Source organism: Schaalia odontolytica, assembly GCF_002847525.1.
GTDB lineage: Bacteria > Actinomycetota > Actinomycetes > Actinomycetales > Actinomycetaceae > Pauljensenia > Pauljensenia odontolytica_B.
Genome location: NZ_PKKM01000005.1, coordinates 61166 through 118836 on the forward strand (window position 1 = coordinate 61166; position 57671 = coordinate 118836).

46 protein-coding genes (2 of these 46 running past the window's edge) are annotated in these 57671 nt (G+C 66.5%); 20 read left to right on the plus strand and 26 right to left on the minus strand.

Annotation, left to right across the window (positions count from 1 at the left end; translation table 11 throughout):
- Positions 1-278: the final stretch of a polyprenyl synthetase family protein gene (locus tag CYJ22_RS04370; RefSeq protein WP_007588726.1), read on the plus strand. Its footprint begins 826 nt before the window's first position; only the last 278 of its 1104 coding nucleotides appear in the window; its start codon lies beyond the left edge, outside the window; it ends in the stop codon at positions 276-278.
- A 25-nt stretch (positions 279-303) separates the two neighbouring features.
- Here CYJ22_RS04370 and CYJ22_RS04375 read toward each other — a convergent pair whose 3' ends face one another.
- Complete coding sequence (locus CYJ22_RS04375) at positions 304-657, minus strand: Rv2175c family DNA-binding protein (protein WP_007588769.1); 354 nt, start codon at positions 655-657, stop codon at positions 304-306.
- An 83-nt stretch (positions 658-740) separates the two neighbouring features.
- Between CYJ22_RS04375 and pknB the strand changes: the two genes are divergently transcribed.
- A complete protein-coding gene (gene pknB / locus CYJ22_RS04380; RefSeq protein WP_007588719.1) occupies positions 741-2684 on the plus strand; it encodes a Stk1 family PASTA domain-containing Ser/Thr kinase in 1944 nt (647 codons plus the stop codon).
- 80 nt (positions 2685-2764) lie between these two features.
- Here pknB and CYJ22_RS04385 read toward each other — a convergent pair whose 3' ends face one another.
- The 3 genes from CYJ22_RS04385 to CYJ22_RS04395 form a co-directional block, all read right to left on the minus strand.
- Positions 2765-4207: a class II 3-deoxy-7-phosphoheptulonate synthase gene (locus CYJ22_RS04385; protein WP_101601555.1), complete on the minus strand. Its 1443-nt coding sequence runs from the start codon at positions 4205-4207 to the stop codon at positions 2765-2767.
- Between the two features lie 10 nt (positions 4208-4217).
- A complete protein-coding gene (locus CYJ22_RS04390) occupies positions 4218-5435 on the minus strand; it encodes a pyrophosphate--fructose-6-phosphate 1-phosphotransferase (protein WP_007588760.1) in 1218 nt (405 codons plus the stop codon).
- A gap of 152 nt (positions 5436-5587) precedes the next feature.
- Positions 5588-6400 (minus strand): lysophospholipid acyltransferase family protein, encoded by an 813-nt coding sequence (locus tag CYJ22_RS04395; protein WP_007588781.1) that lies wholly within the window; start codon positions 6398-6400, stop codon positions 5588-5590.
- 58 nt (positions 6401-6458) lie between these two features.
- On the opposite strand from CYJ22_RS04395, the gene CYJ22_RS04400 reads away from it, so the two are divergent.
- The gene (locus CYJ22_RS04400; protein WP_243390452.1) at positions 6459-8192 is read left to right on the plus strand and encodes an exonuclease domain-containing protein; all 1734 of its coding nucleotides are present in this window, start codon (positions 6459-6461) and stop codon (positions 8190-8192) included.
- 12 nt (positions 8193-8204) lie between these two features.
- On the opposite strand, the gene trpD is transcribed toward CYJ22_RS04400, so the two are convergent.
- From trpD to CYJ22_RS04430, 6 genes are all read right to left on the minus strand, one after another.
- On the minus strand, positions 8205-9260 hold the full coding sequence (gene trpD / locus CYJ22_RS04405) for an anthranilate phosphoribosyltransferase (protein ID WP_007588782.1): 1056 nt from the start codon (positions 9258-9260) through the stop codon (positions 8205-8207).
- Positions 9260-9652 carry a response regulator transcription factor gene (locus CYJ22_RS04410; protein ID WP_007588709.1) on the minus strand — a complete coding sequence of 131 codons (393 nt, stop codon included), beginning with the start codon at positions 9650-9652 and terminating at the stop codon, positions 9260-9262. Before CYJ22_RS04410 ends, trpD begins: the two co-directional genes overlap by 1 nt.
- A gap of 115 nt (positions 9653-9767) precedes the next feature.
- A complete protein-coding gene (locus tag CYJ22_RS04415) occupies positions 9768-10766 on the minus strand; it encodes an FKBP-type peptidyl-prolyl cis-trans isomerase (RefSeq protein WP_101601399.1) in 999 nt (332 codons plus the stop codon).
- A 19-nt stretch (positions 10767-10785) separates the two neighbouring features.
- On the minus strand, positions 10786-11139 hold the full coding sequence (gene erpA, locus CYJ22_RS04420; protein WP_003795276.1) for an iron-sulfur cluster insertion protein ErpA: 354 nt from the start codon (positions 11137-11139) through the stop codon (positions 10786-10788).
- 85 nt (positions 11140-11224) lie between these two features.
- Positions 11225-12193, minus strand: a complete 969-nt coding sequence (locus tag CYJ22_RS04425; protein ID WP_101601401.1) for a glycerate kinase — start codon at positions 12191-12193, stop codon at positions 11225-11227.
- The gene (locus CYJ22_RS04430) at positions 12190-13563 is read right to left on the minus strand and encodes a M20/M25/M40 family metallo-hydrolase (protein ID WP_007589187.1); all 1374 of its coding nucleotides are present in this window, start codon (positions 13561-13563) and stop codon (positions 12190-12192) included. The genes CYJ22_RS04425 and CYJ22_RS04430 overlap by 4 nt, the downstream gene beginning before the upstream one ends.
- Before the next feature lie 97 nt (positions 13564-13660).
- On the opposite strand from CYJ22_RS04430, the gene CYJ22_RS04435 reads away from it, so the two are divergent.
- The 4 genes from CYJ22_RS04435 to CYJ22_RS04450 all read left to right on the plus strand — a co-directional run bounded on the left by CYJ22_RS04435 (position 13661) and on the right by CYJ22_RS04450 (position 16948).
- Positions 13661-14242 carry a DUF3043 domain-containing protein gene (locus tag CYJ22_RS04435; RefSeq protein WP_101601557.1) on the plus strand — a complete coding sequence of 194 codons (582 nt, stop codon included), beginning with the start codon at positions 13661-13663 and terminating at the stop codon, positions 14240-14242.
- A gap of 186 nt (positions 14243-14428) precedes the next feature.
- Positions 14429-14983 carry a hypothetical protein gene (locus CYJ22_RS04440; RefSeq protein ID WP_101601403.1) on the plus strand — a complete coding sequence of 185 codons (555 nt, stop codon included), beginning with the start codon at positions 14429-14431 and terminating at the stop codon, positions 14981-14983.
- An 18-nt stretch (positions 14984-15001) separates the two neighbouring features.
- Positions 15002-16066, plus strand: a complete 1065-nt coding sequence (locus CYJ22_RS04445; protein ID WP_101601406.1) for a quinone-dependent dihydroorotate dehydrogenase — start codon at positions 15002-15004, stop codon at positions 16064-16066.
- A 9-nt stretch (positions 16067-16075) separates the two neighbouring features.
- On the plus strand, positions 16076-16948 hold the full coding sequence (locus CYJ22_RS04450) for a TrmH family RNA methyltransferase (RefSeq protein ID WP_101601408.1): 873 nt from the start codon (positions 16076-16078) through the stop codon (positions 16946-16948).
- Between the two features lie 113 nt (positions 16949-17061).
- Here CYJ22_RS04450 and CYJ22_RS04455 read toward each other — a convergent pair whose 3' ends face one another.
- The 5 genes from CYJ22_RS04455 to glf all read right to left on the minus strand — a co-directional run bounded on the left by CYJ22_RS04455 (position 17062) and on the right by glf (position 21844).
- Entirely contained in the window at positions 17062-17808 is a 747-nt protein-coding gene (locus tag CYJ22_RS04455; protein ID WP_101601410.1) for an HAD-IIB family hydrolase, read from the minus strand.
- A gap of 9 nt (positions 17809-17817) precedes the next feature.
- Positions 17818-17979 carry a methionine/alanine import family NSS transporter small subunit gene (locus CYJ22_RS04460; protein WP_007589176.1) on the minus strand — a complete coding sequence of 54 codons (162 nt, stop codon included), beginning with the start codon at positions 17977-17979 and terminating at the stop codon, positions 17818-17820.
- Positions 17976-19562, minus strand: a complete 1587-nt coding sequence (locus tag CYJ22_RS04465) for a sodium-dependent transporter (RefSeq protein WP_101601413.1) — start codon at positions 19560-19562, stop codon at positions 17976-17978. Before CYJ22_RS04465 ends, CYJ22_RS04460 begins: the two co-directional genes overlap by 4 nt.
- Before the next feature lie 184 nt (positions 19563-19746).
- Positions 19747-20685 (minus strand): AEC family transporter, encoded by a 939-nt coding sequence (locus tag CYJ22_RS04470; RefSeq protein WP_101601415.1) that lies wholly within the window; start codon positions 20683-20685, stop codon positions 19747-19749.
- 16 nt (positions 20686-20701) lie between these two features.
- A complete protein-coding gene (gene glf, locus CYJ22_RS04475) occupies positions 20702-21844 on the minus strand; it encodes a UDP-galactopyranose mutase (protein WP_101601418.1) in 1143 nt (380 codons plus the stop codon).
- A 161-nt stretch (positions 21845-22005) separates the two neighbouring features.
- On the opposite strand from glf, the gene CYJ22_RS04480 reads away from it, so the two are divergent.
- The 3 genes from CYJ22_RS04480 to CYJ22_RS04490 are packed head-to-tail and all read left to right on the plus strand — an operon-like array spanning position 22006 to position 24594.
- Positions 22006-22716, plus strand: coding sequence for a LytR/AlgR family response regulator transcription factor (locus CYJ22_RS04480; protein ID WP_101601421.1), 711 nt, complete (start codon positions 22006-22008; stop codon positions 22714-22716).
- A 1-nt stretch (position 22717) separates the two neighbouring features.
- Positions 22718-24076 (plus strand): sensor histidine kinase, encoded by a 1359-nt coding sequence (locus tag CYJ22_RS04485; protein WP_101601423.1) that lies wholly within the window; start codon positions 22718-22720, stop codon positions 24074-24076.
- Complete coding sequence (locus CYJ22_RS04490) at positions 24073-24594, plus strand: GNAT family N-acetyltransferase (RefSeq protein ID WP_101601426.1); 522 nt, start codon at positions 24073-24075, stop codon at positions 24592-24594. Before CYJ22_RS04485 ends, CYJ22_RS04490 begins: the two co-directional genes overlap by 4 nt.
- Before the next feature lie 9 nt (positions 24595-24603).
- Here the strand turns inward: CYJ22_RS04490 and CYJ22_RS04495 are convergent, their stop codons facing one another.
- From CYJ22_RS04495 to CYJ22_RS04505, 3 genes are read right to left on the minus strand one after another with little or no spacing between them, the layout of a single operon-like run.
- A complete protein-coding gene (locus CYJ22_RS04495; protein ID WP_101601428.1) occupies positions 24604-25614 on the minus strand; it encodes a glycosyltransferase family 2 protein in 1011 nt (336 codons plus the stop codon).
- 31 nt (positions 25615-25645) lie between these two features.
- Positions 25646-26257, minus strand: a complete 612-nt coding sequence (locus CYJ22_RS04500) for a hypothetical protein (protein WP_101601431.1) — start codon at positions 26255-26257, stop codon at positions 25646-25648.
- Between the two features lie 44 nt (positions 26258-26301).
- The gene (locus CYJ22_RS04505) at positions 26302-28761 is read right to left on the minus strand and encodes a glycoside hydrolase family 3 protein (protein ID WP_101601434.1); all 2460 of its coding nucleotides are present in this window, start codon (positions 28759-28761) and stop codon (positions 26302-26304) included.
- A gap of 131 nt (positions 28762-28892) precedes the next feature.
- On the opposite strand from CYJ22_RS04505, the gene CYJ22_RS04510 reads away from it, so the two are divergent.
- The 4 genes from CYJ22_RS04510 to CYJ22_RS04525 all read left to right on the plus strand — a co-directional run bounded on the left by CYJ22_RS04510 (position 28893) and on the right by CYJ22_RS04525 (position 31861).
- Entirely contained in the window at positions 28893-29792 is a 900-nt protein-coding gene (locus CYJ22_RS04510) for an HAD hydrolase family protein (RefSeq protein ID WP_101601437.1), read from the plus strand.
- Positions 29789-31054: an MFS transporter gene (locus CYJ22_RS04515; RefSeq protein ID WP_243390453.1), complete on the plus strand. Its 1266-nt coding sequence runs from the start codon at positions 29789-29791 to the stop codon at positions 31052-31054. Before CYJ22_RS04510 ends, CYJ22_RS04515 begins: the two co-directional genes overlap by 4 nt.
- A gap of 106 nt (positions 31055-31160) precedes the next feature.
- Positions 31161-31391 (plus strand): PTS transporter subunit EIIB, encoded by a 231-nt coding sequence (locus tag CYJ22_RS04520; protein ID WP_070834388.1) that lies wholly within the window; start codon positions 31161-31163, stop codon positions 31389-31391.
- The gene (locus tag CYJ22_RS04525; protein ID WP_070834387.1) at positions 31388-31861 is read left to right on the plus strand and encodes a PTS sugar transporter subunit IIA; all 474 of its coding nucleotides are present in this window, start codon (positions 31388-31390) and stop codon (positions 31859-31861) included. The genes CYJ22_RS04520 and CYJ22_RS04525 overlap by 4 nt, the downstream gene beginning before the upstream one ends.
- Positions 31862-31934: 73 nt before the next feature.
- Here the strand turns inward: CYJ22_RS04525 and malQ are convergent, their stop codons facing one another.
- From malQ to ettA, 3 genes are all read right to left on the minus strand, one after another.
- A complete protein-coding gene (malQ, locus tag CYJ22_RS04530; protein ID WP_101601439.1) occupies positions 31935-34085 on the minus strand; it encodes a 4-alpha-glucanotransferase in 2151 nt (716 codons plus the stop codon).
- 41 nt (positions 34086-34126) lie between these two features.
- Positions 34127-34411: a PTS transporter subunit EIIB gene (locus CYJ22_RS04535; RefSeq protein WP_070834385.1), complete on the minus strand. Its 285-nt coding sequence runs from the start codon at positions 34409-34411 to the stop codon at positions 34127-34129.
- A gap of 271 nt (positions 34412-34682) precedes the next feature.
- Positions 34683-36365: an energy-dependent translational throttle protein EttA gene (ettA, locus tag CYJ22_RS04540; RefSeq protein WP_070834384.1), complete on the minus strand. Its 1683-nt coding sequence runs from the start codon at positions 36363-36365 to the stop codon at positions 34683-34685.
- Between the two features lie 318 nt (positions 36366-36683).
- Between ettA and CYJ22_RS04545 the strand changes: the two genes are divergently transcribed.
- From CYJ22_RS04545 to CYJ22_RS04565, 5 genes are read left to right on the plus strand one after another with little or no spacing between them, the layout of a single operon-like run.
- A complete protein-coding gene (locus CYJ22_RS04545; RefSeq protein WP_101601441.1) occupies positions 36684-37568 on the plus strand; it encodes a biotin--[acetyl-CoA-carboxylase] ligase in 885 nt (294 codons plus the stop codon).
- Positions 37555-39348, plus strand: a complete 1794-nt coding sequence (locus CYJ22_RS04550; RefSeq protein WP_101601444.1) for an acetyl/propionyl/methylcrotonyl-CoA carboxylase subunit alpha — start codon at positions 37555-37557, stop codon at positions 39346-39348. The genes CYJ22_RS04545 and CYJ22_RS04550 overlap by 14 nt, the downstream gene beginning before the upstream one ends.
- Positions 39345-40901 carry an acyl-CoA carboxylase subunit beta gene (locus CYJ22_RS04555; protein WP_007589151.1) on the plus strand — a complete coding sequence of 519 codons (1557 nt, stop codon included), beginning with the start codon at positions 39345-39347 and terminating at the stop codon, positions 40899-40901. The genes CYJ22_RS04550 and CYJ22_RS04555 overlap by 4 nt, the downstream gene beginning before the upstream one ends.
- A 44-nt stretch (positions 40902-40945) precedes the next feature.
- Complete coding sequence (locus tag CYJ22_RS04560; RefSeq protein ID WP_101601445.1) at positions 40946-50173, plus strand: type I polyketide synthase; 9228 nt, start codon at positions 40946-40948, stop codon at positions 50171-50173.
- Between the two features lie 3 nt (positions 50174-50176).
- Entirely contained in the window at positions 50177-50641 is a 465-nt protein-coding gene (locus CYJ22_RS04565; RefSeq protein WP_101601448.1) for a holo-ACP synthase, read from the plus strand.
- Here CYJ22_RS04565 and CYJ22_RS04570 read toward each other — a convergent pair.
- Both CYJ22_RS04570 and orn read right to left on the minus strand, forming a co-directional pair.
- Positions 50638-51426, minus strand: a complete 789-nt coding sequence (locus CYJ22_RS04570) for a single-stranded DNA-binding protein (RefSeq protein ID WP_101601450.1) — start codon at positions 51424-51426, stop codon at positions 50638-50640. The genes CYJ22_RS04565 and CYJ22_RS04570 overlap by 4 nt on opposite strands.
- A 249-nt stretch (positions 51427-51675) precedes the next feature.
- Positions 51676-52323, minus strand: coding sequence for an oligoribonuclease (gene orn / locus CYJ22_RS04575; RefSeq protein WP_101601452.1), 648 nt, complete (start codon positions 52321-52323; stop codon positions 51676-51678).
- Between the two features lie 85 nt (positions 52324-52408).
- Between orn and ilvA the strand changes: the two genes are divergently transcribed.
- On the plus strand, positions 52409-53695 hold the full coding sequence (gene ilvA, locus CYJ22_RS04580; RefSeq protein WP_007587424.1) for a threonine ammonia-lyase IlvA: 1287 nt from the start codon (positions 52409-52411) through the stop codon (positions 53693-53695).
- A 175-nt stretch (positions 53696-53870) separates the two neighbouring features.
- Here ilvA and CYJ22_RS04585 read toward each other — a convergent pair whose 3' ends face one another.
- The 3 genes from CYJ22_RS04585 to CYJ22_RS04600 form a co-directional block, all read right to left on the minus strand.
- Positions 53871-54302, minus strand: coding sequence for a winged helix-turn-helix domain-containing protein (locus CYJ22_RS04585; RefSeq protein ID WP_003792882.1), 432 nt, complete (start codon positions 54300-54302; stop codon positions 53871-53873).
- 350 nt (positions 54303-54652) lie between these two features.
- Positions 54653-56974: a 5-methyltetrahydropteroyltriglutamate--homocysteine S-methyltransferase gene (gene metE / locus CYJ22_RS04595; protein ID WP_101601455.1), complete on the minus strand. Its 2322-nt coding sequence runs from the start codon at positions 56972-56974 to the stop codon at positions 54653-54655.
- A 79-nt stretch (positions 56975-57053) separates the two neighbouring features.
- Positions 57054-57671, minus strand: the 3' portion of a protein-coding gene (locus CYJ22_RS04600; RefSeq protein WP_101601458.1) for a methylenetetrahydrofolate reductase. Its footprint extends 366 nt past the window's final position; the window shows 618 of its 984 coding nt (coding positions 367-984); its start codon lies beyond the right edge, outside the window; it ends in the stop codon at positions 57054-57056.

Genomic DNA, 57671 nt, shown 5'->3' on the forward strand with positions numbered 1-57671 from the left:
AAGGAAAGCGCACCGCCCTACTCGCACTCACCTGGGAGGCGTCCTCCCCCGCCGAGCGCCGCGCGCTGACGGACGTTCTTGGGGTCACCGAGGCCTCGGCGGAGCAGATCGCAACCGCTACCGAGATCGTCGAGCGCAACGGGCGCGCCGCGCACGAAGCGGAGATTGCCCGCCTCGTGGCCGACGGTCATGCCGCGCTCGACGCCTCCAGCTTCACTGACGACGCTCGCGCCATGCTGCGCGAACTGTGCTCCATCCTCACCGCCCGACGCGCCTGACGCTGGCCCATGCGGCGGTCGGCACTCAGAAGGCAAGCGTCGAGGCGATGCGGTTCACGCGATGGTGGCGGCCCGACGTGAGCGCGTCGATGGGGCGCTCACCCAGTTCATCCTGTTCGGCATACAGCCACGCAAGCGACTCTTCTGCGGTGAAGCCATCATCGGCCAGAAGCGTCAGCGTGCCCTGCAGGAACGGAAGCGGTTCCCAGCCGTTCGCACCCTTGACGAGGACTTCCTGAGGAACACCGCGCACACCGTCGTCTCCGCGTGCCTCGATCAGGACGCGGTCACGGATCAACTGCTTGAGGCGACGCTCCTCGATGCCGAGGAGACGGCACACCTCGTCGGTGGGCAACACGGTGATATCAGCACTGGTCATGAGCGCAAGATTACCCCATTCATGCGCCGCACCGACACTCACGCTTCCCGTATTTTCGCGAAAACTCTCATAGAATCAACCAAGTGAACGACGAACAGACATTCGACCAGACCGACCCGTTGATCGGGCTCCTGGTCGACGAACGATACCGAGTCACGCGCCGACTAGCCCGCGGCGGCATGGCAACCGTGTACATCGCACAAGACGAGCGCTTAGAGCGCCCCGTCGCCCTGAAAGTCATGCACCCGCACCTGGCGGACTCCCAGGATTTCGTCGCACGATTCCGTCGTGAGGCCCGATCGGCAGCCCGCATCGTTCACCCGGGTGTCGTGTCAGTCTTCGATCAGGGCGTGATCACCGGACAGGGCTTCCTCGTGATGGAGCTCATCGACGGAACTAATCTGCGCCAGCTCCTGCGAGCGCAGGGTGCCTTCACGATCCCGCAGGCGCTGCGCTACACGACCGACATTCTCGAGGCACTGCGCGCCGCTCACCGCGTCGGCGTTATTCACCGTGACATCAAGCCTGAGAATATTCTCGTTCCCACCGAAGGCCCCGCCAAGGTCACCGACTTTGGGTTGGCGCGCGCAGCCTCCGAGGTCTCGATGTCGTCAACGGGCAACATGCTCGGAACCGTCGCGTACATTGCGCCAGAGATCGCCACGACAGCCGAGGCCGACGCACGTTCAGACATCTACTCCGTAGGCATCATGCTCTACGAGATGCTCACGGGCTCCGTTCCGTGGGCGGGCGAGTCACCGCTGCAGATCGCAACCCACCACGTCTCCGACGATGTTCCCAGCCCGTCCGAGGCCCATCCGTGGATCCCCCGAGAGATCGACGACCTCGTCGCCGCCCTCACCGCCCGTGACCCCGCCTCTCGCCCCGCCGACGCATCGGATGCGATCGACCTAGTCGCGCGTGCGGCTGCAACGATCCCTTCAGAACTCGCTAGCCGACGTGCCGAGATCGCACCCTCCGACCGCGCTGACTCTTCGCAAATCAGCGCACTCAACACGGAGGTCATCTCCGCCCAGTTCACGCGTCCGCTGCCGCTCCCCGCACCGTCAACGCTCGCGACGGTCCACACCTCGTCCCCACTGCCTGAGGCTTCAGAGAACACGTCGACCAATACCTATAAGCGCGCGGCCCTGTGGGTGAGCCTCGTCGTCCTCCTGCTCGCGGCGGCAGGTATTGGCGGCAGCTGGTGGTGGACCGAGTATGGCCCGGGCTCCTACCTGACCATGCCCGCTACCGACGGTCGTCCTCTGGCAGAGGTGCAGGCTGAGCTGAACGCAATGGGCCTGGCATCCACCGTCGAGGAGGAGTTTTCGGACGACGTCGCGTCCGGATCGATCACCCGTTCCGATCCGGAGGGTGGCGAACCCGTCCATAAGCGGGCTGAGGTCCAGCTCTACGTGTCCAAGGGAGTGGACATGAAAAACGTGCCCGACGTTGCCGGCAAGAGTCAGGATGACGCGAAAAAGGCGCTCACGGAAGCCGGCCTGGCTCTCGGAGCAATCACCGACGCCTACTCTGAGGACGTGCCCCAGGGACAGGTCATCTCCCAGTCCGTAGCGTCCGGAACGTCGGTGCCCCACGACACGGCTGTCGACGTCGTACTGTCCAAGGGCCGAGAGCCCCTGACGGTCCCCTCGCTGGGCGGGATGACCGCCGACGCCGCGAAGACCGCCATCGAGGCACTTGGCCTTGTCGCGACGCCGACCGAAGCCTTCTCCGACACGGTCGCCGAAGGACAGATCATCTCTCAGCAGACCAATGAGGGAACGATTCTGCACCGCGGCGACACCGTCGCCTACACCGTTTCCAAAGGCCCCGAAAAGGTCGCTGTTCCCGATGTCGTGGGGCGCCAGCGCCAGGAAGCGCGTACCATCCTCGAAAACGCCGGCTTCACCGTCCAGGAGGAAGCCATCCTCGGCGGCTTCTTCGGCACCGTCCGACAGACCGATCCTGCCGGTGGAACAATGCTGAAAAAGGGAAGCGTCGTCACGATCACGATCGTCTGACGTCACGTCCGCCCCAGCACTGACGCCCACTAAGAATCCCGGCCTCGTCCATGACAGACGAGGCCGGGATTCTTATCCGATCAGTTCTCCTCCGCGGAGGAACCCTTCGCCAGGTACTGAGCGACCTGGAAGGCCATCTCCAGGCTCTGCTGGTGGTTCAAACGCGGGTCCACGAGCGTCTCGTAGCGGTCGCGCAACGACTCATCGTCGATGTGCTCACTGCCGCCAATCACCTCGGTGACATCGTCGCCGGTGAGCTCAACGTGCAGGCCACCCGGCACCGTTCCCGTGGCCTCGTGGGCCTCGAAGAATCCACGGACCTCGTCCATGACCGTCTCGAAGCGACGCGTCTTGTAGCCAGTCGACGACGTGATCGTGTTGCCGTGCATCGGATCCGTCATCCACGTGATCGGGCGACCATCCTCGCGTGCGGCTTCCAAGAGCGGCGGAAGCGCCTCACGGATGCGACCGGCACCCATGCGCGTAATGAACGACAGGCGCCCCTCCTCACCGTCCGGGTTGAGGCGATCAATGAGCGCGAGCATCTGATCCGGCGTGGTCGACGGGCCGAGCTTGACCCCAATCGGGTTACGAACACGCGACAGCAGCTCGATGTGAGCTCCCTCCTCCTCGCGCGTCCTCTCCCCCGCCCACAGGAAGTGAGCGGACGTGTTGTAGGGCTCGCCCGTCCGCGAATCGATGCGCGTCATGGCTGACTCGTACTCGAGCAGCAGCGCCTCGTGGGACGAATACAGGTCAACGTCGCGCAGCGTCTCAAAGTCGACGCCAGCGGCTCCCATGAACTTAATCGCCCGGTGGATGTCCTCGGCCAGCGACTCGTAGCGTGCGTAGGCCGGATTCGACATGAAACCCTGATTCCAGCGGTGCACCTGGCGCAGGTCGGCGTAGCCACCCTTCGTGAAGGCGCGGATCAGATTCAGCGTCGAGGCCGCGTGGTTGTACAGCGACAGAAGACGCTGCGGGTCGGGTTCGCGTGCTTCGGGCGTGAACTCGAAGGAGTTCACGGCGTCGCCACGGTAGCTGGGCAGTGTCACACCGTGGCGCGTTTCCATATCCGACGAACGCGGCTTCGCATACTGGCCAGCGATACGTCCGACCTTAATAACCGGCAGCGACGCGCCGTAGGTCAAGACGACCGCCATCTGCAGCAGCGTCTGAATCTTCAGGCGCACGTGGTCCGCCGTCGCCTCGGCGAATGTTTCGGCGCAGTCCCCGCCCATTAGGACGAAGGCCTCGCCGCGGGCAGCCGCACCCATCCACGTGCGCAGGTCGTCAACCTCCCCGGCGAACACGAGCGGCGGCTGACGGCGCAGCTGCGCCGTCACATCACTGAGGTGCTGCGAGTCCGCGTAGGAAGGCTGTTGGGCAGCGTCCAGGCCGCGCCACGTGTCCCAGGGAGCGAGCTCCCCGGACTCGGGCGACCACAGACGCTCGGGGACGCGGCGGGAGCGAGGCTTACGCACAGGCTCGCCGCCGCGTCCGGGAGTGATCGAAGGAATCACGCGAAGCGACTCACTCGCCGGCAGGCTCGACACTCTGGCCGATCTCGGCCATCATCTCGAGGAACCACGGCTGGGAGATGTCGAAGGGCTTACCGCCCGCGATGCGCGGGAACGGGATAGCCTTCAGGCGATCGCCGTCTTCCTCGTCGTGGCCGATAACGCCGGACTCGCCCTTGAAGGCGCACTCGACGGCGAGGTCGGTCATGGACTTGATGAGGCGCAGGTCGTCGGCGTTGGCGCGCGAGGAACGCGAGAAGTAGCCCGACTTCTGAACCATGACCTTCTCGGCGTCGATCTTCTCGGCGAACTGCTTGGCGAACCACTGGCCGGGGTTGATCGTGTCGAGCTTGACGTGGCCGAAGGGGTCACGCTGGACCTCGCCACCGGCAGCCTCGATCTCCGCGATGATCTCAGGCACGCCGGCGCCCTCGGACAGGAAGATGTTGACGTTGCCCTGCTCGTCCATGATGGCCTTGAGGCGCGCAGCCTCGGCGTCCAGGTCGATCTTCATCTCGGGCAGGAAGATGGCGTGGATGTCCCAACGCTCCTGGGACAGGCCGATGGAGGGCACCCACTCCTGGGTCTTCAGCCAGTCGTGGTAGCACTTCGAACCGGCGGCGGTCAGCCAACCGCAGTGGCGGCCCATGATCTCGTGGATGATGAGCATGCGCGGGTTAGAGCGATGCTCGCCGATGACGTTCTGGGAGTACTCGGAGACCTCTTCAGCGGCGGTCCAGGCACCCAGCGACTGGCGGATCGGCACAACGTCGTTGTCGATCGTCTTGGGCAGGCCCACGACGGTCAGGTGGTAGTCGTGCTCCTCCAGGTAGGCGGCCAGATCGGCGGCCGTCGTGTTGGTGTCATCGCCACCGATGGTGTGCAGGACGTCGACGCCGTCGGCGCGCAGCTGCTCGGCGGCCTTCTGCAGCGGATCCTCATCCTCGGACACGAGGCCACGCTCGACCAGGTTCTTCTTGTTCGTCAGCTTGACGCGGGAGTTACCGATCGGGGAGCCGCCGAAACGGTGCAGGACGGCGGCGTGCTTGCGCGCTTCCTCGTCCACCAGCACGTAGTTGCCGGTGAGCAGGCCGTGGTAGCCGTTCTGGTAGGCGATGATCTCAACGGTGGGATCGATTTCGTTGTAGCGCTCAATGAGTCCGCCGACGGCGGAGGACAGGCACGGGGCGAAGCCACCTGCGGTCAGCAGGGCAACACGACGGACCGACATGAATGTCACCTTTCTCAGGTTGGTTAGGTACGGGCCCGCGCGCGTGCGCAGGGCACGGTTCATTCTACCCGGCTCACATCACGTTTCGCCAAGGACGCCCGTCCCACGGAACGCGATTGCAAGCACCAACCATCGGTGACGGCCCGGCCCTGTTACTCCTTGTCCGAGTCCTTCTCGCCGTCACTGCTCTCTTCCTCGGGAGCGGTCGGAACGGGCACCTCGGGGGCGGTGCGCCCACCGGGCGCGGGACGACCGTTGGAGGGCACGGGCCCCTCGAAGGCGCCCTCTGCGGCGAGCTGCGCCTTCACGTCGGCGGCGTACAGATCGACGTATTCCTGGCCGGACAGGAGCATCAGGTTGTACATGATCTCGTCGGTGATGGCCCGCAGCACGTAGCGGTCCTTGTCGAGGCCGCGGTAGCGCGAGAAGTCCAGGGGCTCGCCGATCACCATGCCGATGTTCGTGCGCGAGGGGATCTTCTGGCCAATAGGCTGCGCCGCATGGGTTCCGATCATGGCAACGGGAATAACGGGGGCGCCGGACAGCAGAGCGAGGCGGGCAACGCCGGTCTTGCCGCGGTAGAGGCGTCCGTCGGGACTGCGGGTGCCCTCGGGGTAGATGCCGAAGAGCTCACCGTCGCGCAGGCGCTTAAGACCGGCGTTGAGTGCGGCCTCGGATGCGCGACCTCCGGTGCGGTCCACAGGGATGGTTCCGACGGCGCGCATGAATTCCTTTGTCATCCACCCCTTGAGACCGGTGCCCGTAAAGTAGTCGGCCTTCCCCATGAAGACGACCTCGCGGTCGAGCATCATCGGCAGGAAGACGGAGTCCCACACGGCGTTGTGGTTGGACGCGAGGATAGCGGGTCCCTCGGCAGGAATGTTTTCCTTGCCGCGGATCCACGGGTGATAGGCGGCCTTCAGAATGGGGCTGCCGGTCGCCTTGAGAGCCTGATAGAACGCCACTGTCACTCCTGAAGTCTCGACGGGCGCGCGAGCGCGCGAACGAATTAGTATCAACTGTATGACGAAACGAACTCCCGTGCGCGATTGTGGGGAAACCATAGCGCCCGGCGAATCGGCTCGTCCTTTCGCTCGATCAGTGGTGTCTGCGGCCCTGTCGAGGGCCTCTTCGGTGGAACTTCAACCCAGCCTTGACGCCGTCGGGACGCCGGCCTCGGGCGGGCACTGGGTCGTCGTCGACCTCGAGACGACAGGCCTGGGCGCGGGTGCCGAAATTACGGAGATCGGCGCGGTGCTCGTCCGCGACGGAGCGGTCGTGGACGAGTTTTCTTCCCTCGTCAAGCCCTCGCGTCCTATCCCGCCGTTCATCACGTCGCTGACGGGCATCACGCCCGCGATGGTCGCAGACGTGGACCCGATCGCGGCCGTCCTCGAGCGCTTCATGGAGTGGTCAGGCCTTGGAACGGAGGACTCCCCCGTCCTCGTCGCGCATAACGCCTCCTTTGACGTGGGGTTCCTGCGCCGTGCGGCCCGTGCGTGCTCACGCCCATGGCCGCGCGTGCGCGTCGTCGATACGTTGGCACTCGCTCGGCTCGCCCTGCCACGCCCGCTCGTGCGCAACCACAAACTGGGCACGGTCGCTTCCTACTTTGGTACCGCCACCGTTCCCGAACACCGGGCGCTCGGAGACGCTCGCGCGACAGCTGAGATCCTTCTTGGCTTCATTGACCTGCTCGCAGGGGCGGGGGCAACCGATGTCGAGGACCTCATCGCCCTGACGGACCAGGCTCCGGCCAGGCGCCCGACGACGCCTGACTTCGTGGCTGACCTGCCCGCTTCCCCCGGTGTCTATCACTTCATCGACACCGCAGGAGACACTCTTTACGTGGGATCGGCCTCGTCGCTGCGCTCGCGCGTGGGCAGCTACTACACGAAGGGCGAGAAGCGGCCGAAGGTTCAACGCATGGTGTCCCTGGCCGCGGGGGTGCGCCCCTATCCGACCGCGTCGATTCTCGAGGCGCGGATCCGGGAGCTGCGCGACATCAAGGCTCTTGCGCCGCCTTACAACTCCGCGTCGAGGCGCCAGGGATCCCAGCACTGGGTCATCGCCGAGGCCGGCCGCCCCCGCGTCGTTTCGTCCGTCACGCTTGACGACCTACCCCGCGCCCTCGGCCCTTTCGGCACGCGTGCGCATGCCTTGCGAGCTTCCGGGGCAATCGAACGGGTGGTGGCTCAGTCCGATTCCGACAGCGCACACGCGATACTTAACGAGGCCGTGGCCGCATCCTCGCTCACGGTGCCCCACGCGCTCACCGCCCTCATGGAAAAACTCTCCACCCAGGGCCTGTTCGAAGCCGCCGCGAGCGTGCGCGACGAGCTTGCCGCTTACATGGCAGGAGTCGAGCGTTCGACGATGCGACCGATCTTGGCTGCCACGCGTATTGTCTGGGGGACGCGCCGTGACGGCGGCGAGGCGGGCTGGATTCTGCACGTGGCCTCGCACGGGCGCCTCCTCAGTTCGGTCGTGGTGCCCCCGCGCTCTGATGCGTCCCCGTGGATCGATGTCCTCACCTCGACGGACCCCATCGAGACCGGCGGGATGGCCGCCTCAGTCGCCTCGTGGGCGGAGACTTCACTCCTGTGCTCCGAGCTGAGCCGAGAGGGAACGCGCCTCGTCGAATGGAACGGGCCGCTGCCCTGGTCCCAGTCTGCCGACAGCCCACTACGCGACGGGCGGCTGCGCGAGCTCTTGGCCCACGCAACCGCCCATCAGCGTCTGTCTCCGCGCGCCTAGCGCGCGAGGGTGTCATCCGTTCGAGGCAGCCACCCAACGCTCAACGAGTCGGGCGCCCGAACCATCGGCCAGCGCCGCAAGGGCGCGCTCGACGGCGCCGCGCATGCGGGGCTCGAAGTCGGCCCGCGTCACGGGGTTGTCCAGGCCTTCCCAGGCCAGGATGCCGGCGCCGACGTTGAGGGCGACAGCGTCGCGAACCGCGTCCGCCCCACCACCCGACAACACGTCGCGAGCAACCGCAGCGTTCTCGGACGCCTCGCCACCCGCGAGGTCCTCAATCGAGGAGGAGGCCATGCCCAGGGATTCGCGCGCATCGAACTCGGTTTCTACAACCGCTCCACCCGACACCAGCCACACCTGATTCGCATCGGTCGTCGTCAGCTCGTCGAGGCCGGTGTTCGCGCCACGGAATACGAGCGCGCTCAGCCCGCGCGACGCGTACACGCCCGCCATGAGACGCGCGTTCTCCTCGCGCGAGGCACCAATCGCACACGCCTGGACGCGTGCCGGGTTCGTCAGCGGCCCCAGGACGTTAAACGCCGTGGGGAAGCCGAGGGCGCGGCGCACGGGGGCCGCGAAGCGCATCGAGGGGTGCATCTTGTTCGCAAACAGGAATGCGATGCCAACCTCGTCGAAGACGCGGCGCAGCGCGTCGGCGTCGAGGTCGAGGTTAACGCCGAGAGCCTCGATGACGTCCGCGGAACCCGACTTCGAGGTGGAGGCGCGGTTGCCGTGCTTGACCAGCGGAATCCCCATCGCGGCGAGCACGATGGCGGACATTGTTGAGATGTTGACGGTCTTGTATCCGTCGCCGCCCGTGCCCACGATGTCGAGCGCGCGGCTGGGCAGCTCGACGTGTGCCGCGTGATCCTGCATGCCGTCGGCCAGACCGTGGATCTCATCGACCGTGGCGCCCTTGATAGCCATCGCGGTCAGGAAGGACGCGAGACGTGCCTCGCCGAGTTCGCCGCTCATCACCTGGTCCATCAGCCAGTACGACTGGCCGTAGTCAAGGCTCTCGCCCGCGGTCAGGGCACCGATGATCGGCCCCCACTCCTGCGTGGCCATCACTTGGCTCCACGCAGCACGTCGGCGACGGTCTCCTGAAGAATGATCGGGTCGATCGGATCGGCCACGACGGCGGCTGCTCCGGCCCACGTCGCCAGCCACTCGTCCTGGGGGCGGGCGGTCAGGAAAACGATCGGGGGAACACCGTCACGGGTCTCGCGCAGATCCTGGGCGATCGACATGCCACCCTCCTTCTTCGACTCAGCGTCGAGGATCAGCATCGCAAAGTCCTGCTGATCGAAAGCATCGCGAACGCCGAAGCCCGTGGCGGCCTCGACCCATTCGATGCGAGGCGTGTCCTTGGACGCACGCAGCCCAACGCCGTTGATGACGGCACTTCGCTTATCCTTGTCGTCGCTGAAAACCAGGATTCGAACGGTTTCTTCACTCATGGAAGCTCTCCTTGCATATGTCGGCCAAATCGACGCGATGAGTCCATTCTAACGGGTAGCGGGCGGCTCCCACACTGGGAGCCGCCCGCTGACGTTTACCTAAGTCGGCGCGAGATCACTGCATCGAGGACGTACCCACGATGTCGACGACGAAGACGGTGGCACGATTGGGTGTCGCTTCCTGACCGGACTGCGCTTCCGCGCCCGGAATCGGTGCCACGATGAGGAGGCGAGAACCGATGGTCACACCCGTGAGCTCGGCATCATGCACGGGAGCCTTATTGGGAGCCTGGCTCCACGAAGACTGCGTCTGACCGCTGGCACCGAAACCGCCGACCACCTGCTTGTAGAGCACGGTCTGGTCGTCCGTGAGCGCCTCGCCCGAACCCTTGTAGATCGTGTAGATCTTCTGCTCGGTGGGGGCCGCGACGCTCTCGTCGATCGTCAGGGTCGGCTCGACGCCGGGCTCCCCAGTGACCGTGATGCCGGCGGGCAGTTCCTCGCCCGTTGCCACGCCACTGCTCAGGACTGCATCATCGGCAAGGTTGTCAGTCGCCACACCCACAATGTCCACGACAAACACGAGAGTCGAGTTCGCGGGAATATTGCCGCGGGCCTGGCCGCCGTAGCCGAGCGACGCCGGAATCACCAGCTCGACGCGGTCACCCACATGCGTGTGCGCGAGGCCGTAGGTCCAACCCTTCACCACCTGGTTGAGGGAGAACTCGATAGCATCGCCACGCTCGAACGACGAATCGAAGACCGTGCCGTTCCACAGGGCACCGACGTAGTTCGCCTTGATCGTCGCACCCGGGCACACGAGCGCGCCATCGCCCTGCTTGAGGGTCTTGACGAGCACCTTCGAGGTCGGCTCTGAGCCGCTACCAGCGGCAATGACGGGAGTCTCCTCGCCCGAGATCGACGGGAAGTTGCCCGTGCCGCTGCGGTCGACGTTCGCATTCTGGTCAGCGGAGTCGTCCGTCGAACAGGCGGAGTAGTCGATCTCCGCGGGAGCGGGAGACGAAGACGACGAAGCGTCGGAGCAAGCCGCGAGTCCGAAGACGAGCGCGGCGGCGCCAGCGAGGGCGCCGAAACGGCGCAGAGAGGACATCATGGAATGGTGTTCTTTCGGCTCAGTGGAAGGATTCGCCGCAGGCGCAGGTGTTCTGGGCGTTCGGGTTATCGATCGTGAAGCCCTGACGCTCGATGGTGTCGGCGAAGTCGATCGTTGCGCCGCTCAGGTAGGGCACGCTCATGCGATCGACGACGACCTCAACGCCGTCGAAGGAACGAATCGCGTCGCCGTCGAGCGTGCGATCGTCGAAGTACAGCTGGTAGATAAGGCCGGAGCAGCCGCCCGGCTGAACGGCAATGCGCAGGCGCAGGTCATCGCGACCCTCCTGCTCGAGGAGGCTCTTGACCTTCGCAGCGGCGACGTCGGTGAGGATGACCTCGTGGGTGGGAGCCTGAATTGCGGACTCGGACATGATGCTCCTTTTCGTGACGAATAGATGTATTCGCTTGACACACTACTCCCCCGAAGGCGCCCTGCGCCACGGGTGGAGTGCGCGCTTAGCGTAACCAGGTACGGGCGACGCGGCGTCCAGCGTCTTCGAGCGTGACGGCTCCCTCCGTCTCAAAGACACCGTGCAGCCCCCATTCGGCCTTCTCAAAGTGCGACAGGCTGGACCTGTGGGTGATGGCGACAACCGGCAGCGCGTGCGTCGCAGCCGCCCGGGTGATGCAGTCGAGGGTCGACTCGGCGAGCACCGGCGAGGCCAGTTCAGGCTCGGCGACGATCACGAGGTCGACGCCGTCAAGAGCTGTTTCCAGGCCCAGTAGCTGCGACAGTAGATCACCCGTGGTGACGATGCGTCCACCGATGGCCGCGATGACGGCTCCGACACCGCCTCCGGCGCCGGAACCACGCTGGCGCGCCGCGTGTACGTCCACTCCGTCCAGGAGCTGGTGACGACCAAGCGGGCGATGGGCAAACGCCTGCGTGAGAGCGGCGGTGAGAGCGGTATCCTGAGCCTCGATTGGCTCCAGATCCGGCGCGACGGCGAGGACCGAGTCAAGCCCCAGGAGTGGGCGTGCGGTCGACGCCGCGCACACGAGATCCACTTCGGCATCGCTCACGAGAGCCTGCGCACGCGTCAGGGCATCGGCGAGCGCCTCCGGTTGCCGTGGGTCGATGCCAGGGGCACCCAGGAGGCCTTCAAGGAAGCCCACACCGCAATCGGGAGAGGAATTATGCCCGCCCTCGACAATCACGGCGGAACCGTTGCGAAGTGAATCGGCCACGCGCTCACCCGCCTCGCACGACGACGAGGCGTCGGTGGGCACGCGCACGAACGAGGCCTGGGAGTCCAACGCGGCCACGGCCTCGTCGAAGGTCGAACCGGTTCCGAACGGAACCGTCACCACCGCCGTGTCCGATGCGCCAGCGAGGACGCCCCGGCGGATGGCGTCGAGTGCCTCATCGGTCGACAGGGCGGGAACTCCCCCGTCCCACCGACCGGCGATAACGACACGACTCACAGGGACGCCACGCGCGTCAGCAGCAGAGCCTCAGCGAGAATCGCGGCCTTGAGATCCGAAATCGACTGCGACTCGTCCTCGGAGTGGGCGTTCGTCATCGGGTCTTCAACACCGGTGACAACGACCTGAGCGTTCGGGAAGATGCGCTGGAAGTCCGAGATGAACGGGATCGAGCCGCCCACACCGATGTTGACCGAGGGAACACCCCAGGCCTCGGTAAGAGACTCGTGCAGAGCCTTCGTCACGGGGGAATCCATGTCGGCCTGGTAGCCGGCACCAGCGTCCTCGGCCGTAACCTCGACGCGCGCACCGAAGGGGGCATGGGAGAGCAGGTAGTCCACGAGCTTGGCCTGGGCCTCGGCGGGATCCACGCCCGGCACCGTACGCATCGACAGGCGGAAGCGCGTGTGCGGGGCAATCGTGTTCGAGGCGTTGGAGACCGGACGAGCGTCGAAACCGATGACCGAGATCGAAGGCTTGGTCCACATGCGGGCGGCGATGTCGCCCGAGCCCGCCAGCTGAAGGCCCTCGACCATACCGGCCGCGGCACGCAGCTCCTCTTCCGGCCAATCAACGTCCGCGTGATCCGAGCCGCCCAGGCCAGGAACCGCGACGTCACCCTTTTCATCGAAGAGCGAGGCGATGAGCATCGAGGAAATCGCGACGGAGTCGAGCAGCGGGCCGCCGAACGCGCCCGAGTGCACCGCGTGGTCGGCGACGGTCACGTCGACGGTCACAATCGCATTGCCGCGCAGCGTCGAGGTGACGGCGGGCTCACCCACCTTCCAGTTCGACGAGTCCGTCACGACGATAACGTCGGCGGCAAGCTCATCCTTGTGGGCGTCGAGGAACGCCGTGAACGACGGGGAACCAATCTCTTCCTCGCCCTCAATGAACACGACGACGTTGACGGGCAGGTCCTGGCCCAGGATCGACAGCGAACCCAGGTGCACCGTGATGCCCGCGCCGTCGTCGGACGAGCCACGGCCGTAGATGCGGTCGCCGCGGACCTCGGCCTTGTAGGGATCCATGCTCCAGCGGTCGAGCTCGCCCACAGGCTGCACGTCGTGGTGTGCGTACAGCAGAACCGTCGGCGCGCCCTCAATATGAGGCGTGTGAGCGACGAGGGCGGGCTTGCCCTCGGTGCCATCTTCCGCAGTCTCACGCAGCACCTTGGCCTCCAAGCCGAGGGCGGCGAAACGCTCACGGATGTGCTCAGCGCTGCGCTCCACGTCGGCCGCATGCGCGGGATCCGACGACACCGACGGGATCGCGACGAGCTGCGTGAGCTCCTCCAGCAGGGACGGGAAGGCAGCCTCCAGGCGCTCCTTCAAAACGGACGTGGACAGTGCATGTGAAGTATCAGCCATACGACCAGGGTAGACCATGGGAGTGCGAGGCGGGCGGGCTATCCGCTAGCCTTGAAGCGTGTTTGGACGAAGCAAGAACAACAACGACGAGACCTCGATGAATGTCGAGCCCGTCTCCACGACGCCCGACGGCAAGAAAGGCCGCCCCACGCCGAAGCGTAAGGCAGCCGAGGCCGCCCGCATCCGCCCCCTGGTCCCCAAGGACCGCAAGGAGGCCAAGCGCGCCGCCCGCGCCGCCCGCAACGCGCGTTTCGACGCCGAACAGCGCGCGATGATCACCGGTGAGGAAAAGTACCTGCCTGCCCGCGACAAGGGCGCTGCGCGGCGTTTCGTGCGCGACTATGTGGATGCGCGCCACTCCTTCTCCGAGTGGATCCTCGCCTGCATGATGGTCTCGTTGGTGCTTCTCATGGTGACCCAGATGTTCACGAGCTCGATTCCGCTGCACCTTCAGGTGTACGCCCTGTACGGGTCGACCGCCCTCATGTACGGCTCTTTCATTATCACTGCCGTTGAGGTCATCCTCGTGTGGCGAAAGGTCAAGCGTCTCTTCACCGAGGCGCACCCCCGCGAAGATATTCCCTCGGGCACCGGTTACTACACCTTCTCCCGCATGATCATGCCGCGCCGCTGGCGTTCGCCGCGCCCGCAGGTCGACCGCGGTCAGTTCCCGAAGTAGTCCTTATTGTCGTCGGCCCCGCCCCATCCACATGGACGCGGGGCCGACGTGTTGTATCCACAGGGATTGCGGCGACCGTACCTGTATCCACAGGGGTTGCAGTGGCACTGGCCATCACGTCCTCGCGTGCATGATCCTGTCCGTGTCGGAGCATCGGCGCTCCGTCGCAAACGACAAGGAAGCATCATGCACACAACGACCACACTGCCCGCCGGCTGCGACATTTTGCTCGACGAGGAGGAGCCCTGCCCCGAAGGCATGTACGGCCCACCTCGATGGCTCGACGATCGAGGTATCTCCGCTCTGATAGCTCCCTACCTGTGCGATGGGTGGGACCTGGGCGACTACGCACGCTTCGCTGACCTGTCGGGGGCGGATGCCCGTCAGCTCGCATCCTTGCTGCCGAAGGACGCGCGCAACGATCGGCAGAACAACGCCCCACGGATCGTAGACCTCCTACGGGCCGCCTCCCGCGTGGACGGACTCACCCTCGAGGGATACGTCATCCGCGCACCGCGGCGCGACGAACGCGTCAGCATCGACACGGTTCTTGTCCCCGAGTCCGCGATCATTGCTCACACCGGATCCCCCATCGACGAGGAGCGCTATCCGAGCTACCAGCACTGGCTCACCCTCGCCTCGGTCCTTGGCCTCGGCGAGGACGCGATCCCTCCCGATGAGATGCGCGTGCTTATTCGAGACGGATCATCCATGCGGTGGTGGTGGGCATGGTGGGACTGATCAACTATTCTAGGAAGCATGATCCGACGCGCGTACAACTGGGCTTTCACACACTTCATTTCGCGTTCCAACCCGGAGGATGCTCACCACTGGGGTCTGGGAGCGATTTCCTTGGCCGGACGATTCGCCCCGACGCGCGGGCTCATGCGCGCCACGCTGGGCCATCTGGATCCGGCCCACTCCCCCACGCGCGTCGTCGGAGGCGTCGAGGTCCCCCTGACCCTGGGTGAGCGTCGCCTCCCGTCCCGCCTCGGTCTGGCAGCCGGCATGGACAAGGATGCCGAGGCCGTGCTCGGCATGTGCGCCCTCGGCTACGCCTTCGTCGAGATTGGCACCGTGACTCCCCGTCCCCAGCCCGGCAACGACGCACCGCGCCTGTGGCGCCTCATGGAGGAGCGCGGCCTGCGCAACCGCATGGGCTTCAACAATGCCGGAGCAGATGCCGCCGCCGAGAAGCTGCGCGAGCTGCGCTCGACTCCTGCGGGCCGCGCCGCGATCGTCGGCGCCAACATCGGCAAGAACAAGGTGACGTCTGAGGCGGACGCCCCCGCGGACTACGAGTACTGCGCGAAGACGCTCGCCCACTGGGTGGACTTTGTCGTCGTCAACGTCTCCTCCCCCAACACGCCCGGCCTGCGCGACCTGCAGTCCGTCGATCACCTGCGCCCGATCCTGCAGGCCGCTCGCCGCGGCTGCGAGGCAGGTGCTCCCGATCGCACCATGCCGCTCTTCGTCAAGATCGCTCCCGATTTGGCCGACGAGGACATCGTGGCCGTCGTCGAGCTGACGAAGGAGCTCGGCCTGGCGGGTGTCGTCGCCACGAACACGACGATCAACCACGATCTGGGCGAGGGCGGCGTCTCCGGCGCTCCGCTTCTGCCTCGCGCGCTCGAGGTCGTCTCTCTGGCGGCCCGTCACCTCGACGACGAGCAGATCCTCATCGGTACCGGCGGCATCTCCTCTCCCGAAGATGCGCTGCGCATGATCAGCGCGGGTGCGGACCTGGTCGAAGCGTTCTCCGCGTTCATCTTCGAGGGCCCGTCTTGGCCGGGCGAGGTCTCGCGCGCCCTCCAGCGGGCGTGAGGGACCGCCGTGATCATCGAACTCACCAGCGCGGATCTGAGCGCAGATTCGCGCCTGGACGACTACACGCGCCTGAAAGACGTCAAGCTTCGTTCCAAGATCGAACCGGAACGCGGCCTGTACATGGCCGAATCCGCGAACGTCATCGAGCGTGCGATCCGCGCGGGGCATCACCCGCGTTCCTTCCTCATGTCGAGGCGTTGGCTGCCCACCCTGACAGAGCTGATCGAGGCCGCCACCGGCGCTCCCGACGGCGCGGACGTCCCGGTCTTCGTGGCCGACGAGGACATCCTGGAACAGATGACGGGCTTCCACCTGCATCGCGGCGCCCTGGCCGCCATGCAGCGCCCCATCCTTCCCAGCCTTGACGAGCTGCTCGCAACCGCTCACGGCGGCACCCCGGCGCGCCGCGTCGTCGTCTTAGAAAACCTCGTCGACCATACGAACGTCGGCGCCGCTTTCCGCAGCGCGGCGGCGCTCGGAGTGGACGCCGTCCTGGTGACTCCCCAGTGCGCAGATCCCCTCTACCGACGATCCGTACGCGTCTCCATGGGAACCGTCTTCCAGGTGCCGTGGACCCGCCTCGACTCCTGGCCGGGCGACATTGCTGCCCTCCAGAAGGCGGGCTTCACCGTCGCTTCACTGGCCCTGTCGGATGACTCGGTCTCCCTCGACGACTTCGCATCGCTTCCCGCCCTCCAGGGGCCGGACGCACGCCTCGCAATGGTGATGGGTACCGAAGGCGACGGCCTGGGGCGGCGCACCATCGCGGCCTCCGACTACACCGTCAAGATCCCCATGGACCACGGGGTCGACTCGCTCAACGTTGCAGCCGCATCCGCCGTCGTCTTCTGGGCGACCAGGCGCATTGGCGCACAGTAACGCACCCGCGCAAGACACAGCGGCCGCGCGATGGCCGCAAGCACCGCAGCCGCACACAACGAGGCCGGAGCTGGTTCCCCAGCCCCGGCCTCGTCATCGTTTACTGCGACGGGTCAGCTCATGGATGCCACGATCTCGTCGATGACATCCACGCATTCTTCCCATCCGGACACGGCGCGCGTCGCGTAGCCGGCGGCCTTGACGGGGTAGTCATTGCCTTCCGGATCCAGGCGGTCGCCAATGAAGAGCATCTCGGAAGCAGGGATGCCCGTCTCTTCGACGAGCTTGCCCATGCCGAACGCCTTGTCGATGCCACGGGTGGTGATGTCGACCGAGGTCGAGCCCCCGCCGCGAACATCGAGCTCGGGCACGTCGGGCTGCACGGCGTCACGCAGAGCGGCCTTCTTGGTGCCGTCCGGATCCCAGGCGCGCTTCGCGTCGAGCGGAGCCTCCTGCCCCAGGGCGGAGAAGGTGATCTGCGAGCCGCGGTCCTCGATGATGTTGCCCCACGGGTTGGACTCCCACAGGCCGAGCTCACGCGCGTGACGCTCGAGCGAGTCGATCGCGCGGGCGGCCACCTCGGGGTCCAGGTCGTGCGCGTAACGCTCGACCCACGCGCCATCTTCATAGCGGTAGTAGCGCGTGCCGCAGGTGGGCATCAGGTGCAGCCGAGAGAGTTCCTCATCCGTGGCGTGCAGGTTGTCCAGCACCTGGGTGCGGAACTGGCCCATCTGACCGCCGGAGATGATGCACACCTCCACGTGGTCCAGCAGGGAACGCAGCGCGACGTCCATGCGGGCCGGCAGCGGCGACTTCGAGGGCGCCAGGGTGTCATCGAGATCAAAGGCCACGAGCTTCACGATGCCACCCTACTGCTTCGCAGCTTCCGCGGCTTCGATAGCGCGCTGCGCGGCCTCAGTCTCTTCATCGGTGGGCACCGACAGAACCTGAAGCAGCACGACGGACGCGACGAGGCCACCCCACACGAGCAGGATCGTCAGGATCATCAGAGCGATAGCGGGAGCGGTCACTTGGCGCCTCCTTCAATCGAAGCGGTGTCATCGGCGTCGTCTGCGAGGATCTGGGCGACCGTCGCGTGGGTGTCCACCGGGCGGTGCTTCCACGGGATGAGAGTGAAAATCAGAGACGCGATGACCGCGACCGCCACGGAACCCCAGCCGAAGATCAGCACGTAGCTGCTGGGGTAGCCCCCGTAGCCATCCTTCAGGATCTGCACGATCGACATCGCCATCATGACGAAGAGGACGACCGGAATGACGATGCCGACGAGGGGCTCCCAGAGCTTGGGGACCTTCACGCTGGACACCGAGTTGATGTGTGCACGGAGCACCCCAAGGCGGGGGCCGGCAACCGCGCACAGGACGGCGAACATGATCGCCGAGGACACGACGCCAACCGAGTTGATGAAGTTGTCGACGATGTCGAGGTTGTTCAGGCCCGATCGGGTGCCGAAGAGCACCAGCGAAATAGCGGTCGCGGGAACACCAAGAACGAGAGCCGAGCGAGCGGGCGACCAGCCGAACTTGTCCTGCAGGCCACCGGAGACGACCTGAAGCAAGGAGAGCAGAGAGGTGACACCGGCCAGAACGAGGGACGAGAAGAAGAGCACGCCGAAGAGGGGCCCACCGGGCATCATCGAGATGATCTTCGGGAAGGTCACGAAGGAGAGGATCGGGCCGGTCAGGCCCTCGACCTCGGAGACGCTCACGCCGCCCTGGTGTGCCATGAAGCCGATGGCGCTGAAGACGCCGATACCCGCGAGGATCTCGAAAGAGGAGTTCGCAAAGCCGGCAACCAGAGCGGTGCCCGTCAGGTTCGACTTGGGCTTGAGGTACGAGGCGTAGGTCAGCATGATGCCGAAGCCCACGGACAGCGAGTAGAAGATCTGCGCGAAGGCGGCCAGCCACACGTTGGGGTCGGCCAGCGCGCTCCAGTTCGGTGTGAAGAAGGCGTTGAGGCCTTCGACGGCGCCCGGCAGGAAGAGGGCTCGGACGACGAGGGCGAGGAAGAGGATGACGAGGAGCGGAAGGAAGATCTTGTTCGCAGCCTCGACACCCTTGGACAGGCCGCGACCGATGACGAAGAGCACGAGCACCCACACGAGAGCGAGGGGAATCATCACAGACCATGCCGGCGCCCAGGAGAAGGTGTCGCCGGGAACAACCTGCAAGAAGGAGTCAGTGAAGAAGGTCGTCGGGTCGGCGCCCCAGGCCTCGTTCACGGAGTAGATCGTGTACTGCACGCCCCACGCGAGGACCGCACCGTAGTAGACCATGATGACGAAGCAGACGAAGGTCTGGAACCAGCCGACGAACTCGCCGCCTCCGAGGATCTTGCGCAGCGCCCACGGCGGTGAACCGCGGAACTTGTGGCCGACCGCGTAGTCGAGCCACAGCATGGGGATGCCAACGAAGATCAGGGCAACCAGGTACGGGACCAGGAAGGCGCCGCCGCCGTTGGAGTAGGAGACGCCGGGGAAACGCCAGATGTTGCCCAGGCCGATGGCCGAGCCGATGGCTGCCAGGAGGAAGCCTGTCTGGCCGCTCCACGAGTCACGCGCGCGAGGCGCGGATTTGGATGCGGAGGATGACATGAAGTGAGTTCCTTGCAATCGTGTCTATACGGGATAATTCCCAGCCAGACTAGGGCCGATACACCGGGAAGTCTCCCAGAGTCCACGATACAGAACGTGTTTTTGGCCTCTTTTTGACGGGTTCTTTGCTGACCGGGGCCCGATCCGACACCCCGAGAGCAGAGCTGATGCCGACAAACCCGAGTTAGGAAACAACCCCACACGCATGGAAAATCGCCGCAATTCCAACGACGACAGGCAGCGATGCAAAGGTCGTCAGGAGGACCGTTCCCTGCGCGATGCGCTCCCCCGCCCCTGCACGCGTCGCCGCGATGTAGGCGTTCTGTGCCGAGGGCAGCGCCGCCATGATCGTCACCGACATGAGAGCCGGACCGGTTAACCCAAGGAGCACCCCAACGCCGCACGCGATCGCGGGCTGCACGGCGAGCTTAGCAACAACGGCGCACGCGATGGCAGGAACTCCAGCGTCGCCGGAGGCCGCGCGCCGGTCCACGAGGGCGGCGCCGAAGGACAGCAGGATCATCGGGGGCGCGGCCGCCCCCAGCATGGACGTGGACACGTCGAGGAGCGTCGGCATCGACCACCCGGCCGCGGAAAAGAGGAAACCGAACGCCGCCGCAATGACCATGGGGTTGCGCGCGATAACCGTCACGATGCCGCGCGCAGACGGGCGCTGGCCAGATCCGGCCAGATCCGCCAACACGAAGAACATCGGCGTGAAAAAACCGAGCTGAAACACCAGGATGGGCACGACCGCAGAAGCGTCCCCCAGCACGTAGACCGCGATCGGGATGCCGATATACGCACCGTTATTGAGGGACGAGGCCATGGCCCCCAAGGTGGTCTCGCCCCGCGTCAGGCGCAGGAACAGGCGGGCAACGGCCACGAAGAGGAGTGCTGTGCCTACACCCGAGGCGGCTGCCACGGCGAGCGGGGCCCCGAATACGCCAGACGTCCCCGTTGAGACGATCGCGTGGAAGAGCATGGCCGGGGACGCCACCCAGTACGTCACCGACGCGAGAGAGCCCGCCGCCTCGGGACCGAGCGCACCCGCGCGGCGAGCGATCCAACCGATGCCGATGATGAGGGCGATCGAGAGGACCGACCAAACAATCGACGCCATGCGAAGAGGAGACCCGTCAGCGCCAGGAGGCCACGGCCTCATCGACCTTGGTGAGGGCCGATGCGATTGCCATGTGCATATCCAGGTACTGGTAGGAGCCCAGTCGACCGCCGAATAACACGTTCTTCTCCCCCGCCACCATGTCACGGTAGGCGGCGAGCGTCGAGCGGTCCGACGGTGAGGCGATCGGATAGTAGGGCTCGTCCCCGGGGCGGGCGAAGCGCGAGTATTCGCGCTGGATGATCGTGTTGGTCGCACCGCTTCGATCCCGCTCGGGGTGCAGGTGCGCGAACTCGTGGATACGCGTGAAGGGCACGTCGCGATCCGAGTAGTTCATGACGGAGCAGCCCTGGTAGTCGGGCACGTCCACGACCTCGGTCTCGAAGTCGAGGGTACGCCAGCCGAGCTCGCCGGCCTCGTAGTCGAAGTAGCGGTCGATCGCGCCCGTGTAGACAACCGGGACCTGGCCGACGGACGCGGCCTTCGAGAACGGCGAGGAAGCATCGAAGAAGTCCATGCCCGTGTGCACGGTGATACGCGGGTGATCGACCATGTTCGCGATCCACGCGCCGTAGCCGTTGAGAGGCAGGCCCTCGTAGCGGTCCTGGAAGTAGCGGTTCTCGTAGGTGAAGCGCACGGGCAGGCGCGTGATGATGGAGGCTGCGAGCTCGCGCGGATCCGTCTGCCACTGCTTGGCCGTGTATCCCGCGATGAATGCGTCGTAGAGGGGGCGGCCGATCAGGCTAATCGCCTTCTCCTCGAGGTTGCCGGGTTCGCCCGTGATCTCGGCGGCCTGCTGCTCAATGAGCGCGCGCGCCTCCGCCGGCGAGTAGGCAGCTCCGAAGAACTGGTTGATCGTGCCCAGGTTGATGGGCAGCGGGTAGACGACGCCCTGGTAGTTGGCGTAGACGCGATGGCGGTAGTCGTTGAATGCCGTGAATCGGTTAACGTAGGACCACACGCGCTCGTTCGACGTGTGGAAGAGATGGGTGCCGTAGCGGTGCACCTCGACGCCGGTGGCCTCGTCAATCGAAGAGTAGGCGTTGCCTCCAATGTGGTCACGACGCTCGATGACCGTCACGTTCATACCGAATCGCTCCGCAGCCTCGCGGGCAAACGTCAGGCCAAAAAAGCCCGATCCAACAACGAGCAGATCCACGCTACTCCCCTTTCACGGTAGTCAGGACAATCGTAGCGGCCCCCACCTGCGGGTGCGTCTGCATGTGATCGACGAGGCCGGGGTGTGGACTCGCTCGAAGGGCGGGGCTGCGCTCACATATCCTTGTTCGCATCTGTCAGTACGTCAGGGAGGGCCGGATCATGGTGCGCATCGCCGTCGTCGAGGACGAGGCCGTCTCACGCCAGCTCCTCGCCGACTACCTCGCGCGCTACAGCGAGGAAAACGATGTCTCCTTCGACGTCACCTACTTCGAGGACGGCGGAGCCATCATCGGTGACTACAAGCCGGTGTACGACATCATCCTCATGGACATCCAGATGACCCACGTGGACGGCATGACCGCGGCGCGCGCAATCCGCGAGGTCGATCAGGAGGTCGTCCTCGTGTTCATCACGTCAGCCGCGCAGTTCGCGATCCACGGCTACCAGGTGGGGGCTCTCTCCTACCTCATGAAGCCTCTGCCCTGGTTCGCATTCTCGCAGGAACTCTCACGCTGCCTTGAGGCCGTGTCCAAACGGCGCGGCGCCTCGGTCCTCCTGCAGTCGGGCACATCGACCCACCGCATCGACGTCGCGGACATCGTCTACGTCGAGTCGATCAAGCACCGCCTCGACGTGCACACGGTTTCCGGCACCTACTCCATTACCTCCTCGCTAAAGGCCATGGAGGAACAGCTCACCGGGCACGACTTTTTCCGGTCGAACTCCTGCTACCTCGTCAATCTCGCCCACGTGCGCGGCGTCGCCGACCAGGAGTGCCTGATGACGGGCGGAGACAACCTGCGCATTTCCCGGCCTCGTAAAAAGGCGTTCATGACGGCTCTGGCGAGCTTCGCGGGCGGGATCCACTGACGTGTTCGAGTCCCTGCCTGACATCCCGCGCCTGTTCACCGCCCTGGCCGAATGGGGCGCCGCTCTTGTGTATGTCTTCGTCGTCGCGCGCTCGGCGTCGTCCAATGCCCTGAACCCGAACTCTGCTGTCCCCCGCTGGCGGCTCGCCGCTGCGGCGGTCGGTGGCCTCGTGGTGCTCGCCGGCGCCCAGGAACTGCTCGGCCGCGCTCCCCTGTCCCTGTGGGTGCCCGGCATGATGACGGCGTACGCGCTCGTGTGGTGTGTCATCCGCGTGGGAACCGCGCTGGACTGGCGATGGGTGACGCATATGAGCGCGCGCGCCTTCATCGTGGCAGAGCTCGCAGCATCCCTCGCCTGGCAGGTCGTGGTCTACTCCCACGCCGACAAGCCCTACTGGCATCCCGTATCGTTCGGCGGTTTTGCCGCGATTGCGGCGACGTGCTTGGCCGTCGTCTACTTCTTCGAACGACGCGTCTACCGCCAGGGGGCGCTGCCCGTTCTCCGTTTCGCGGACCTCGCCTCTGGCGTTTTTATCGGCATTTCAATCTTTGCCCTGTCCAACCTGAGTTTCATCTCAACGGCCACCCCGTTCTCCGGACGGTCCGGCTGGGAGGTCTTCTATATCCGCACCCTCGTGGACCTCGCCGGCTACGCGATCCTGTTCGCGCAGTTCGAGCGCATCCAGCAGAGTGCAACCGAGCGCGAACTCGCTTCCATCCAGGCCTCCCTGGATGCCCAGCACCACCAGTACTTGGCTGCCAAGCAGGACATGGAGCAGGTGGCGCGTGCCCATCACGACCTCAAGCATCAGGTGGAGGCGATTCGTGCGGAGCTAGACCCGGGACGCGTTGCCGAGTCCTTCGCCGAACTCGAGTCCTCGATTGAGCAGATCGGACAGCAGTACCACAGCGGCAATCCGGTCCTCGACGTCATCCTCACGACGAAGGGCCGTGCGTGCGCTGCAGCCGGCATCAACTTCACGGCGGTCGCCGACGGCGCCCTGCTGGGCTCCATGTCGTCAATGGACATCGCTACCCTCTTCGGTAACGCGCTCGATAACGCGATCGAGGCCTCGCGGCGCGTCGACGACCCCGCCAAGCGCCTCATCAAACTGGCACTGTTCCGCCAGGGGCAGATGGTGGTCATCCGAGTCGACAACTGGTTCGACGGCCGCCTCAACACGGACGCCGGTGGGCGCCTCACGACGATCAAGCCCGACACCGTCCGACACGGTTGGGGGGTTAAATCCATCCAGTGGACGGCCCGCAAGTACGGCGGCCAGGCGGTCACGGACGTGGCAGACCACTGGTTTACACTGACGGTACTTCTCCCGTCCACGAATGCCCAGGAGGACGAATGACGATCATTGACACCCCGCGCCTGCGCTTACGGCCCTGGAACGATATGGACGCACCGGAGCTCTACGAGCTGGCCCGCGATCCCCGTATCGGGATGCTGTGCGGATGGAAGCCCTTCGAGTGCATCGATGATGCCCACTCGGCACTGTCCACCGTCCTGGCTGCACCCGACAGCTACGCGGTGACGTTCGCATCGACCGGCGAGATCGTGGGGTCGATTGCGCTGCGCATTGACACAGGCTCTGCCGAGGGAACCGTCGCTGACATCGGATACTGGATCGGCGCGCCCTACTGGGGCAACGGATACGCGACAGAGGCGGGGCACGCCATCATCGAGCGCGCGCGTGACCTGGGCGTCGAGACGATCATCTTGAAATACTTCGACGGAAACGACGCCTCACGCCGGGTCTCAGAAAAGCTCGGCTTTGCATGGCAGAGCCGCGAGGAGGACGTGGAATACCCGCTCATCGGCAAGCGCCTCACCGTCCACCGGACGGAGCTCGTGCTCACCGGACGCTGACGGCGTCTCTTAGTTGAAGCCGAGGATCGCCGCCGCGACCTTGTAGCCGCCGCGAACGACCTTGGGCGACGCGTGGCGCACGAGGCCGGCGAGCAGATCCTGGCGCAGTCGATCCGTGGCCTCGGGATTGATCTGGTCCATGTTCTCCCAGATCTGCTCCTTGAGCGCCAGGTGCTCGGGCGTGCCCGAGAGCTGAGCCATGACGGAGCAAACGACGGCGTTGATGCGCAGGTAGTGGACCATGTAGCGCCACAGCTTGTCCTCGACCTCGGCGCGCGGGGGCAGCGCGCGAGCCATTGCCTCGTTGACCCGGGCCAGCTGATCGAGGCGCGTGATCATGACCTTCTCGTTGACGGACTGATCGTCACGACCGATGAAGTAGTGGTACAGGTCTACGTCTAGGTAGCGGATCGTGGACACGTAGGGAAGCGGCACGAACGAGTACAGGTAGTCCACGTAGAACGTGTGCTCGGGCATGACCAGGCCGGAGGCGCGCACGACCTCGGTGCGCATCGTCAGGGCGTGCATCATGAGGTATTGGTCGTAGCGGCAGCGGCGCAGGTCCGCCCAGCCGAAGGTACGGCCGCGCGGCAGGACGTTGCGGTAGCGGATGACGGCCTTGACCGACTTTCCCTGCTTGTCGTAGACGTAGTTGGTGACGAGCATGTCCAGGTCGCGGCCGGCCTCGCGCTCCTCGCGCAGGACGTCGAGGACGGCGTTCGTGGCGCGCCGGTCCAGCCAGTCGTCGGAATCGACGACGCGCACGTGCGTGCCAGTGGCGGCGGCGAGGCCGGCATTGACGGCTCCGCCGTGTCCCTTGTTCTCCTGGTGGATGACTCTCACGGACGGGTAGCGGGCAGCCCATTCGTCGGCGATCTGGGCGGTGCGGTCCTTTGAACCATCGTTGACGATGATCGCCTCGAGTTCGTCGCCGTACCCGACGAGCGTGGTCAGCGCCCGATCGAGGTAATCCTCGGAGTTGTAGGCGGGCACGATCACCGTCAGCAGCGGCGCTCTCATGGAGTCTCCTCTCGTGAAGTCTGCCAGTAGTCTACTGTGCTGCGCTGACCTGCGCGTCCTCCTGCGTGGGTTCCTGCTTGAAGATCACTTTAAAGATGGGGAAGAACACCCAGAAGGAGACCGCGGCGTTGATGATCATCGTGATGACGTCCGCGAAGGTCTCGCCGCCCGCTCCCATCGCACCGATCGCCCACGCGTAAATCGGGTCCTTGTAGAGGACCTGGAGGGCGGCCGCAGCGATCGTGATGACGACGTAGGCGACCGCGTACCAGAAGGCAGCCTTCCCCACCGACGAGTTGGACTTGAAGGTGACGTTGCGCTGTGCAAAGAAGTTGATGACCTGAGCGATCAGCAGCGTGATCTCGACGGCGAGGAAGTATGCGAGGCCACCGCCCCCTCCCACCGACATCGAACCAGCCGGGTAATCGAAGAGAAACACCGTGTGTCCGTGGGAGACGCCGACGGGCAGGAACTGAAAGCCCGTGTCAACGAGGCTCGTGTGCGCGAATGCCGCCTTAAATGCCGGCATGAGGACCAGCTGCAGCACCGTGATGCCGTTGGAGAGGATGAAGAAGACGATGAACTGGGCGGCCGTGGTGTGCTTGTCTTCGAAGGCGTTCCACCAGCGCTTGAATGCCTGCATGAGTTGTCCTTTACGTCAGTGTGTTGAACGAGGCCGGGGCCGCGTCATCGGGTCTGGTCGAGTTCGCGCTGGGTGGCCTTGTTGGCGCGGGCGTTGGAGATATAGCCGAGGGCGGCGCGGGTGAGTCCTCGCAGGGGGTGCCCGTTGACGGCATCGAGGATCGCGTCCACCATGTCGGGGCTTGCCGCGCCGTTGCTCATCTTCGCGATGGCTCGGAAAGGCATGTTGAGGACGAAGAGGATGTTGAGATCCGGGGTTCCCTTCGCGTCCGCCTTCGCTTTGAGGGCGTGGAGCCCCCGTCCGGCGACGCGGGCGAGCCAGGTCTTGGCGCGCGTCATCTCAGACAGCGGGTCGGAGGCGACGAGGTCGTCCGCGGGGTGAGCGGTCGGGATTGTCCGTCCCAGCAGGACGGCGAACTCACCGTTGGTGACGTGCGCAACGTCTGCACTCAGGTAGTGACCGAGGGCAGGGTCGATCGGCGAGGGCGTGGTTCCGTCAACCTCGAGGGTGGCGCTCAGCAGCGTGTCGGAGACGTTACGTCCCACGTGGATCGTCCAGGTTCCCTCCTCGGTCTCCCACGCACCGCGCGAGGTCTCCCAGTGACGGAATGTGTAGCGGTCGAAGGGAATCCTCACGCTCACCGATGCTCCGGCAGCCACCTCGACCTTGGCGAAGCCCTTGAGCTCGCGGGCGGGACCGAACACGCCGCCGGGGGCGCTCACGTAGAGCTGGACGACCTCGGCACCGTCGCGCGCAGAGGTGTTGGTGACCGTGAGGGTAGCCCCCTCCTCGTTCACGGCGAGGTCGGAGTATTCGAAGCTCGAGTACGACAGGCCGTAGCCGAAGGGGAAGGCAACGTCGATGCCCGCGGTCGTGAAGTAGCGGTAGCCGACGAACGGGCCTTCGCGGTAGTACGCGAGCGGTCCGGTCGCCGGGTACCATGCGGCGGTCGGGTGGTCCTCGTCGGAGAGCGCGTAGGTTTCGGCCAGGCGTCCCGACGGATTGACGGCGCCGGTGAGGACGTCGAGCATCGCGGCGGCGCCTCCCTGGCCGGTGAGGTAGCCATTGATGAGCGCGGGCACGGACGAGGCCCACGGCATCTCGACGCTGGCACCACCGGTCAGGACGACGACGGTGCGCGGATTCGCTGCGGCGACGGCCTCGATGAGGCGATCCTGGCCCTCGGGCAGGCGCATGTGGGGGCGGTCCAGGCCTTCGGATTCGGCCAGCTCGTCGAGACCGACGTAAACAAGCGCTACGTCGGCGCGCTCGGCGATGGCCACGGCCTCGGCGATGAGAGCATCGCTCGTGCCGCCGTGGCGCTGGTACCCGCTCGCATATCCCTCGAGAACGAGGCCTCGAGCTGCCTCTCCCCCGGCTTCAAGCAGTTCGCGCGGAGCCTCCACACGAGTGGGGTTGACCTGGGAGGAACCCGATCCCTGGAAGCGCGGCATGTCGGCGAGATCGCCGATAAGGGCGACGCTCGTGCCGGCGCTCAGGGGCAGGAGCTCCTCCTCGTTACGCAGGAGGGTTATCGCTTCTGATGCGATGCGCATGGCGAGAGCATGGTGCTCGTCGAGATCGTAGGGCGTGGGTGCGGGCAGCCCGGCACTGGCCGCCGCGACGGTGAGAACTTCCTGGGCGCGCGCGTAGACGTCGGCCGCGTCCAATTCCCCGACCTCGACGGCCGCGACAATCTGGCGGGCACCCGCCAGACCGGGGGCGGGCATCTCAAGGCTGCCGCCGGCGCGCGCGGCCTCGACGGCACTGTTCGAACCGCCCCAGTCCGAGATGACCATGCCGTCGAAACCCCACTCGGTGCGCAGGATGTCGGTCAGCAGATGCTTGTTCTCGTGCGCGTAGGTGCCGTTGACGAGGTTGTAGGAGCTCATGATCGCCCGCGGCTTGGCCTCTCGACAGACGATCTCGAAGCCGGTCAGGTAGATCTCACGCATCGTGCGCTCGTCCACGATGGAATCCGAGGCCATGCGGCGCAGCTCCTGTGAGTTGACAGCGAAGTGCTTGGGGCAGGCTGCTGTACCCGTGGATTGGATTCCGTCGACGAGGCCAGCGGCCATGCGTCCGGCGAGGATCGGGTCCTCGGAAAAGTACTCGAAGTTACGCCCACACAGGGGCGAACGCTTGATGTTGAGGCCGGGACCGAGCAGGACGTTGACACCGAGGCCTCGCGCTTCCAGCCCCAGCGCCTCACCCATCTCATGCGCCAGCTCCGGGTTCCACGTGGCCGCGACGGCTGAGGCCGTCGGGAAGCAGGTTGCCTTCTCCGACTCCGCGATACCCAGGTGGTCGGCGTCCCCGAGCTGGCGGCGAACGCCGTGGGGACCGTCGCTCATCACGAAGGAGGGAACGCCCGCCGCGGGGATCGGGCGGGAGTCCCAGGCGCTCGAACCCGAGAGAAGCGCCGCGGCCTGCAGGAGGGTGAGGTCGTTGGCGTCCGTCAGTACTGCGTGCTCCATCGTCGTGAACTGCCTTTCGTGCTCCATCGCGGGTATCGTCGATGGTTCCAGTGTGGACCACGGGGTACCCTTCCAATCGACCGTGCGCATGATTTGTCGTTTGCGGGGCGTATTCTGCACGTGCAAGGCCGGTTTCGCCCTGGGATAAGATGGATCCTATGACTGACACCGAGGTCCCCGCGCGCGTCGAGAACGAGTCCCCATCTCCCCGTGCAGTCTTTGTCGACATCGACGGGACGCTGTGCGATTCTCGCCAGCGAATCCCAGAATCCGCGCTTGAGGCCCTGGCGCAGGTCAGGGAGGGCGGACACCGGCTCTTCGCGTGCACGGGCCGCTCCGCGCCCGAGGTCTACCCCCGCTTTTGGGATGTCGGCTTCGAGGGGATCGTCGGCGGTGCCGGAGGATACGCGGCCGTCGGCAATACGATTCTCCTGGACGAGCGCATGCCCCGCGAGCACGTCGATGTCTTGACCACCCTATGGGAGGAACTCGACGCCTTCTACATCTGGCAGGGCCCCGACCAGATGGGGCCCAGCGAGGGATACCTCGACTTCTTCGTTCCCCGGGCCGGCAAACACCCTGAGGACTGGATCGAATACGCCCAGTCGATCACACCCTTTATCGTGGGCATCGACGGCGGTGCATTCACCAAGGTCACAGCATATGTCCCGCCCGAAAAAGCCTCGATGGAACGCGTGACAGCAGCGCTACCGGACGGCTATCGCGCGATCATCGGCTCCGTTGGCGCTGCAGGCTACGTTCCCTTCGAGGTCGTTCCGGCCCATCTGTCGAAAGCAGTCGGCATCCGCGCCATCTGCCAGCACGTGGGCATTCCGCTCTCTTACACCGTCGCGCTCGGCGACTCCAACAACGACGTCGAGGCCGTGGCAACGGCAGCGGTCGGCATCAGCATCGGGGACGACTGCGAGGCCCTCGTAGACGTCGCGGACATCGTCGCTCCCTCCGTTTCCGAAGACGGCCTGGCATGGGCTCTGCGCGCCGCCGGCCTGACGACACTCGAGCACACTGGGGGCCACGGCCTCGGCGATGCGCGGTGAACGGGTCCCTGCAGCGCTGGCTGCACCATCCCCTCACCCGTAATTCCGCCTTCATGCACCTGTGGGCAGGGCAAACCGCCGCAGAGATCGGCTTCCAGGTGGGAGCCCTGGCGACCTCGGCGATCGCGATCAGCCTCCTGCACGCCAGCGAAACCCAGATCGGACTGCTTTCCGCCCTGCAGACCCTCGCATTTTTGCTTGTCGGCTTGCCCGCCGGCGCCTGGGTGGACCGGTGGCGCAAGCGCCGCGTCATGATCGCCGCGAACCTCACGCGCATCACGGCCCTGACGTCTATCCCCCTGGCCTACATCCTCTCGTCACTGACCCTCGTACACCTCATGGTCGTCGCAACCATCCTCGGCCTATCCACCGTCTTCTTCGACGTGGCCTACCAGTCCTACGTTCCCATGATCGCCTCCAAGCGGTACATCGGCGCGGCCAACGGGCGCCTCGAGGCCTCGTACCAGGTCGGCCTTGCCGGGGGTCCGGGGCTGGGCGGCTGGCTCCTCGGCATCGTGGCTGCTCCCTTGGTCTACCTGCTGACCGCCGCCACCTACGTTGCGTCCACGTGGGCGATCTGGCGCATTCGCACGCCCGAGCCCACTCCTGTGCGCAGCGATGCCACCCTCGGCGCCCAGATACGCGAGGGCCTCGCCTTCGTGCGCGGCCAACGCATTCTCTACCCGCTCTTTTCCTGCATTGCCGCCGGGGCCTTTGCAAGCGCGGGCATCCGGGTGCTGCTGCCCCTCCTCGTGCTGCGCACCCTGAGCATGAGCGCCACGCAGCTCGGCTTGTTGCTCAGCGCCGGGGCGATCGGCGGATTCCTCGGGGCGCTCACCCGGCCAGTGTGGATCGCCCACCTGGGAATCGGGCGCACCCTCGTCATCACCAATATCATCGGCGTTCTCGTGATTGTCGCCCAGCCGGCCTCCATTCACGCCCCGGGCATGGCCGCGTGGATCATTGCCGTGAGCGGCGTCGCGTCCTCCTACTTCCTCACCGTCTACAACGTCACCCAGATGAGCCTGCGCCAGGAAATCTGTCCTCCCGACATGCTCGGGCGCATGAACGCGATCTTCCGCTTCGCGGTCTGGGGTGTCATGCCCCTCGGATCATTCGTTGCCGGCATCGTTGCCGCCCACACCGGGATCGAGGCTGCGATGTATCTGTTCACGGCACTCGCCGTCGCCGCCGGCGTCGCGATAGCATTCACTCCGGCTGCCCGTATCCGAGGTTCAAGTGCCTCCCCGACCATCTCATAATGTGACGCGCTCGGTCGCTGCAACTGTGCCCATTCGCGCACGGTCGCGATACCATAAGTGTGAGGCAAACCGCAACGGTTTCGGTGACTGAGCCAAGGAGGACACCATGAGCACCGCAACGACCCTCGTCGAGGCCCTGGGCGGCTGGGACAACATCTCCAACCTAGAAGCGTGCATCACGCGCATCCGCCTGGACGCAGCCAACACCGACCTCATCGACGAGGCCAAGCTGCGCGAAGCCGGAGCCTTCGACGTCGTCATCGTTGGCGACGCCGTGCAGCTCGTCATGGGCCCCGACTCCGAGGACCTTGTCGAGCAGATGAACGCGAGCCGGTGAGCTTTCTCGTCCGCGCGCCTTTCGGTGCGCACGTCCTGCCCCTGTCCGAGGTACCCGATCCCGTCTTCGCCAGTGGCGTCGTCGGGGATGGGCGCGCGCTCCTACCGGAAGCCGATGTCACGTGCGTGACCGTTCACTCCCCCATCAACGGAGTGGTCACCAAGCTCAAATCGCACGCGGCGATTATCACGTCGACGCGCGGGCCTTCGATCCTGATTCATCTGGGCATCGACACCGTCGGCCTGCGTGGCCGAGGCTTTGCTCCCCTCGTTGAGGAGGGCGACATCATCGACGCTGGCGCTCCTCTCATCCACTGGGATCTCGGCCCCGTCCGCGCGGCAGGTCTGTCCCCCTGCGTACCCGTCATTGTCGTCAGCCCACCCGGAGAGGCGGTTTCTCCCGAGTTCGATGAAGCACTGCCCACAGTGGGGATTCTCGATCCGCTGTTTTCTCTTTCCGATCACGACTGATCGACGATCCGATGAGTGAACCCCACGACCCTTTCGGGTCGCGGGGTTCACTTGTTCAGCGTATCGCAGTCCGTCAGCGGACAGCCCCTCGCAGCAGCGCGAACAGAGAGGTCAGGCGCTCGTCCGTGGGCAGGTCCTCAATCGCGACTTCTTCCCCATCGGAATCGCACAGCGGCACGCACCAGTTCGGGTACTGGTCAGCACCCGTGCCCGGCATGTTCTGCGGGCGCACATCCCCGACCGCATCCACGAGGGAGGCGACGACCAGCTTCGACGGTGTCTTCGCGACGTAACGGTACAGACCCTCGACGGTCTCACGCTCGCTGGGCTCCGCGCCGTCGATACAGCCGTACTCATGCAGTCGCGCGCCCACCTGTTCGAGTTCAAGGCGATCTCCGGCACGCACCGTCTCGATGTCGTCCGTCAGCAGGCCGAGCTCGGAACGCAGCGTCGTCTGGATGCCACGGATGTAGCCGAGCGTGGGCGGCAAGTCGTGGATGTTGACTGCGGCCAGAGCACGATCACGGTAGTGCTCGGGACGCAGCGGCCAGCCGCCACCCTCCTTTTCGAACCAGACGACGGAGGTACCGAGAACACCACGGTCGCGCAGGTAATCACGCACCCACGGCTCCACGACGCCCAGATCCTCGCCGATGACGACGGCACCCGCACGCTGGGCCTCCAGCAGGATGACGCCCATCATGGCCTCGTGATCGTAGTACACGTACGTACCTTCGGTGGCAGCGCAACCGTCCGGGATCCACCAGAGGCGGAACATACCCAGGATGTGGTCGATGCGCACCGCGCCTGCGTTCGCCAGCGCAGCGCGGACCATGTCACGCAGCGGCAGGTAGCCCGATTCAGCAAGGCTGCGCGGCGACCACGGCGGCTGCGACCAATTCTGGCCCTGCTGGGAGTAGACGTCCGGTGGGGCACCGACGCTCATGCCGCTGGCAAAGAGCTCCGGTCGACTCCACTTTTCGGAACCGTAGCCATGCACGCCGACAGCCAGGTCGGCCATGATGCCGATCTCCATGCCGACCTCGCGCGCCACGTGCTGGGCATGCTCGAGCTGTTCGGCGGCGACCCACTGGCACCACTGGTAGAAGTCAACGCGCTCGGCCAGCTCGAGGCGCTCAAGCTCGACGCGAGGCGCAGACGAACGAGCAAGGTCCTCGGGCAGCTCGATCGTACCCTCGCGCTCGACGAGGGCGCACCACAGCGCATAGTTGGACAGCTCCGAACCGCCGCGCTCGATGAAGCGATCCAGCTGGCTCTGGCGATGGTAGGAACGCGGAGCGGCGAAGATGACCTCGAGGGCCTTGCGCTTGGCCTCCCACGAGCGATCACGGTCGATCAGGTCCTCACGGATGGCGAACTGGCGAGTCTCGTCGCGAAACAGCTCGATATCCTCACGCCAACCCTCGGGCATGGAGGCGTACTCCTCGATGCTCTCGGGACGAATGTAGATCGGGTTGAGCCAACGGCGCGACACCGGCAGGTAGGGAGAGTTCTCCAGCGGGGACACCGGCTGCGATGCGTGGACGGGGTTGATGAGCAGGAAATCGGCTCCCTTGTCCGCACACACGGCAGCCAGGTCAGCCAGATCGGTGGCGTCACCAATGCCCCACGAGGAGGCCGAGCGCGTCGAGTACAACTGAGCGTTGACGCCCCACACGCGACGCGAGGACTCCAGGAGCGGCAGGGACAGCGTGTTCGGCACGATGATGAGGGTCGCGGACTCCACGTGTCCGCCCTCGACAGTCGCCACGAGACGGTGCCATCCGAGCGGCAGCCAGTGCGGCACGTCAAAGGTCGCACGTCCGACGAGCTCGCCGTCGATCATGCGCGGCGGAACGTAACGGTCCACTTGATCGCACGCGCCCTTACGACCGTCCTCCAGCACCCACTGGACGTTCACCCACGAGCCGTCCGGCACGTGCACCGGGAACATGTAGCCGCCACCCTGGCGGGCGACGATCGTCGGAGGCAGGGTACGACGCCATTCGCGCTCTTCGGTCAGGCGCAGAGCCTCGTGCACGTCCCCCACCGTGGAAGATTCGTCGAGGGGCAGTCCGAGGGCGCCCAGGACCTTCAGGAGAGTAGACGCGCTCACGCCCACCCAATTCCCGTACCAATCCCAGAATCCGGTGGCTACGCCATTAGCATCGGCGATACGGCGCAGCTCATCGATGTTGTCAGATGCGGGTGCGTGAATATCCACGAAAAAGCCTTCTACGTTGCGGGCTGATGACACTCTAAATACTAAGCGTGGACGCGCTGCGACAAAGACTCCGCAGGCGTGTCATGGGCCACGCTCTCAAGGATTGAGATCATTGCAGCAGCCACATCATCGGACTGAGCTCCGCACACGATCTGAACAACGTCGCCGGAACGCACGACGGCCAATACGCCGTCCACGCGCAGCGCGGCCTCATCGACGTCTCGCTGAGATTTCACCTGAACACGGATACGCATTGTGCAGGGTTCAACCTCGACGATATTGAGGTGTCCACCCAGCGCGTCGATGAGCGTTTGTTCAATCGCCATCGGAGCCCCTTTCGCGCCGTCGGAAGTTTGCGATTCGTATCACATACTAAATGTGACCTGCGCAAAAGGCAAGTGGGATCCACAACATGACCAATTCAGGAGCGAACGACCACTGACAGGAGCGCATCCCATAACGCAGGGCTACAATCCAACGCTCTGTCAAACTACTGGCTCACACTAGCGAGCACCCCGCCATGATCCGACATGCCGAGTCGCCGATAGACAGCGTGAGGGGGAGGACCACCAGGCCCTCCCCCTCATACGCTACGAATCAGTCGCGCGTCAGCTTGCGGTGCGTCACGCGGTGAGGATTCGCGGCAGCCTCGCCCAAGCGGGCCACCTTGTTCTTCTCGTACGCCTCGAAGTTGCCTTCGAACCAGTACCAGTTATCGGGCGCCTCTTCAGTGCCCTCCCACGCGAGAATGTGGGTGGCGACGCGGTCAAGGAACCAGCGGTCGTGGGTCACGACGACGGCGCAGCCGGGGAACGCCAGGAGGGCGTTTTCCAGCGAACCGAGCGTCTCGACGTCGAGGTCGTTGGTCGGCTCATCCAGCAGGAGGAGGTTGCCACCCTGCTTGAGGGTGAGAGCCAGGTTCAGACGGTTGCGCTCACCACCGGACAGGACACCGGCAGGCTTCTGCTGGTCCGGCCCCTTGAAACCAAAGGCGGAGACGTAGGCGCGCGAAGGCATTTCCACGTTGCCCACCTGGATGAAGTCCAGGCCGTCCGAGACAACCTCCCACAGGGTCTTGTCCGGGTCGATGCCGGCGCGCGACTGGTCGACGTAGCTGATCTTGACGGTCTCGCCGATCGTCAGCTCGCCGCCGTCGAGAGGCTCGAGACCGACGATCGTCTTGAACAGGGTGGTCTTACCGACGCCGTTCGGGCCGATGACGCCGACGATGCCGTTACGCGGCAGCGAGAAGGACAGACCATTGATGAGCGAGCGGTCGCCAAAGCCCTTTTGCAGATCCTTCGCCTCGATGACGACGCTACCCAGGCGCGGACCCGGCGGAATCTGAATTTCCTCGAAGTCGAGCTTGCGGGTGCGCTCGGCCTCGGCGGCCATCTCCTCGTAGCGGGCCAGACGGGCCTTCGACTTGGCCTGGCGGCCCTTCGCGTTAGAGCGAACCCACTCGAGTTCTTCCTTCAGACGCTTGGCCAGCTTGGCGTCCTTCTGCCCCTGGACGGACAGGCGCTTTTCCTTCGTCTCCAGGTAGGTGGAGTAGTTGCCCTCGTAGGGGTAGAGGTGACCGCGGTCAACCTCGGCGATCCAGCCGGCGACGTGATCAAGGAAGTAACGGTCGTGGGTGACAGCGATGACCGCGCCCGGGTAGGACGCAAGGTGCTTTTCGAGCCAGAGCACACTCTCGGCGTCAAGGTGGTTGGTGGGCTCATCAAGCAGGAGCAGGTCGGGCGCCTCGATCAGGAGCTTGCACAGCGCGACTCGGCGGCGTTCACCACCGGAGAGGACGGACACAGGCTGGTCCGGGGGCGGGCAACGCAGGGCATCCATGGCCTGGTCGAGCTGCGAGTCAATATCCCACGCATTGGCGGCGTCGATTTCCGTCTGCAGCTTACCCATTTCCTCCATGAGCGCGTCGAAGTCCGCATCGGGGTTCGCCATCTCCTCGGAGATCTCATTGAAGCGCGCGAGCTTAGCGAAAATATCGGCAGCGCCCATACGAACGTTCTCAATGACGGTCTTCGTGTCATCAAGGACCGGTTCCTGCATGAGGATGCCGACCGAATATCCGGGGGTCAGACGGGCCTCGCCATTGCTGGGTTCATCCAGGCCAGCCATGATCTTCAGGATCGAGGACTTACCGGCACCATTGGGGCCGACCATACCGATCTTGGCGCCCGGGAAGAAGCTCATGGTGACATCGTCGAGGATGACCTTGTCACCAATGGCCTTGCGAGCCTTGATCATCTGATAAATAAACTCCGCCACGTTACTCCGTTCGGGTGGTTTGGGGCGCGCCCTCGCGCGCGTGTTCCCCCCTATGGTACCGACCCCGCACGGGCCAGTGAGCCACCCAGCGGGGCGCAGGGGTCGGTGATCCTCATCTCAGCGTCTTTTGTCGGGATTTCCCCGCTCCCGCTCCTCACAAGGGTTCCACGTTGGTTACGGATCCGTAGTGATTTGCCAGAAACTGTTCCAATTTTTTAAGAAACGCATGCGTAGGTTTGATTTTTGAGACAAACTTTGAAGTACTCGGGGAGGATTATCTCCCCTGTCAAACACGAGGAAGACCCGACAGGAGGTGGCATGCAACGCGCAACACGCATTCCCATTGCGGGCGTTCATTCCCCCGTCTATTACGTCAGCGACACGTCCTCCACCCTCGATCTCGCAGCTTCCCTCCTCGCCGACACGACGACGGCCACTCCCCACTTGACAACGATCATCGCCGATCGTCAGAGCGCGGGCCGCGGCCGCCTCGGGCGCACGTGGACAACCCCGGATGGTCAGGCCCTCCTCGCCTCCACCATCGTTTCCCTCCCCACCTCGTTTCCCACTGAGATGCTCGGCTGGCTCGTACACGCGTGTGCGCTCTCCGTGCGCGACGCACTCTCCCCTCGTCTCTCCCCCCTCAGCCACAGCGTTTCTCTCAAGTGGCCCAACGACGTGCTCGTCGACGGAGCACGCAAAATCTGCGGCATCCTCGCCCAGCTCGCCCCGGCCTCGTCCCCGTTTACGACGAGCGCGATTCTCGGCTACGGCATCAACATCGCCCAGGACTCCGATCACCTCGCGACCCCGCAGGCCACCTCCCTGTTCGCCGAGGGCGACGCCGAGGCCGGAGCTGATCCCACCTCCGTCTCCCACACCCTGCTTGCCCAGATCCTTACCGGACTCGACTCTCGCATCCGAGGCCTCGTCACCCATGGAAACGCGCGCGACTGCGGGCTGGCTGACGAGGCCGCGAACGCATTGCCGCTCCTGGGGACGCGCATCGCGCTCGCGAAACCGACGGATCCAAATGGTCACCCGGCGATGGAAGGCGTTGCCCTGGGGCTAAGCCCGACCGGCTCGCTCCTCGTGCGCACGGACGATGGCCGCACTCACGACATTAACGCCGGAGATGTCCTGGCAACCGGACTACCTCTGACAACCGTTCACGACACCAAGGAGAAGCGTGCGAACAATTAATCGAATCCTCGTCGCCAACCGTGGCGAAATCGCTCTGCGCGTGTGCCGCACGGCCACCGACATGGGCATTGCGACGATCGCGGTTTACGCCGATCAGGATATGGCCGCGCCTCATACACGCGAGGCCGACGAGGCCCTGTCCCTCGGTGGCGACGATGCAGCGTCGACGTATTTGAACGGTGACAAGATCCTGGCGATCGCTCTGGAGACGGGTGCGGATGCGATTCATCCCGGCTACGGGTTCCTCTCGGAGAACTCCGAGTTCGCACGGGCTGTCGAGGATGCCGGTATCGCGTGGCTCGGCCCCGCGTCTTCCGTGATCGACGCGCTGGGCGACAAGATCAAGGCCCGCCGCGTCGCCGAGGCGTGCGGCGTAGCTCCGGTCCCGGGCGTGTCCGAGCCCGTGACCTCGCGCGAGGAGGTCGAGGCCTTCATTGCCTCCGCCGGTTACCCCGTGGTGCTCAAGCGGGCCGATGGCGGCGGCGGCCGAGGCATCAGCATCATCCGCTCGCAGGCCGACCTCGACCTGTTCTTCGCGCGTCACACGGACGCTGCCGACCTGGGCGCTCACTTCGTCGAGCGTTTTGTCGAGGTCGCCCGTCACGTCGAGACGCAGTCGGCCCGCGACTCGCACGGCAACTTCCACGTCATCTCGACCCGCGACTGCTCGGTGCAGCGTCGCAACCAGAAGCTGGTCGAGGAGGCTCCCGCGCCGTTCCTGCCCGAGGGCGCGCACGAGACGCTCGTGAACGCGTCGCGCGCTCTGTTCGAGTACGTCGACTACGTGGGCGTGGGCACGGTGGAGTTCCTGCTCGAGCCGGACGGCAACATCTGGTTCCTCGAGGTCAACCCGCGTCTGCAGGTCGAGCACCCTGTGTCCGAGGAAGTCACGGGCATCGACCTGGTGCGCGAGCAGATCCGCATCGCCCAGGGCCTGCCGCTGACCACTCCCCCGGAGCCTCGCGGCCACTCCTTCGAGTTCCGCGTGACCTCCGAAGACCCGTCGAAGGACCTGACCCCCACGGCAGGCCGCCTCGATGAGGTGCACTGGCCCCTGGGCCCCGGCATCCGTCTGGAGCTGGGCATCGATCAGGGCGACTCCGTGCAGACCGCCTTCGATTCCATGATCGCCAAGATCATCGTCACGGGCGCGGATCGCGAGCAGGCGCTGGCCCGTTCGCGCCGCGCGCTGGCCGAGTTCTCGGTGCAGGGCGTAGCCACCCCGGTGCCCGTCTACCAGGACATCATCAACGATCCCGACTTCTGCGGCGTCGGCGGCTTCAACGTCTCCACGCGATGGTTCGAGACGACATTCATGCCCCAGCACGACTACTCGGATCTGGCTGTGCCCGCCGAGGCCTCGTCGACGGCCGACCTGCCCCGTCAGACGTACATCATCGAGCTGGATGGCCGCCGGGTGTCGCTGACCCTGCCGGCCGGCATGTTCAACGCTCCGGCCGCCGCGGCCCCTCGCCCGCCTCAGCCGCTGCGCTCGGCCCCGCGTCGCGCGGGTTCGTCCGCCGTCCAGGCCGGCCCTCACCAGGGCGCTCCCGGCGACATCGTCGCGCCCATGCAGGCCATCGTCGTTGCCCTGGCAGTGTCCGAGGGCGACCAGGTCGAGGATGGCCAGCTCGTGGCCGTCCTTGAGGCCATGAAGATGGAAAAGCCGCTGCTGGCCCCGCGTGCGGGCACCGTCACCTCCCTGTCGATCAAGCAGGGCGACACCGTGACCGCCGGGACTCGCATCGCCCACATCGCCACTGAAGAGGAGGCACAATGAGCACCCCCAGCCCGCTCACGCGTGACGGGTTCATTCAGGCCCAGGACGCGATCGCTCAGGCCGCCGAAGAGAAGGCCGCCCAGCGCCAGCACGCGAAAAAGAAGCTGACGGCGCGCGAGCGTCTGTCTCTCTTCTTTGACGACGGCGTGTGGCACGAGGTCGGTCAGTTCATCGGTGGTTCTGTGCGCGAAGGTCGTATCGGTTCAGCTGTGGCCGCCGGTTACGGTCGCGTGCAGGGGCGGATGGTCGCCGCCTACGCGCAGGACTTCTCGGTGCTCGGTGGCACCCTGGGCAAGGTCGAAGGCGATAAGATCGTCGACCTCATCGACCGGGGCATCCGCATGCGCATTCCGATCGTCGGTATTCAGGATTCGGGCGGCGCCCGCATCCAGGAGGGCGTCGTCGCACTTGCCCAGTACGGCCGCATCTTCAAGAAGACGTGCGAGGCCTCGGGCCTGGTTCCCCAGATTTCGATCATCCTGGGACCCTGCGCCGGTGGTGCCGTGTACCAGCCGGCCCTCACCGACTTCATCGTCATGACGCGCGAGAACTCGCATATGTTCGTGACCGGTCCGGACGTCGTCGCGGCGACGACCGGCGAGAAGGTGACGCTCGACGAGCTCGGCGGCGCGACGATCCACAACTTCCAGTCCGGCGTCGCCCACCACATGGCCGACACGGAGGAAGAGGCGATTGACTACGTGCGATCCCTGCTGGACTACCTGCCCTCCTCGTGCGAGGTCGCTCCCCCCAAATACGAATACATTCCCAATCCCGAGGACGAGGCTGCGGCCCGCGCGGTCGCCGACCTGGTGCCGACGTCGGCGCGTCAGCCCTACGACGTGCGCGACGTGGTGCGTTCGCTCGTCGACCACGGTGAGTACGTGGAGATTCAGGACCTGTTCGCTCCCAACGTGACGATCGGTTTCGCGTGCGTCGATGGCCAGTCGGTGGGCATCGTGGCAAACCAGCCGATGAACGATGCGGGCACGCTCGACGTGGATGCCTCGGAGAAGGCGGCACGCTTCGTGCGTTTCTGCGACGCCTTCGGCCTGCCGATCGTCACCTTCGTGGACGTTCCCGGCTACCGTCCGGGCACCGAGCAGGAGCAGGCGGGCATTATCCGCCGCGGCGCGAAGGTGATCGTCGCCTACGCGAACGCGACCGTGCCGATGGTGACCGTCATCCTGCGTAAGGCCTACGGCGGTGCCTACATCGTCATGGGTTCGAAGTCGATCGGCGCGGACCTTGCGTTCGCGTGGCCCGACGCTCAGATCGCCGTCATGGGCGCGGAGGGCGCGGCGTCGATCATGTACCGCCGCGAGCTTGCTGCCGCCCGCGAGAACGGGACCTTCGAGGAAACGAAGGCCGAGCTTGTGGCCCGCTACGAGGAGGAGACCGTCAACCCCGAGGTCTCCGTGTCCTCGGGCCAACTCGACGGCATCATCGCTCCCGCCGATACCCGCCAGACCATCATCGATTCCCTGCATCTGCTGGCCACGAAGGACCAGCGTGCACCCCACGTGAAGCGTCACGACAACGGCCCCCTGTGACCGGCGTCGTTTGAGAAGAATTGTCCCCGAAGGAAAGTAAGAAAATGTCGTTTGTGTCCTCTCTGAATGAGACCCCCTACGCGCTGACTTTCGCCGGTCAGGCCACCCCGTGGCGCACCGCCCTGGACGAGATTGCTCGCGATCCCGAGATCGCCGAGATCGTCGCCGGCGTCATCAAGGCCTCGGATCAGGTGCTCTCCCCCGTGCGCCGCTCGCTGGCCACCCAGTCGGTTGCTTCCCTCCCCTTCGAGCTGCCCGCCGCCCCCGAGTCTGCGGCCGTGACCCGCGACGTGGCCGGCCCGGACGAGGCCGCCCTGTCGGTTCCCGGTATCGTCGCCGCCCAGCTCGGTGCGCTCATCGATCTGACGCGCGCCGGCTTGAACATCGTCGCCAACCAGCCCACCGCGTTTGAGGGTCACTCCCAGGGCGTGCTCGGCGTGGAGATCGCCCGCGCGTGGATCGCCGGGGACGAGGCCCGGGCTGCCTCCGTGTTCGCGCTCGCTCGTCTGATCGGCGCGGCCGCCGCTCGTATTACGCGCCGCGCTCGCGCCCCGCACGCCGGCGACGCGACCTACATGGTGTCCGTGCGCGGCGTGTCCGACGCGCTCCTCGGACGCATCATCGAGTCCCTGCCGTCGACCTCGCACCCGCTGTCGATCGCACTGCGTAACGACACCGACACCCACGTCGTCTCGGGTGCCCCCAACGACCTGGCGTCTCTCGTTGCGGCCATCGAGCGAGCCGCCGCCAAGGACAAGGCAGCGCACGACGCCCACGAGCGCGGCGGCCGCCCGCTGAGCCCCGTGTGTGAGTACCTGCCTGTCTACGTACCGTTCCACTCCCCCATGCTCGCCGACGCCCTCGCCCTCGTGGACGAGTGGGCCGCCCAGTGCGGTATCGACGCCGAGCTGGCCCACTCCCTGGGCGCCGCTGTGCTCACCACGCCCGTGGACTGGCCCTCGCAGATCAGCGCCGCCGCCGAATCCGGCGCGACCTGGATCATCGACATGGGCCCGGGCGCCACGACGGTTCGCATGACCCGCGCCCTCGTCGAGGGCACTGGCGTTGGCGTCGTTGCCGCAGGCACCGCCTCCGACCGCGACAAGGCCGCGACCCCCGGGTGGGCCCCCGAGCCCGGCACCGACTGGTCGCACCTGCGCCCCAGCCTCGTGACCCTGCCCGACGGCAAGACCGTCGTTGACACCGCCTTCTCGCGCCTGACCGGCCGCTCCCCCGTCCTCCTGGCCGGCATGACGCCCACGACCGTCGATCCCGAAATCGTCGCGGCCGCCGCGAACGCCGGCTTCTGGGCCGAAATGGCCGGTGGCGGCCAGGTCACCGAAGAGGTGTACAACGAGAACCTGGCGGGCCTGCGCGCCCAGCTGCGCCCCGGCCACACCGCCGAGTTCAACTCCATGTTCCTGGACCGCTACCTGTGGAACCTCCAGTTCGGCCAGGCTCGCATCGTGTCGCGTTCGCGCGCGTCCGGCGCCCCCATCGACGGCGTCGTCATCTCCGCGGGCATCCCCGAACAGGACGAGGCCCTGGCTCTCATCGAGCAGCTGCGCGCCGACGGCTTCCCCTACGTGGCCTTCAAGCCCGGCACGGTCGACCAGATCCGTAAGGTCATCGCTATCGCCCGCGAGGCCGATCCGATCAAGGTCATCGTCCAGGTCGAGGACGGCCACTCCGGCGGCCACCACTCCTGGGAGGACCTGTCCGACCTCCTGCTGGCCACCTACGCCCAGCTGCGCGCCCAGTCCAACATCGTCCTGACCGTGGGCGGTGGCATCGGTACGCCGGAGCGCGCCGCTGACTTCCTCACCGGCGACTGGTCCGCTCGTTACGGCCGCCCGCCGATGCCCGTCGACGGCGTCCTCGTGGGCACCGCCGCGATGACCACGAAGGAAGCGCACACCACCAAGGCGGTCAAGGAACTCCTCGTCGCCACGCCCGGTGTGCCGGACAACGACGAGCTGGGCGGCTGGGTCGGCGAGGGCGTCACCCGCGGCGGCATGACCTCCGGCCTGTCCCACCTGCGCGCCGACATGCACGAGGTCTCCAACGCAGCGGCTGCAGCCGCGCGCATCATCGCCGAGATCGGCTCTGACGGCGCCCAGGTGCGCGCCCGCAAGGACGAGATCGTCGAGATCCTCTCCCACACGGCCAAGCCCTACTTCGGTGATCTCGAAGAGATGACCTACGAGGCCTGGGTGCGTCGCTTCGCCGACCTGTCCTACCCGTGGGTCGATCCCACGTGGCAGATCCGCTACCACGACCTCCTCCAGCGCGTCGAGGCGCGTCTGGCCCCCGTGGATCACGGTGAGGTCGAAACCCTGTTCCCGACCGTCGAGGACGTCGCCGACGCGCACGCCGCGGCCGACCGCCTGATGGCCGCCTACCCGAACGCCGCGACCACGCACGTCACCCCCATCGACGCCGCCTGGTTCCCGGCCCTGTGCCGCTCCTACCCCAAGCCGATGCCCTTCGTTCCGATCCTGGACGACGACCTCATCCGCTGGTGGGGCCAGGACTGCCTGTGGCAGGCACAGGACGAGCGCTACACCGCCGACCAGGTCCGCATCATCCCCGGCCCCGTCTCCGTGGCCGGCATTGACCGCGTCGACGAGCCCGTCGGCTCTCTGCTGGGCCGCTTCGAGGCCGCCGCAGCCGAGCGCCTCGCCGCCTCGGGTGCCGTCGCGACCCCCGTCGCCTCGCGTCTGGGTAACGGCAAGCCCTCCGCCACCCGCGAGGAATGGCTGCGCAAGGTCCCCTTCATCTCGTGGACCGGCCACCTCATGACCAACCCGGCCTCCATCCTCGACGAGGATCGCGTGTCCCTGAACCCGACCGACACCGGCGTGGACATGGTCATCCACCTCGACACTGCGTGGGATAACGACCCGCGCGGCGCCGAGAAGCACGCGGTGCGCGAGCTGGTCTTCCCGCTGGTTCTGTCCGGCGAGGACGGCGCGGTCCCCGTCATCGACGAGGCCAAGCTGCCCCAGCACATGTACGCGATGCTCGCGGCGACCGCCGGCGTGACCTCCGTGTCCGTCGCCGGTGACACCGTGGACGCCCTGCCCGTCATGGTTCCCTCCACCAAGTCCGTCTTCGGCGAGGCACACTACTCCTTCACGCTGGCCCCCACCCTGGGCTTCGACCACGCCGAAGCCACGGGCGCGGCCCTTCCCGCCGACTACGAGCTGGCTGCCTGGGCACCCGACGCCCTGCTCGGCCCCGCCTGGCCCGCGATCTACGCGGCTCTGGGTTCGGCCATCCACAACGACTACCCGGTCATCGAGGGTCTGCTCAACGCGGTCCACCTCGATCACTCGATCACGCTGGAGTACACGCCCGAGCAGATGCTCGAGCGCGGCATCACCACGATCGACGTGACCAGCCACGTGGCCGCGGTCGATGAGTCCTCGTCCGGCCGCATCGTGACGGTCGCCCTCGAACTGACCTCGAACGGTGAGTACGTGGGCTCCACGCAGGAGCGCTTCGCGATCCGCGGCCGCGCCACCGGCAACCGCGCCCCCTCCGAGGCCGCGCCCTTCGGCGGCGCGAAGGTCGAGGTCGTGGACACGCCTCGCTCGGTGCTGCGCCGCGTGAGCGTCAAGGCTCCCGACGACATGACGCCGTTCGCGATCGTGTCGGGCGACTACAACCCGATCCACACCTCCTACGCGGCCGCCAAGGTCGCGGGCATGGACGCACCTCTCGTGCACGGCATGTGGCTGTCGGCCACCGCTCAGCACGCGGCTGAGGCCGTCGTCGCCGGTCAGGGCGGCGCTCAGATCGCCGGCTGGACGTACTACATGTACGGCACCGTCGACCTGAACGACGAGGTTGAGATCACCGTCGAGCGCGTCGGCCGCGTCGTCGGTGGCGGCCTGTCCCTCGAGGTCACCTGCCGCATCAACAAGCAGGTCGTCTCTCGCGCGTCGGCCTACACCTTCGCCCCGAAGGTCGCCTACGTCTACCCCGGCCAGGGCATCCAGAGCGCCGGCATGGGCCTGGACGAGCGCACCAAGTCCAAGGCCGTGGACGAGGTCTGGCGCCGCGCCGACGCGCACACCCGCTCTGCGATGGGCTTCTCCATCCTGTCGATCGTGCGCGACAACCCAACCGAGATCGTGGCGCGCGGCGTGACCTACCGTCACCCCGAGGGCGTCCTGAACCTCACGCAGTTCACGCAGGTCGCGCTCGCGACGCTCGCGATCGGCCAGACGGCCCGCATGCGCGAAGAGGGTGTCCTGGTTCCGGGCGCTGCCTTCGCCGGTCACTCGCTGGGCGAGTACGACGCGCTGGCTGCCTACGCCGAGGTCTTCCCGCTCGAAATCGTCATTGATCTGGTCTTCCAGCGCGGTTCGACGATGCACTCGCTCGTGCCCCGTGACGAGAAGGGCCGTTCGAACTACCGCATGGGTGCCCTGCGTCCGAACCAGTTCGGCATCGACAACGCTCACGTCGTGGAATACGTCGAGTCGATCGCTCAGGCATCGGGTGAGTTCCTCCAGATCGTCAACTTCAACCTGGCCGGCCAGCAGTACGCCGTCGCCGGTACGGTCGCGGGCCTGAAGGCCCTCGAGGAGGACGCCACCAAGCGCGCCGCCGAGCACGGTGGCAAGCGTCCCTTCATGTACGTTCCCGGCATTGACGTGCCCTTCCACTCCACTGTCCTGCGCAGCGGCGTGGCGGACTTCCGTACGAAGCTCGACGAGCGTATCCCCGCGCAGATCGATCCCGCGAAGCTCGTGGGCCGCTACATCCCCAACCTGGTGGCGCGTCCCTTCGAGCTGACCCGCGAGTTCGCCCAGTCCATCCTCGACGTGGTTCCCTCCGAGACGGTGCGTGAGCTCCTCGAGACGGAAGGCGCGTGGGACGCCGCACTGGCCAACCCGGGTGTCCTGACCCGCACGCTGCTCATCGAGCTGCTGTGCTGGCAGTTCGCCTCCCCGGTGCGCTGGATCGAGACGCAGCGCGTGCTGCTCTCGACCGAAGAGGCTGCCCCCGGCGTTGCCGGCCTGGGCGTCGACCAGGTCATCGAGGTCGGCCTCGGCGCCGCCCCGACCCTGGCGAACCTGGCCTCCCGCACCCTGCTCGCCCCCGAGTTCGCGCTCTCTCGTGTCGACGTGTTCAACGTCCAGCGCGACGAGCCCCGCGTCTACGCGACCGACGTCGCCGTGATCGAGGAGGAAGAGGACGAGGAGATCACCCCGGCCGCCCCCGCTGCCGAGGCTGCTCCTGCGCCCGCCCCGGCTGCCCCCGCCGCCGAGGCCGCTCCGGCCCCCGCCCCCGCTGCCCCGACCGGCGGCCCATCGGGCGCAGACGTCGCGGACCTGCCTTTCACGGCGTCCTCCGCCATCGTCGCCCTGCTGGCCCTGTCCGCGAAGATCCGCATTGACGAGGTCGGCGCCACCGACACGACCGAGTCGCTGACCAACGGCGTGTCCTCGCGCCGTAACCAGCTGCTCATGGACATGTCCTCCGAGCTGGGCCTGAACTCGATCGACGGCGCCGGTGAGGCCGATGTGGCCACGCTGTCTGCGACGGTCGACAAGGCTGCCAAGGGCTACAAGCCCTTCGGCCCGGTCCTCGCTGAGGCCGTCAAGGAGCGCACGCGCAAGCTGTTCGGCGCCGCCGGCGTCAAGGCCGGCCACATTGCCGACCGTGTGACCGGCACGTGGCAGCTGGGACCCGGCTGGGCACAGCACGTCACCGCGGAGATCGTCCTGGGCACCCGTGAGGGCGCCTCGACCCGCGACGGCGACCTGGCGACCCTGCCGCTGGATGCCCCGACGAACGCCGCTGGCGTCGATGCCCTCATCGATGCTGCCGTGGCAGCCGTCGCAGCCCGCGAAGGTATCGCCGTGTCCCTGCCGAGCGCGGGTGGCGCGTCCGGTGGCGGCATCGTTGACTCCGCTGCGCTGGACGCCTACGCCGCGTCCGTGACGGGTGAGGACGGCGTCCTAGCGAAGGCCGCTCGCACGATCCTGTCCGAGCTGGGTCTGAACGCCCCCACCCCCACCGGCGAGGACTCCTCCGACGACGCGCGCGTCATCGACGCCGTCGCCGCCGAGCTGGGTTCGGGCTGGGTTGACCTGGTCGAGCCTCGCTTCGACGCGGCGCGCGCCGTCCTGCTGGATGACCGCTGGGCCTCCGCCCGTGAGGACGTCGCCCGCTACGTCGCCGAAGGCACGCTCGCAGAGGGCGCGTCCTTCGTGGGCACCGGCCGCGCAGTGGCCGAGCAGGCCTCGTACTGGGCGAACCGCCTGCGCGCTGAGGGCGATCACGATCGCGCGGCTCGCCTCGAGCAGATCGCGGCCGACGCGATGTCTTCCACCGAGGACCTGCCCTACGCGAACGACGTCGCCGTGGTCACCGGCATGACCCCCGCCTCCATCGGCGGCGCGGTCGTGGGCGGCCTGCTCGCCGGTGGCGCGACGGTCATCGCGACCTCCTCGTCGATCTCCGCATCGCGCCTGGCTTTCGCCAAGGAGCTCTACCGCACGCATGCCGCTGGCGGCGCGAAGCTGTGGCTGGTTCCCGCCAACCTGGCCTCCTACCGCGACGTGGACGCGCTCGTGGAGTGGATCGGCACCGAGCAGACCAAGTCCGTGGGCGCCGACGTCAAGGTGACCAAGGAAGCCCTGGTCCCGACGCTGTTCTACCCCTTCGCCGCTCCTCGCGTTTCCGGCACGCTGGCCGACGCGGGCCCGGCCTCTGAGAACCAGATGCGCCTGCTGCTATGGAGCGTCGAGCGTTCCATCGCCGGCCTGTGCGCGATCGGTTCCGACACGCACGCCGACCACCGCCTGCACGTCGTGCTGCCCGGTTCCCCGAACCGCGGCATCTTCGGCGGCGACGGCGCGTACGCCGAGGCGAAGGCCTCCTTCGACGCCATCGCGACCCGCTGGGCGGCCGAGCCGATCTGGGGCTCGCGCGTCTCGATCGCTCACCCGCGTATCGGATGGGTGCGTGGCACCGGCCTCATGGGCGGCAACGATCCGATGGTCGCCGCCGTCGAGTCCGCGGGTGTTCGCACCTGGTCGACCGAGGAAATGGCCGAGCAGCTGCTCAACCTGTCGAGCGCCGAGGTGCGCGCACAGGCTGCCACCGCCCCGGTGGACGCCGACCTGACCGGCGGCCTGGACTCCTCCATCGACCTGCGCGCCCTGCGCGCTCAGGCCGAGGCCGCCACTCCCGAGGCACCCATCGCCGAGCCGGTCGCGACCGTCTCCGCGCTGCCCTCGCCCTCGCAGGTCACCGTGCCGCACGTCGACCCCTCGCAGTGGGGCAACACCACCGCATCGCTGGCCGACACGGTCGTCATCGTCGGTCACGGCGAGGTCGGCCCGTGGGGCAGCGCTCGTACCCGCGTCCAGGCCGAGCTCGGTATCCACACCGACGGCTCCGTCGAGCTCACCCCCGCGGGCGTGCTCGAGCTGGCGTGGATGACCGGCCTGCTGACCTGGTCGGACACCCCGGTGGGCGGCTGGTACGACAAGGACGACCAGCTGGTGCCCGAGTCGGAGATCTTCGATCGCTACCGCGACGAGGTCGTGGCCCGCTCCGGCGTGCGCTTCTTCCACGACGATGGCCCGCTGCACGACGGCTACACGCCCGAGTCCGCGATGGTCTTCCTGGACCGCGACATCACCTTCACGGTCGAGGACGAGGCCGAGGCGCGCTCCTACGCCGAGGCCGACCCGCAGTTCACCGTCATTGAGCAGACCGCGTTCGGTGAGTGGCAGGTGACCCGCAAGTCCGGCGCCCAGGTGCGCGTGCCGCGTCGCGCGACGCTGAACCGCCGCATCGGCGGCCTGTTCCCGACGGACTTCGATCCGGCTCGCTGGGGCATCCCGGCCTCGATGCTGGATTCGATCGACCCGATCGCCGTGTGGAACCTGGTCTCCGCCGTGGACGCGTTCGTGTCGGCCGGCTTCAGCCCCGCCGAGCTGCTGCGCGTCGTCCACCCGGCGACCGTGGCCTCCACGCAGGGCACCGGCTTCGGTGGCATGCGCTCGATGCACAAGCTCTTCGTCGACCGCTTCCTGGGCGAGGATTACCCGCAGGACATCCTGCAGGAGACCCTGCCCAACGTCGTGGCTGCACACACCATGCAGTCCTACGTGGGCGGCTACGGCTCGATGATTAACCCGGTCGGCGCTTGCGCGACCGCCGCGGTATCCATCGAGGAGGGCCTCGACAAGATCAAGGCCGGCAAGGCGGACTTCGTCGTGGCCGGCGCGATCGACGACATCCAGGTCGAGTCGATCGTGGGCTTCGGCGCAATGAATGCGACGGCGAACTCCAACGAGCTGCTCGCTCGCGGTATCTCCTCGCGCTTCGTCTCGCGCGCTAACGACCGCCGCCGCGGCGGCTTCGTCGAGGCGCAGGGTGGCGGCACCGTGCTGCTGACCCGCGCGTCGGTGGCGCTCGACATGAACCTGCCGGTCCTGGCTGTCGTGGCACACGCGCAGACCTTCAGCGACGGCGCGCACACCTCGATTCCGGCTCCCGGCCTGGGTGCCCTCGCGGTGGCGCGCGGCGGACGTGACTCGGTCATCGCCCGCAACCTCGCCGAACTCGGCGTGGGCATCGACGACGTGGCCTTCGTGTCCAAGCACGACACGTCCACGAACGCCAACGACCCGAACGAGTCGGATCTGCACACCCGCGTCGGCATGGCGCTGGGTCGCACCCCCGGAAACCCGCTGCTCGTCATCTCGCAGAAGACCCTCACGGGTCACGCGAAGGGCGGCGCCTGCGTGTTCCAGGTCGGCGGCATCATCGACGTGTTCCGCACGGGTCTGATCCCCGCAAACGTCGCGCTGGACTGCGTCGACGACGCCATGGAGAAGTACAGCCCTCTCGTGTGGCTGCGTTCCCCGCTCAACCTGTCCTCTCGTGGACCGGTGCGCGCGGCGTTCGCGACCTCGCTCGGCTTCGGCCACGTCTCCGGCTTCCTGGCTCTGGTCAACCCGGCCGCCTTCGAGGCCATCGTGGAGCGCGAGGCCGGACGCGAGCGCCTCGAGGCGTGGCGCGCCGCGTCGGATCGTCGCCTGCGCAACGGCCAGCGTCACATCGAGATGGGCATGCTGGGCCACGCCCCGCTGTTCACCTCGGTGGAGGGCCGTCGCCTGCCCGACGACCCGGCTGCTGGCGTTGCCGGTGACGCGCACGAGGTCGAGGCCGCGATCCTGCTGGATCCGAACGCACGCCTCGGCGAGGACGGCTTCTACCACCTGCCGGAAGGCAAGTGAGCGATGCGCGGACTCGGCGTTGACCTGGTCTCCCTCCCTGAGTTTGCCGCTCAGGTGAGGGAGCCGGGTTCGGCCTTCCTGAATGGCGTCCTCACGCCCAGGGAGGCCCGCCGGGTCCGCGCCCGCGCCGCCGCTACCTCTGGCGCGCAGCCCGGTTCCGCCCGCTATGACGAGGCTGTGGCCCGTCACGCGGGCGGCCTGTGGGCCGCGAAGGAGGCCTTTATCAAGGCCTGGTCGTGTTCCCTTTTTGGCTCCGCTCCACTCATCGGAGCCGACGACGTCGACTGGCGCGAGATTGAGGTGATCCACGACGAGTGGAACCGTCCCGCTCTCGCGCTGCACGGAGACGTCGCGGCTGCCTGCGAGGAGTCACTCGGAGCGCCTTCCACGTGGCGAGCACTCGTGTCCATCAGCCACGACGGGGAGTGCGCCATCGCGCAGGTCGCGATCGTGGACGCATCCGTCTAGGCGGCATCGGGCGGCTCGTCCGCATCGCCATCAAGAGGCTCGAACGCATCATTTTTCGTGGCATCGGCGTGTTCGCGCTCCAGCGCCGAATAGTCGAAGCATGACGACGAGTTCCTACCCGGGTCCGAGGAATCTTCCTCGGACCTTTCGTGTTCTTCGAGCGCGGGAAGAGGAGAGAGTTCTCCTCCCACTGCGCCAGTGGGAGCGTGGGACGTCGGCTCACCCTGGGAGGGGGCCGCATCGTCCGGCAGAAGGTCCGTTCCATCATTCGGCAGGACCGCGTGAGCGTGCACATCGGTGCCCGGGTCCCCCTGGTGTTCCCCACCCTGAGCCATGACCACCGATCCCGGCCCCTGCCTCGTCGAATAGGGATCCCCCTGCGTCCCACCCGCAGGCTCATCGGTCGCGTGCGCGCCATTCTTCGTGAACTGGGAGGTTCCGCGGGCCAGGTCGTGGCCGACTGAGGAGGCGCGGTAGACGATCGACGACCTGATCTGCCCATTACCGTCGATCCAACCGTTTGGGACGGGCCGAGCAACCACGACGACGGGATCGCCCTTGCGGCAGCTGCGGAACACGTTGGAGGCCAGAGTGTCCCATGTTTCGACCGTGTACCAGTAGGCGCCGTCCTCCACATAGGAGGCGTTACCCGTGCGCACGTCGGTCGTAAAACGCCATCTCGTAATCGCAAGCCGGAAGGTCGTCACGCAGATATCGCCTTTGACGTGCTTCATCATCGGTTCTGATCCGATACGGCCCTTGAGGGTTGTCGATATGTCCTGCATCGTTGCATCCTTTGTCCGTTCTGGCCGGCGTTGGCCGGATGCATCCAGGAAAGCCCCACACGCCGCACCACTTCAAGCGCCACAGCGCACCCTGTGGATGACGCGCGTTCGCCTCGTCCCCCTGTGGATAACGAGCGCCTCGCACGCGCCCCTGTGAACGCGCGCTGCACCCACCCACGCAGCGCTCTCTCAACAGCGAAGCGGCGACACCCCCAGCAGGGATGCCGCCGCTTGGCGTCACGAATGAAATCAGGCCTCGGCGGCCTCGCCCATAGCGGGAATACCCAGGGCGATGACCTCACGAGCCACCTCACGCGCGCGCTCTGTGGTCACCGGCTCGGCCGGGAACAGCACGCGGCGGTAGTACTCGAGCTCCTGGATCGATTCCAGGATGTCCGCCAGCGCGCGGTGGCCGCCGTGCTTGTCGGGCGACTCGGCGAAGGCGGCGCGGTACCAGCGCTTGGCCAGTTCCTTGATGGAAGACACGTCCACCAGGCGGTAGTGCAGGTGATCGATGACGGAGGGCATGTTCGCCTCGAGGAACATCTTGTCGGTGCCCACCGAGTTGCCCGCCAGGAGCGCCTTGCCCTGCTGGGGCACGAAGCGCTTGATGTAGGACAGGACCTGCTCGGTTGCCTCTTCCATGGAGACAGCCGACGTCTGCAGGTCATCGAGCAGGCCGGAGGACGTGTGCATGTTACGCACGAAGTCATTCATGTTGTCGAGGGCTTCGGCGGGCGGCGTGATCAGCACGTCCATGCCGGGGTCGACAATCGTGAGGTCGCCGTCGGTCACGACCACGGCCACCTCGATGAGGGCGTCGCTTGAGACGTCCAGGCCGGTCATTTCGCAGTCAATCCAGACCAGGGGGTCTTTCAAAGTTTTCACGCCTTCTATGTTAGTGCGCTCTGGGTCATACGGTTGGGTGGGACTTGGGGGCGGTGGCCACTACTACACTAGAAGGGTATTGGAAGGAGTTCCCATGACCGCTAGTTCTCACGTGACCACGCCGAAGGACATCCGTCAGGCAGCCACCGCCCTGGAGGGGGTCGCCGTTCGCACGAACCTGGATCGTTCCGAGCGTCTGTCCACCGAGGCCGGCGTGGATATTCTGCTCAAGCGTGAGGACCAGCAGAAGTGCCGTTCCTTCAAGGTGCGCGGCGCGTACGCGCGCATGTCGCTCCTGTCCCCCGCCGAGCGTGAACGCGGCGTCGTGTGCGCCTCGGCCGGTAACCACGCGCAGGGCCTGGCCTACGCCTGCGCTCATCTGGGCGTGCGGGGCACGATCTACCTGCCCTCGAACACGCCCCGCCAGAAGCGCCGCCGCATCGCCACGATTGGTGGGCAGTGGGTCGAGCAGGTCATCGTGGATGGTACGTTCGACCGCGCGAACGCGTTGGCTCAGGAGGCCGCACGCGCGACGGGCCGCACCTACGTTCATCCCTACGATGATCCCTTCACGATCGCCGGTCAGGGCACGATCGGTGTCGAGCTCGAGGAGCAGATGCCCGCGGACACAGCTGCGATCCTGGTCCCCGTGGGCGGCGGCGGCCTCATCGCGGGCATTGCAACGTGGCTGCGCGCGAACCGTCCGGAGGTGAAGATCATCGGTGTGGAGCCCGCGGGCGCGGCGTCGATGCACGCTGCTCTCGAGGCGGGGCAGCCGATGTCCCTGGCGAAGGTCGATCCTTTCGTGGACGGCACGGCGGTGGGCCGCGCGGGTTCGCTCCCCTTCCACATTGCCTCGCAGTTCGTTGATTCCGTGCTGGTCGTCCCCGAGGGCGCGGTGTGCACGGAGATGCTGGAGCTCTACCAGTCCGACGGCGTCATTGCCGAGCCTGCTGGCGCGCTCGCATCCACGGCCGCGCACGTGTATTTGACCGATCCGGCTGATCGCAAGGCACTGCTGGGCCGCTCGGACGGCGCGATCGTGTGCGTCGTGTCGGGTGGTAACAACGACCTGACGCGCTACGCCGAGGTCATGGAGCGTTCGCTGCGCCACGAGGGCCTGCGTCATTACTTCCTCGTGACCTTCCCGCAGCAGCCGGGCATGCTGCGCGTCTTCCTCTCGGATGTGCTGGGTCCCGCGGACGATATCGTGCACTTCGAGTACACGAAGAAGAACAACCGCGAGCTCGGACCCGCTCTAGTGGGCATCGATTTGTCGAACCCGGATGACATCGACGGGCTTCGACACCGCATGGAGGCCTCACCCCTGCACGTGGAGGAGCTGCCGCTGGATTCGGAGATCACGCGACTCGTGATCTGACGAGGTCGTACAAAGCGCTGGAGAGGGGCGCGGTTTCGGGAACGAGGCCGTGGCCCCTCTCCCCTTTTATCCGGCCCGCGCGGGTGGCTGGGCTGGGAGCCGCCTTGGGTGGCCGCTGGGCCGATGCGCGCGGTGGCGCGGCGGGTTGTGGCGGCGGGGTCCGCCGCGAGGAGTGTCAGGCGGCGAGGGTGACGGGGCGGGTGACGCGAACGCGCACGGAGGGGGTGGAGTTGAAGCGGTAGCCTTCGCCGCGGACCGTGGAGATGAGGTCGGGCAGGATGGAGAGCTTCTTGCGCAGGCGGCGGATGTGGGCGTCCACGGTGCGTGAGTCGGAGCCGAGCTCGGAATCGGCCCACACGGAGGCGAAGAGCTCGTCGCGGGTGACGGAGCGGTCGGCGTTGGCGGCGAGGTGGGCCAGGAGGTCGTGTTCCTTGGCGGACAGGCCGGCGTCGCGTCCGTCGAGGGTGACCTGGCCGCGGTCGATGTCAATGTCGATGCGGGAGGAGCTCAGTCGCAGGCCGGCGAGAACGTCGAGGAATTCCTCGTAGGAGGTGGGGGTGTCGTTGGCGGCGCGGACGGAGGCGGCAGGGGTGTTGACGAGGGTCATGGGTGTATCCGATTCTTCGGGGCCGCACTCCCACTATCGGCGTGGGTATATCACTGCGGCGGTGATTGACAGGGGTATCTGGGGCGTCAATCACATACACATTCGCGACATCATGCCACCGCAGGGGCAGCACATGGGGTTCGCGAAGGTCGTCATGGCATCTAGTCTGTCGGACGTTTTCCGTCCGGGCAACACCATGTCCACTAGTTGAGACTCTGTAACAGGGTGTGTTCACAGTACGGATGCCCTGGTACAGGCGCGTATGAGCGCGGGGAGAAGGCAGCACGGACGCAAACGGTGAGGGGCGGGACCCATAGGGCCCGCCCCTCACCTATCGCCTAGAAGAACGCTCAGCTCTCCAGGCCGCGCTGGGCACGCACTTGTCGAGTAGCAGAGACAAGGTTGTCCAGCGACGCCTTTGTTTCCTCGTAGCCGCGGGTCTTGAGGCCGCAGTCGGGGTTGACCCACAGGCGCGAGACCGGAACGGCGTCGGCGGCCAGGCCGATGAGCTCGGCAAGCTCTTCGGTGCCGGGGACGCGGGGCGCGTGGATGTCCCACACACCGGGGCCGATGCCGTGGTCGAAGCCGGCCTCGGCGAGCTCGGGGACGACCTCCATCTTGGAGCGCGCCGCCTCGATGGACGTCACGTCAGCGTCCAGGCCCTTGATGGCGTCGATGATCTGGCCGAACTCGGAGTAGCACAGGTGCGTGTGGATCTGGGTGTCGGGACGCACCGAGGAGGTGGCCAGGCGGAAGGATCCCACGGACCAGTTCAGGTAGTCTGCGTGGCGGTCGGCGTCCAGGGGCAGGAGCTCACGCAGGGCCGGCTCGTCGACCTGGATCGCGGCGATGCCGGCGGCCTCGAGATCGGAGACCTCGTCACGCAGGGCCAGGCCGATCTGGTCGGCGATCTCGCCGAGCGGCAGGTCGTTGCGCGGGAAGGACCACGCGATGATAGTGACGGGGCCGGTGAGCATGCCCTTGACGGGCTTGTCGGTGAGCGACTGGGCGTAGCTGGTCCAGCCCACGGTCATGGGCGCTGGGCGCGAGACGTCGCCCCACAGGACGGAGGGACGCGTGCAGCGCGAGCCGTAGGACTGCACCCAGCCGTTGCGCGTGGCTGCGAAGCCATCGAGCAGCTCGGCGAAGTACTGGACCATGTCGTTACGCTCGGCCTCACCGTGGACGAGCATGTCGAGTCCCAGCTCCTCCTGGAGAGCAATGACCGAGGCGATCTCCTCGCGCATGCGGGCCTCGTAGTCCGCGTCGGACAGTTCGCCGCGCGCGTTGGCGGCGCGGGCCTTGCGAATCTCGGTGGTCTGCGGGAACGAGCCGATGGTCGTCGTGGGCAGCGGGGGCAGGTGGAGACGCTCGGTCTGGGCAGCCTCGCGCTCGAGGTAGGGCTCGCGGGCGCGGTCGGCGTCGGTCAGGGCGGCGGTGCGACTGCGGACCTCGGGGCGCACGACGCCGGGGGCGGCGGCGCGCTGTTCGAGCACCCGGGTGGCCTCGGCGACCTCGGCGTCGATGGCTTCCCAGCCCTCATCCACGCCGCGGGCGAGGGTGACGACCTCGAGAACCTTCTGGTCGGCGAAGGCGAGCCAGGCGTGCAGGTTCTCGTTGAGGGTCGCGTCGTCCCAGGTCTCCAGGGCGGTGTCGTGAGGCACATGCTGGAGGGAGTTGGAGGTGGCGACGGTGACGCGGGCGGCACCCAGGGCCTGGGCAGCCTTCAGGGTCTCGCGCAGCTGGGCCAGGTCGGCGCGCCAGATGTAGCGGCCGTCGACCGCGCCGACGACGAGGGTGACGCCCGACAGGTCGGCACCCTTGGGCAGCGAGCCGCGCAGCGTGTCGACGTGGAGGGCCTCGACGCCCGTCTTGGCAAGGGCGGGAACCGCGTGGGAGGCGTCGCCGTAGGGCGTGGTGAGCAGGATCTGGGGACGGTTCTGAGAGGCCGCCAGGCGCTCGTAGACGCGGGCGGCCAGCTCGCCCAGCTCGACGCGGGTGCGCGACAGGTTGTCGGAAGTGAGGGCCGGCTCGTCGAGCTGGACCCACGGGGCTCCGGCGGCGTGCAGGGAGGCCAGCGCCTCCTCGTACGCGGCCACGGCCTCGTCGATGCGGGTGAGCGGGTCGAAGTCGGGGGTGGCCGGGTCGGCCTTGGCTAGGGCCAGGTAGGTGACGGGGCCGACCAGAACCGGGCGGGTCACGTAGCCCCATTCGCGGGCGTCGGTGAAGCGGCGGGTGATCGTGTCATCGGCAAAAACCAGGGGCGTGTCGGGGCCGATCTCGGGGACGAGGTAGTGGTAGTTCGTGTCGAACCACTTCGTCATCTCTTCGGGGCCGACCTTGTCGTCACCGCGGGCGAGCGCGAAGTAGAGGTCGAGGCCCTCGCGGCCGGCGAAGCGCGGCGGGATGGCACCCAGGAGGATCGTGGCGTCCAGGACGTGGTCGTACAGGGAGGGCGCGTCGGCCAGGGACGCGTCGGAGGGGTTCAGGCCAAGCTCGACGAGGCGCGCGAGGTTCTCCTTGCGCAGATCGTTGGCGGCCTGGATCAGCTCGGCCTCGGTGATGCGGCCAGCCCAGCGGGCCTCGAGGGCGCGCTTGAGCTCGCGGCCACGGCCGATACGCGGATAGGCCAGGATCGTGGCGGTGGGGAACTGCGTGGTCGCAGCGGACATGGTTTTCTCCTTGGGTGTGCTACTCGTTCGGCGTGCGCGGGAAACCCCGCACCCTGCCGCAGGGTGGATGGTGGCGCCCTCAGGCGCGGGTTTCGGGGGACGAGGCCTGGGACCGCAGCGGGTCAGGCTTGACTCCCATGAGGGCCAGGATGTCCAAGACGGGCTTGGAGCGGTTGAAGGTGTAGAGGTGGACGCCTGGCGCGCCCGCCTCCAGGACGGAGTGGATGAGGCGCGAGCCGAAGACGGCGCCGAACTCGTCGCGCGCGTCCTGGTGGGGATAGTCGGCGAGCGTCGTCAGCAGGTACTCGGGGACCTCAATACCGGTGAGGTCTTGGACGCGGCGCAGACGGGCCGGGTCGGTGGCCGGCAGCAGGCCGGGCACAATCGGGATGGTGACGCCGGCGCGGCGGGCGCGCTCGACGAAGGAGGCGTAGACCTCGGCGTCCCAGAAGAGCTGCGTAATCGCGAATGAGGCGCCTGCGGCCTGCTTGACGAGGAGGCGCTCGACTTCCTGCGCGGGCGTGGTTCCGGCGGCCGGGTTGCCCGCAGGGAACGCGGCGACGGCGATCGTCAGAGGCTTGAAGGCGGAGCGCAGCGCCTCACCCGGGTGGGCGTCGCAGCGACGCTTTTCGACGGTGCGGATCAGGTGGATGAGCTCGGTGGCACTGGCGACGCCGCCCGGGCCGGGCTCCCAACC

Coding starts and splice junctions, on each gene's coding strand:
- CYJ22_RS04560 (WP_101601445.1), top strand. CDS start 40,946: ATGTCGTTTGTGTCCTCTCTGAATGAGACCCCCTACGCGCTGACTTTC.
- CYJ22_RS04495 (WP_101601428.1), bottom strand. CDS start 25,614: ATGAGAGCGCCGCTGCTGACGGTGATCGTGCCCGCCTACAACTCCGAG.
- CYJ22_RS04480 (WP_101601421.1), top strand. CDS start 22,006: ATGGTGCGCATCGCCGTCGTCGAGGACGAGGCCGTCTCACGCCAGCTC.
- CYJ22_RS04415 (WP_101601399.1), bottom strand. CDS start 10,766: ATGATGTCCTCTCTGCGCCGTTTCGGCGCCCTCGCTGGCGCCGCCGCG.
- CYJ22_RS04570 (WP_101601450.1), bottom strand. CDS start 51,426: ATGCAGGACATATCGACAACCCTCAAGGGCCGTATCGGATCAGAACCG.
- CYJ22_RS04465 (WP_101601413.1), bottom strand. CDS start 19,562: ATGTCATCCTCCGCATCCAAATCCGCGCCTCGCGCGCGTGACTCGTGG.
- CYJ22_RS04535 (WP_070834385.1), bottom strand. CDS start 34,411: ATGGCGATTGAACAAACGCTCATCGACGCGCTGGGTGGACACCTCAAT.
- CYJ22_RS04555 (WP_007589151.1), top strand. CDS start 39,345: ATGAGCACCCCCAGCCCGCTCACGCGTGACGGGTTCATTCAGGCCCAG.
- CYJ22_RS04435 (WP_101601557.1), top strand. CDS start 13,661: ATGAATGTCGAGCCCGTCTCCACGACGCCCGACGGCAAGAAAGGCCGC.
- CYJ22_RS04410 (WP_007588709.1), bottom strand. CDS start 9,652: ATGAGTGAAGAAACCGTTCGAATCCTGGTTTTCAGCGACGACAAGGAT.
- CYJ22_RS04565 (WP_101601448.1), top strand. CDS start 50,177: ATGCGCGGACTCGGCGTTGACCTGGTCTCCCTCCCTGAGTTTGCCGCT.
- metE (WP_101601455.1), bottom strand. CDS start 56,974: ATGTCCGCTGCGACCACGCAGTTCCCCACCGCCACGATCCTGGCCTAT.
- CYJ22_RS04400 (WP_243390452.1), top strand. CDS start 6,459: ATGACGAAACGAACTCCCGTGCGCGATTGTGGGGAAACCATAGCGCCC.
- CYJ22_RS04505 (WP_101601434.1), bottom strand. CDS start 28,761: ATGGAGCACGAAAGGCAGTTCACGACGATGGAGCACGCAGTACTGACG.
- CYJ22_RS04445 (WP_101601406.1), top strand. CDS start 15,002: ATGATCCGACGCGCGTACAACTGGGCTTTCACACACTTCATTTCGCGT.
- CYJ22_RS04545 (WP_101601441.1), top strand. CDS start 36,684: ATGCAACGCGCAACACGCATTCCCATTGCGGGCGTTCATTCCCCCGTC.
- CYJ22_RS04520 (WP_070834388.1), top strand. CDS start 31,161: ATGAGCACCGCAACGACCCTCGTCGAGGCCCTGGGCGGCTGGGACAAC.
- CYJ22_RS04500 (WP_101601431.1), bottom strand. CDS start 26,257: ATGCAGGCATTCAAGCGCTGGTGGAACGCCTTCGAAGACAAGCACACC.
- CYJ22_RS04440 (WP_101601403.1), top strand. CDS start 14,429: ATGCACACAACGACCACACTGCCCGCCGGCTGCGACATTTTGCTCGAC.
- CYJ22_RS04470 (WP_101601415.1), bottom strand. CDS start 20,685: ATGGCGTCGATTGTTTGGTCGGTCCTCTCGATCGCCCTCATCATCGGC.
- erpA (WP_003795276.1), bottom strand. CDS start 11,139: ATGTCCGAGTCCGCAATTCAGGCTCCCACCCACGAGGTCATCCTCACC.
- CYJ22_RS04510 (WP_101601437.1), top strand. CDS start 28,893: ATGACTGACACCGAGGTCCCCGCGCGCGTCGAGAACGAGTCCCCATCT.
- ilvA (WP_007587424.1), top strand. CDS start 52,409: ATGACCGCTAGTTCTCACGTGACCACGCCGAAGGACATCCGTCAGGCA.
- CYJ22_RS04390 (WP_007588760.1), bottom strand. CDS start 5,435: ATGTCGGTCCGTCGTGTTGCCCTGCTGACCGCAGGTGGCTTCGCCCCG.
- CYJ22_RS04585 (WP_003792882.1), bottom strand. CDS start 54,302: ATGACCCTCGTCAACACCCCTGCCGCCTCCGTCCGCGCCGCCAACGAC.
- CYJ22_RS04375 (WP_007588769.1), bottom strand. CDS start 657: ATGACCAGTGCTGATATCACCGTGTTGCCCACCGACGAGGTGTGCCGT.
- trpD (WP_007588782.1), bottom strand. CDS start 9,260: ATGGCCACGCAGGAGTGGGGGCCGATCATCGGTGCCCTGACCGCGGGC.
- CYJ22_RS04430 (WP_007589187.1), bottom strand. CDS start 13,563: ATGGCTGATACTTCACATGCACTGTCCACGTCCGTTTTGAAGGAGCGC.
- CYJ22_RS04490 (WP_101601426.1), top strand. CDS start 24,073: ATGACGATCATTGACACCCCGCGCCTGCGCTTACGGCCCTGGAACGAT.